The organism is Abyssibacter sp., from assembly GCF_964229365.1.
In the GTDB taxonomy this organism is placed as follows: domain Bacteria; phylum Pseudomonadota; class Gammaproteobacteria; order Nevskiales; family OUC007; genus Abyssibacter.
On record NZ_CAXRDQ010000021.1, the window covers coordinates 1 to 56,761 of the forward strand.

Here is a 56,761-nt window from a genome sequence, read left to right on the forward strand (position 1 = left end):
CGGTGTCCAGTGCCAAACCGTACTGGCGGGCCAGCTCCGCTGTGCTGTCCGTGGAGGTCTGAATCGCACGGCGTATCGCGGGTGTCGTCGTGGCGTTCTTGTGCAAGCTGATCAGCATTCTCGGATCTCGCTCCAGTGTGCAAGAGTGGCCTTCAGGACCTCTCGGCCCATCAGCAGTGGACGGCGAGTATGAACGAGATATTCATCCGGGACCCGACAGTTAGGTTGCGGGCTTCGGGTTGATATTTGATGAGTAATGCACCATTCGAGCACGATTAACGTGAGCAATGGTAGTGATATTTTTAGCAGAAACGATCGGTTGAACTCGATTGCGCTTACCTCAACTGCTCTTCTTCTTTCGCTCCTGGCAATTGCCCTTACTTCAGTTGCTGTATATGCCCTTTCTTCATATTCACGGATGTGACCACCGGTGTATTTGAGAAAGGCAAACAACAACGGCAAGAACGCAATCCAAATAATAGCTATTCGAATAACAACTCTAATTGGCTTCAAATACTTCATAGCAACCTAACGCCTATTCGACGTCATGACTGAATAATGCGTTATTACATCATGACGCATAATTCCAATCGATATCTTGCAGATTGTTGAATTCAAAGCGTTTGTTCTCCCGAAATGACGCATAACGCTCGTCTCCGTCTGAACCTCTATCAAACCAGAGTAGCCCAGCGGGGAAGGTGTGGGCCACAACCTCGCGTCGATTCCTCGGCTTAATCCCCTTACGCCGTTCCGGCGGGCGGACCAGCGGGTCCGCCACTTGCAACAGCGCCGTCGATTGCGCTTCAAGCGCCGTGATGACTTTGCAGGCAGACCCGGATGGCCGAGAACAGCAGTGCCCAGGACAAGACCGAGAAGGCCACCCCCAAACGGCTGAAGGATGCCCGCAAGAAGGGGCAGATTGCGCGCTCTAAGGAGCTGACGACGCTGATTATCGTTGGTGCGGCGGGCGTTGGAATCCTGATGCTGGGCGGCTGGATTGCCCGCCGGTTTGCGGCGTGGATGCAGGGCTTGCTGAGCTTTGATGCGGCGGTACTGAGTAACCGTCCGTTGTTTGACGCCCTGGCGGAGGCCTGGGTGGATGCTCACTGGATCATCGCGCCGTTTCTGGCGATTTGCGTGGTGGCTGCGGTGGCCGGGCCGTTGCTGCTGGGCGGCTGGTCACTGAGCGGGCAGGCACTGGTGCCGGATGTTTCGCGGCTGAACCCGATCAAGGGTATTGGCCGCATGTTTTCGATGAATGCGCTGATGGAACTGGGCAAGGCTCTGGCGAAGACGGCGGTGCTGGGCGGGATCGCCGTGTTTTATCTCGACACGCGAACCGACGATTTATTGGCGCTGGCGGTGCAGCCCGTCAATCAGGCGATGGCGGGCGGGTTGTCGTCAGCGGTTTTTGTGCTGGTTCCGCTTTGCATCGGGCTGTTCCTGATCGCGGCCGTGGATGCGCCGTTTCAGCTGTTCAACCACGGCAAGCAGTTGCGGATGACCACGCAGGAGGTTCGCGACGAGCTGAAGGAGACCGAGGGCCGGCCTGAGGTCAAGGGTCGCATCCGTGAGATGCAGCAGGCAGCAGCGCGTGGCCGGATGATGGATGCCGTGCCCGAGGCCGATGTGATCGTTACCAACCCCACGCATTTTGCCGTGGCGCTGCGGTACGACGCGGGCAATGACCACGCGCCGAAGGTCGTCGCCAAGGGGGTGGATCACATCGCCGCGGTGATCCGCAAGCTGGGCAAGGAGCACCGCGTGCCCGTGGTCGAGGCGCCGCCTCTGGCCCGTGTCTTGTATCGCACGGTTGATCTCGAGTGCGAGATCCCGAGCACGCTCTACCGCGCCGTGGCCCAGGTGCTGACCTACATCCGTCAGCTGGAGGCCTGGCACGCAGGGCCGATGCCGGAACTACCGGACTTGGGAGTACAGGACTAAACCATGGCGCAGAGCTCTTCCTCGCTGGCCATTCCCGCATCGGTTGCGCCGCTGGTTCACGCGGTGCGCACCGGCCTGGCCGTACCGCTGATGGTGATGCTGATGCTGGCGATGATGGTCGTGCCGCTGGCTCCGCTGGCGCTGGATGGCCTGTTCACCTTCAACATCGCGTTGTCGATCTGCATTCTGCTGGCGGTGATCTACGTGATGCGGCCGCTGGATTTCAGCGTGTTTCCGTCGATTCTGCTGGTGGTCACGCTGCTTCGGCTGGCGCTCAATGTCGCCAGCACCCGCGTGGTGCTGCTCAACGGGCACGAAGGGCCGGGCGCGGCCGGTAACGTGATCGAGGCCTTCGGCAATTTTGTGATCGGCGGCAACTACGCGGTTGGCATCGTCGTGTTCATCATTCTGACGATCATCAACTTTGTTGTTGTTACCAAGGGCGCCGAGCGCATCTCGGAGGTGAGCGCGCGGTTCACGCTGGATTCCATGCCCGGCAAGCAGATGGCGATTGATGCCGATCTCAACGCCGGGTTGCTGACGCGGGATGAGGCAATCGCCCGCCGTGAGGAGGTCCGCGAGGAGGCTGATTTCTACGGTTCCATGGACGGTGCCAGCAAGTTCGTGCGCGGCGACGCGCTGGCCGGCGTGCTGATCCTGCTGATCAATCTGGTCGGCGGCCTAGGCATCGGCATGATGCAGCACGGCCTGGATCTGGCCACGGCCATGCAGAACTACACGCTGCTGACCATCGGCGACGGTTTGGTGGCGCAGCTGCCCAGCCTGTTGCTGGCCACGGCGGTGGCGATGCTGGTCACGCGCATGTCCCGCTCGCAGAGCATGGGCAGTCAGGTGACGGCGCAGGTGTTCGCCAAGCCGCAGACCCTGATCGTGACTGCGGTCATTCTGACGATCTGCGGCCTGATTCCCGGCATGCCCAATCTGGTGTTTCTGACCCTGGGCATCGCGGCCAGCGGGCTGGCCTGGTGGATGCACCGGCGCAGCCAGGCCCCCACGGCCGACGCGATGCCTGAGGCCGACTCCGATCCGGTGGCCGACGATGCCGATGTGAGCTGGGACGACGTGCGCCCGACCGACGCGTTGAGTCTCGAGGTCGGCTATCGGCTAATACCGCTGGTGGATATCCGCCAGGGCGGGGAGCTGGTGCGGCGGATTCGTGGCGTGCGCAAGAAATCCACCCACGAGCTGGGGTTTCTGGTGCCCGCGGTGCATATCCGCGACAACCTGGAACTGCCGCCCAATGGCTACCGGCTCTGCGTGAACGGGGTGCCGGTTTCCGAGGAGGTGATCCACGCCGACCGGCTGATGGCGCTGAACCCCGGTCAGGTGTTCGGGCAGGTCGAGGGCATCAAGGGTCAGGACCCGGCCTTTGGCATGGAGGCCGTCTGGATCGAGCAGGGCCTGCGAACCGAGGCGCTGTCCAAGGGCTGGACCGTGGTTGATCCGGGCACGGTCGTCGCCACGCATATCGGCCACATCGTTCACAGCCACGCCCACGAGCTGCTGGGCCATGACGACGTGCAGAGCCTGCTCGACAACCTGGCCCAGAGCGCGCCCAAGCTGGTCGAGGATCTGGTGCCCAAGCTGCTGCCGCTGACCGTGGTCGTGCGCGTGCTGCAAAACCTGCTCGAAGAAGATATTTCGATTCGTGCGTTCAAGCAGATCGCCGAATCCTTGGCGGAGCATGCGCGCCAGAGTCAGGATCCCGACATGCTCACCGCTCAGGTTAGGGTGGCGCTTGGCCAACAAATCGTTCAACAAATCAATGGCTTGGAGTCTGAATTGCCGGTTCTTACGCTGGCGCAGCCGCTGGAACAGCTCCTGCAAGAGTCCATGCAACAAGACGCCAGCGCCATCGAACCAGGACTCGCCGAACGCATGCACCAGTCAATCGCCGAATGGGTGGAACGCCAACAGGGCCAGGGCCAGACGCCCGTGCTGCTGGTGCCACAGGGCATTCGCGCGTCACTGGCGCGGTTTCTGCGCTACGCCGCACCTGGTCTGCATGTGCTGGCTTACAACGAGGTCCCGCAGGGCAAGCAGCTGAAGCTGGTTGGCGCGGTGGGGGTCTGAGGACACTGTCTACGGTGAGCAGGCTTTGAAATGAAGATCAAACGATTTCTCGCACGTGACATGCGCGCCGCCTTCCGGATGGTGCGTGAAGAACAGGGCCCGGATGCGGTGATTCTGTCCAGCCGCCGCATCGGCGACCAGATCGAGGTGGTCGCGGCGTTGGATTACGACGCAGCGCTGGTGCAGCAGGCGGTGCGGCGCAATGACTCGCCGGAGCCGCAGCGTACACAGGCGGCCCATGAATCGGCGCCGCGCTCGGCAAATGAGGCGGTCGCGCCTGTTGCCGGTGCGGCGAACGCATCGTCCACGGCCGCGCGGGGCACGGACCATGTCGATCCCGCGGCACGCCGGGAGGATGTGAATCCATTCGCCAGCGAACTCGCGCAGGCCGCCGCGCCCAACGTGAAACCGGAACCGACCATCGTCTGGGCGCAAGACCCCCACATCGAGCGACTGGAGCGCGAACTCGGAGAACTGCGCAGCACCATCCAGAGCGAGATGGGGCAGATCGCCCGCGGTGCCTGGGAGTTTCGCAATCTGGAACATGCCCATGTGGCCCAGCAGCTCGAGCGCATGGGTTTCGAACATGCCCTGACGACCGCAGCTGTCCGCACGCTGCCGCAGGACGCCGTGCGGCCGACCGCCACCTATGCCGCGCTGCGCGCCATCGTGACGCAGATGCCGGCACAGCCGGCAGATCTGCTCGACACGCCGGGTGCAATTGCACTGGTCGGTCCGACCGGTGTCGGCAAGACCACCACGCTGGCCAAACTGGCCGCACGCTATGTTGCCCAGCACGGCACGAACGGGCTGGCGCTGGTCAGCACCGACGACTTCCGGATCGGCGCGCAGGAACAGCTAATCACCTATGGCCGTCTGCTCGGCGTGCCGGTACTCACGGCCTCCGGCATCGAGGGTCTGGCGCAGGTGCTGGCGAAGCTGTCGGGCAAGCGGATGATTCTGATCGACACCGCCGGCATGAGTCCGTCCGACCAGCAATTGGCGATGCGGCTGAACCAGTTCGGGGTGTCCGGCTCGCCGGTGCGCACGCTGCTCGTGCTGGCCGCGACCACCCAGCCGGAAGATCAGGCGCGGGCGATTCACGCGTTTCGTTCGGCGCGCCCGGCGGGCTGCGTGATCACCAAGCTGGACGAGTCGTCACGCCATGGCTCTGCGCTGTCGGCGATCACACGTGCGCGTCTGCCGGTGGCCTATGTCGCCGACGGCCAGGCCGTGCCGGAGGACCTGCATCGAGAGCGGCCGGAAACCCTCATCAAGCGCGCCGTGCAGGCGGCGCGTACGCACACCACACCAACACAGGTTCGTGACGGGTCACCGTCACGTGCCGACTACGAGCGGGAGGCCGCCAATGCCGTTGCTTGATTCTTCCCAGGCTGTTCAGCGCACGCAGGCCGCGGGGCTGGCCCACAAACCCGCCGCCAACGGGCCGCGCGTGTTCGCCGTGGCCAGCGGCAAGGGCGGCGTGGGCAAGAGCACGATCGCGGTGAACCTGGGTATGGCGATGATCGAGGCCCAGCGAAAGACCATGTTGCTGGATGCCGATCTTGGCCTGGCCAACGTGGATGTACTGCTCGGCCTGCAGCCAGCGGCGAATCTGTCGCATGTACTCGAAGGCAAATGTTCGCTGGCCGACACCATTATCGACGGACCGGGGGGGCTGAAAATCGTCCCGGCCTCATCCGGCCGCCGCCGCATGGCGGAGCTGACCCGCAGCGAGCATGTGGGTTTGATCGGCGCCTTCAGCGGCCTCAATAACCCCATCGACGTGATGCTGGTCGATACCGCCGCCGGCCTGTCCAACAGCGTGCAGACGTTTTGCCAGGCCTCGCAAGAGGTGTTGGTGGTGGTCTGCAACGACCCCGCTTCGCTCACCGATGCCTATGCGCTGATCAAGGTGTTGTCGCGCGACTGCGGCATCCCGCGGATGCAACTGGTCACCAACCGCGTGCGGTCGGCAGGCGAGGGGCGCGAGGTTTACGACAACCTCTGCCGTGTGGCGGATCGCTTTCTGGACGTCACCCTCAATTACCTCGGCCATGTGCCGGACGACGACAAGATCGTCCGCGCCGCCCGTCAGCAGCGGCCCGTCATCACGGCCTATCCCGGTGCGCCATCGGCTCAGGCCTTCCACGGCATCGCCAACAAGCTGCTGGGCATCGCCCCCCAACGCGGTGCCCGCGGCCATATCGAATTTTTTGTGGAACGCCTGGTTGGTCAGCCCACTGGCATGGCGATGACGGCATGAACGCAGCCGCCTCTTACGCCTATTACGAGCAGACCGGCTCGCAGGATCTCGTCACCCGGCATGCCGGTTTGGTGCGGCGCATCGCCTTGCATCTGGTCGCGCGGCTGCCCGATTCGGTGGAACTGGACGATCTGATCCAGGCCGGCATGCTGGGCCTGCTCGAAGCGGCGTCGTCGTTTGATGCGAGGCAGGGCGCCTCATTCGAAACCTTTGCCGGCATTCGCATTCGCGGCTCGATGATCGACGAGCTGCGCCGGGGCGACTGGGCTCCGCGATCGGTGCATCGCAAGATGCGCGAGGTCACGAGGACCATTCAGGCGATTGAGCAGGAAACCGGCAGCGAGGCCGGCGAGCAGCAGGTTGCCGAGCGCATGGGCATCACGCTGGACGAGTACCGCCACATCACGCTAGATGCCTCGCAATGCCAGTTGCTGAGCCTGACACCCGCCGATCCGGACGAAGACGGTCACTCGCGCGAGGTGGCCTCCGGCGATGCCCAGCCCACCGATGTGCTGCAAAAGGCTCAATTTCAGCGCGATCTGGCCGATGCCATAAAACAGCTGCCGGAACGCGAGCAACTGGTCATGTCGCTGTACTACGACGAGGCCATGAACCTGCGGGAAATCGGCGCCGTGCTGGGCGTGAGCGAATCCCGCGTGTGCCAGATCCATGGGCAGGCGATGGTGCGCCTGCGCGCGCGGCTGGGCGACTGGATTGATCGGGGCAAGTGAACTCAGGCGAATTGGCAGGAGCAAACACGATGGACACAAGCATGAAGATTCTGGTGGTGGACGATTTCCCGACGATGCGGCGCATCGTCAAGAATCTGCTGCAGGATCTGGGATTTTCGAATTTCGTCGAGGCCGAGGACGGGCAAAGTGCGCTGACGGTGCTGGGCGCCAACGGCAACGGCATTGATTTCGTCGTGACCGACTGGAACATGCCGGGCATGACCGGCATCGATCTGCTCAAGGCGATTCGCGGCAACGCGGCGTTGGCCGGGCTGCCGGTGCTAATGGTCACGGCCGAGTCCACCCGCGAGCAGATCATCGAGGCGGCCAAGGCCGGCGTGAACGGTTACATCATCAAGCCCTTCAACGCGTCGACGCTGAAGGAGAAGCTGGACCGCATCTTCAACCGGGCAGCGGCGTGACCCCGCCGGCGGTCTCCGCCGGACTTCGTGCCGATGTACAGGCGCTGTCGGCCGCGCTGGATCGCGATGATCTGCAGACATTCAATGAACTGCTGACCAAGCTGAGCGACCAGCGTACGCACCGGGTCATCGACGGCCTGCAGAGCATCAGCCGCAATCTCGCCGGCGCGTTGAGCCGTCTGGCACTGGATGAGCGATTGGTGCGCTATGCCGGCAGTGACATGCCCGACGCCTGCGCACGGCTCAACCACGTGATGCAGATGACCGAACAGGCTGCGAACCGGACCCTGGATCTGGTCGAGGCCACCCAGGCGCAATTGCCCGGCCTGGCCAGCGCCGCCGGCGAGCAAACGCTGAGCGAGCTGCGCAGCAATCTGTCCGCCATTGCCGAAGCCCAGGCTTACCAGGATCTCAGCGGCCAGGTCATCCGCCGCGTAATCCAGCTCGTGCAGGGCGTGGAACAGGCGCTGGCCGACCTGCTGGAACTCGCCGGTCTGACGGTGCCGAATGCCAGCGCGGCCGCCCGCAAGCCGGAGGGCCCGGCGCTGGCCGGCATCGACACGCATGGCTCAACCCAGGCTCAAGCGGACGATCTTCTGGCCGATCTAGGTCTTTAGTCTTTCGGTCGCGACTCCACCGGTATTGCTCATGGACCAAGAACTGCTGGCCGACTTTCTGACCGAAGCCGGCGAAATGATCGATTCGCTGGGCGAGCAGATTGTCGCTTTCGAACAGTCGAATGCTGATCCGGAACAGCTTAACGCGCTGTTTCGGGTATTCCACACGCTCAAGGGCAGCGCAGGGTTTCTGGAAATCCAGCCCATGGTGGAGTTATGCCATGCGGCGGAGGAGGTCATGGGCGCCGTGCGCACCGGGCAGCTGGGGCACAGTGCCGAACTGGTCGATGGCATTTCCCAGGCGGTGAGCTGGCTGGATGCGGCCCTGGCCGAGCTGTCCAACGGCGAAGTCATCACGCCGGCTGATCCGGCGCTGATCGAGTCATTGCGCGCCGTGTGTGGCGGCCCCGCGGCGGATGAGGCTGATTTCAACGTCGACGCGATTCTCGGCGAGGACTGCGGCGATCCGATTAGCGATGATGACTTCGAGGCGTTGCTGGATGCTTTCCACGGCACGGCGACGCCGAGCGACAACCTTGCTGAGCTCCAGCCGGAGCCACCGCCGGTGCCGCCTGCGGTCGCGCCCAAGGCCAGGGTGGAAACCTCGATCCGCATCGACACCGATCGCCTGGATGCCGTGGTGAACCAGGTGGGCGAGCTGGTGCTGGTACGCAATCGGCTGAAGCGCCTGCGCGAGTCGGTCGACGATCCCTTGCTCGACCGCACCTTGGGCCACCTCGATCAGGTGACGACCGGTTTGCAAAGCTCGGTGATGCTCATGCGCATGCAACCGGTGCGGAAGGTGTTTTCCAAGATCCCGAAAATCGTGCGCGATCTGTCACGTTCGCTGGACAAGAAGATTGAGGTGCTGCTTGAAGGCGAGGACACCGAGCTGGATCGCACGCTGGTGGAATCGCTGTCCGAGCCGCTGGTGCACCTGGTGCGCAATGCGGTCGATCACGGTATCGAGGCACCGGCGAAGCGGCTGGAAAACCGCAAGCCCGAAGCGGGACGGCTGACGCTGGCGGCGCAGCAGGTCGGCGACCATATTCACATTGAGATCCGCGACGACGGGGCCGGGATCGACCCTTCAGTCATTCGCGCCAAGGCCATCGAGACGGGCGTGATCGACCGCGAATCCGCCGCGCGGCTGGATGCCCAGGACTGCCTGGATCTGATTTTCCGGCCCGGCTTCTCGACCCGCGACGCGGTGTCGGAGGTCTCCGGCCGTGGTGTGGGCATGGATGCCGTGCGCTCGAAGATTGTCGAGCTCAACGGCAGTGTGGAGATCAGTTCCGAGGTCGGGGCGGGGTCGGCATTTCTGATTCGCCTGCCGCTGACGCTGGCGATTCTGCCAGCGCTGATGGTCACCGTAAGCGAGCGCGAGTTCGCCATTCCGGTCACCGCCATCGAAGAGGTTGCCCGGTTCGATCCGGACCGCGTGGAGTGCCTCGGCAGCCGCGAGGTGATGCGTCGCGCCGACGACATCATCCCGCTGATCCGCATGGACCGCTGGGTGGGGCAGGCGTCGACGGCAGAGCAGCAGCACTGCGTGGTGGTCGACGTGGGCCGTGAACGCCGAGCCCTGCTGGTCGATGCCGTGCCGGGTCGCGAGGAAATCGTCGTCAAGCCCCTGGGCCGGATGATGGCGGGCCTCGCCGGTATCGCTGGTGCCAGCGTGACCGGGGACGGTGGAATCGCCCTGGTGCTGGATTTGCCGGGGTTGTTGACGAGGGTTTCGCCGCGATTGCCGCCGACGACTGGGCCGACATCGGCAAAGGACGGCGTGGCGGCTGTGCTTCCCTAGTGTTCCCAGGGCAGCTTGCAGCGACCATTCCTTCGAGGTCTACAATGCGCAAGGTCTCGAACAGCAGAACGACATGACCACCACGCCAGATACCGTCAAACAGCGAGCGCATGCGGTGATCGATGGGCTGCCCGACGACGCGAAATGGAACGACATTGTCGAGGCATTGGCGGTGATCGAGGATGTCGACGCTGGATTAGCCGAGAGCGACCTGGGCCTTGGGGTCGACACCGAAACGCTGCGACGGTGGTACGGCGTGGCCGAATGAAGGTTATTTGGACGCCACGCGCCCAACTTCGCCTGCAACAGGTTGTTGACCACATTGCCGAGGATCAACCCGTCAACGCCAAGCGCTGGGTGCGGGCCATACTCGCACGCGGGGAGCAGATCGCGAGTCAGCCTCGCAGCGGGCGCCAGGTTCGCGAGTACGCAGACGTTCATGTTCGTGAGGTGATCGAAGGCAACTACCGGATCATCTACCGGCTGCGACCATCTCAGATCGATGTGCTGACGGTGCGCCATGCCGCAAGGCCTCTGCCCAGACATCGCCGCGATCTGTAGCGCTGCCGCAAGGCGTCACCCAGAGCGAGCGCACTACTCCCGGTAGAACTGCCCCTGTGGCGGGCCTGCGAGCAGCGGCACGAGTTCCGCGATTTTCTCCGGCGGGATGTGTCGGGCGGAGGCCGCCTGGGCGGCGGCGGAGGTCCAGCGTTCCACCAGCAACAGTTCGTCGGGGCGTTCCAGGTTCCGCACCACCCTGCAGCTGGCACAGCCATCGGCGGTCTGCAGCAATGGCGTGATCGTCAGCAGGGCAGAGCGCAGCTGATCGCCCATGCCCTCGGCGGCCATGAAGGTGTTGATTCGAGTAATCCGCATGTCGTGCCCTCCGCAGAACACGTGGGCTCTCGTCGCACAAGGCTCCCGGAGGCGACGTTACGACGCTCAGGTGACGATTCTGCGACAGCCGGACCGGTCTGGCCGGGCCCGCGCCGGCAGCCGGTCGTTCGGTTCAAGGTTCTGCGGCCGTCGCCGACAACCTCACCGTAGTTCTGCGGTCGCGGCCGGACGGCTTTGATCGCCTCTGACACATCGGTTGTAGGGGCCTGTGGGATGGACAAGCTGAGTATTGCCGGCCTGCTGCTCGCACTGGCTGCGGTTTTCGGTGGCAGCACACTCAAGGGCAGTGGTGCGGCGGCGCTGGTCAGCCCGGCGGCGTTCGTCATTGTTATCGCCGGCACCATCGCCGCGATACTCGTGCAGACGCCTGGGCCCACCTTTCGCCGCGCCTTGCGGATGGTGCGCTGGGTGTTTCGGCCGCCGGTTCTGGATTGGGAGGATGAGATCGACGCCGTGGTGCACTGGGCGCGGCGCGCCCGCCAGCATGGCTTGTTGGGGTTGGAGCCGGACCTGGCCGGGGTGGTTGATCCGTTCACCCGCCGCGGGCTGCAGATGCTGGTCGACGGCGTGGAACCGGCGCAGATCCGAGCCGCGCTGGATGTGGAGCTCGATACCCTGGAAGGGCGTGACGCCGCGGCCGCGCGTGTGTTCGAGGGCATGGGCACCTATGCACCCACCATGGGCATCATCGGCGCGGTCATGGGGCTGATGGCGGTGATGCAGAATCTTGCCGACCCGGACAAGCTTGGCGCCGGCATCGCCGCCGCATTCGTCGCCACCGTGTATGGCATCGGCCTGGCCAATCTGCTGTTTCTGCCGATGGCCGCCAAGCTCAAGGCGACCATCGCAGGTCAGAGTCGTGCGCGCGAACTGATGATCGAGGGTCTGGTGGCCATTGCCGATGGCGAGCACCCCAGCAGCATTCACAACCGGCTGCAGGGCTTTCGGGTCCAGCGATGAGCGCGCGCCGTCGCAGCCACCTCGATGATCAGCCGCATACGGACGGCTGGGCCGTTCCCTACGGCGATCTGGTCACGCTGCTGCTCGCCTTCTTTGTGGTGATGTACGCCACGTCCACGGCTAACGAAGGCAAGTACCGCGTGCTGTCCGACGCGCTCAATGCGGCCTTCGCCGGGGCGCCGCGAACCACCGAGCCCATTCCTCTCGGTCAGCCGCTGAACGCCGGTCGGCATCGCTTGGAAGCGCCAGCCGCCTTCGATGCACCGACCTTTGCCCAGGCCGTCCCTTCGCCGGCCCGAATCGCAAAGCACGGCGAAGGCGTCACCACGCTGGACCGGGTCGAGGAGTCGCTGGTTCATGATCTGCGTCGCCGTATCTTTGCCGAACAGGTCTATATCAGCCGCTCCGGCAAGGGTCTGGAAGTGGAGCTGGACGCCGACCTGTTGTTCGCCAGTGGCGCCGCCGAGATTTCGTCGGAGGCCCGGTCGCTGGTGCGGCATATCGCCGGAATTCTGACGCCGTACCCGAACCGCGTCGTCGTGGAAGGGCATACGGACAACGAGCCGATCCACACCTTTCGGTTTCCCTCGAACTGGGAATTGTCGGCCGCTCGTGCCGTCAGCGTACTGCGCGTGCTGACCGATGCGGGCGTCGCGGCTACGCGGCTCAGCGTGCAGGGCTACGGGGAGTTCCAGCCGATCGAGCGCAATGACACCGCCCGCGGACGGCTGCGCAACCGGCGCGTCGTGCTGGTGATCCGTGACGAGCAATGGGCACGCGACCAGCGTCCTGACGCCACCGACATGGCGACCAGCATGGCGCAGGGCACGGCGCCGCGCACTGACAGCACCGCCGATGCCCGAGGCCCGAATCCTGCACCAGAGCGGAGACCAACATCAGAGGGCGCTTGAAATGTCGAGCCCGGCCATGCTGCAAAAGCTGTTCGAAGTCCCGTCGGACCCAGGCGCCGAGGCGCCCGAACCGACGACCCGCTGGCTCACCTTCAGCCTGCTGGAGAACCGCTACGCCATCGAGATCGATCAGATTCGCGAGATCCTGCGCCCCTGCGAACCCACGCCGGTGCCCGGTGCGCCGGACTGGGCGTTGGGCGTGATCAACCTGCGGGGCGCGATCGTCACCGTCTTGTCCCTGCACCGTTTGCTGGGCCGGTCGATTCCGGCGGCGACGGAGGCACAGCGCGTCCTGGTCACGGATGTGACCGGCGAGCCGATCGGCCTGACCGTCGATGCCGTGGGCGATGTCTGGAACGCGCCGGATCGCCTGTTCGAACCGGCGCCCAGGGTTGCGGACCGCAGCGACGCATTGCCGGTGGCCGGCGTGTTCCAGCGGCAAGGTGATCCGCTGCTGGTCCTGGATGTTCGCGCGGTGCTGGATCTGGTCGGAGCGGCGGTCTGATGGTCGCGGCCCTGATCTCCATCGTCGGCGCCTGTCTGGTGGCCTTGTTTCTGTTGACCCGCCGGGTGACTCAGCTCGCCACAGTGCAGGCCAAGCTGGTGCAGGCGCAGCGTGCCGATCGCACCACCCAGGCGGCGCTGGGACGGGCGCTGCAAACCCTGCATGTCGAACTCAACCGGCTCGGCAGCCATAAGGCGGAGCGCGACGCCCTGCGTGACGCCCAGGCTCAGATCGAAACCCTGGCCGATGGCCATCGCGCACTGGAGCGTCGCTGGGGGCTGGAACATGCCCGGTCGCTGGCCCGTGACGGCATCGCGCCGGACCTGCTCGTCAAGGAATACGGCCTGACCCCGGTCGAGGCGCGTCTGATCGCACGGCTCGAACCCGCGGTCGCCGCACATTGAATGTTCAGGTTTTCACGCAGCGGCCGATGACCGGGAAGTACCCCCACGGGAGATTGTAATGACCACCCAATCCGTGACCGTAGACCTGGATGGAGAAGTCTCCATTCGCGAAATCGCCTCGCTGCATGCCCGGCTGATGGATGCCCGCAACAGCGAACAACCCGTGACCCTGGACGGCGAGGACGTGAGCCGCGTGGATACGCCTGGGCTGCAGCTGCTGGCCGGGTTCGTCATGGAGCGCGCGCGCTGCGGCCGCGAGACCGGATGGTCGGCGGCGTCCGTGGCGCTGCTCGATGGTGCCCGCCTGCTGGGGATGGAGGCCATGTTGGCCCTGGATCACCTGCCCGCGACTGCGGAGACACACTGATGAAGAAGATTCTCGCCGTTGATGATTCCCCTTCGATGCGCCAGATGGTGGCGTACACCCTGCGTGACGCCGGGTTCGATGTCGAAGAAGCCGAGGACGGCCAGATCGCCCTGGACAAGGCGAGAACCGGTGCCTATTCGCTGGTGCTGGCCGACGTGAACATGCCGAACATGGACGGCATCACCCTGGTCCGCGAGCTGCGCGGGCTGGATAGCTACAAGTTCACACCGCTGCTGATTCTGACCACCGAGGCCGGCGCCGACAAAAAGGCGGCTGGCAAGCAGGCCGGCGCCACCGGATGGCTGGTCAAGCCATTCAACCCGGACCAGCTGATCTCGGTCGTCAATCGCGTGCTGAACTGAAGCACGCCAACAGGTCCGCGTCATGAGTATCGACATGCGCCAGTTTCAGCAGACCTTCTTCGCCGAGAGCGCCGAAGGTCTGGATGTCATGGAGTCCGGTCTGCTCGCGCTGCAGCCGGCCGCGCTGGATTCGGAAACCATCAACGCGATCTTCCGGGCCGCGCATTCGATCAAGGGCGGTGCGGGCACCTTTGGCTTCGAGGCCATTGGCGAATTCACCCACGTGGTCGAGACGCTGCTCGACGAACTGCGCAGTGGCGCGCGAGTCGCCGATGCCGCCCTTATCGATCTGCTGCTGCAGTCGGTGGATGTGCTGCGCGCCTTGTTCGACGACGCCCAGGCCGGGCGACCGATTAACTTGACCGCGCATCAGGGCACACAACAAGCCCTTGCGCGAGCCTTGCAGACGCCTGGCGCCGAGCCACCCGTGGCGGCAGCCGGGGCGGCTGGTCGTGCGCCGGGCGGCGGCTGGCGCATCGATTTCCGGCCGCACCCGGAGCTGTTTGCCACCGGCAACGATCCGCTGCATGTGCTGCGTGAACTGGCGTCTCTCGGCAGCCTGCATGCGCAGGTGCAGGTCGATGCCTCGCTGGACCCCGCCAGCATGGACCCGACGCAGTGCTATCTGCGCTGGGATCTGGAGCTGGTCACCGAGGCCGACGAGCCCGCGGTTCGGGAGGCCTTTGCCTGGATTGAGGACGAATGTGATCTGGCGATCACCGCCTTGGCCGTCGCTGAGCCGCAGGTGATGGCGGCCGAGCCACAGGCCGCTGCGGTCGGGACGGCGCCGGCCCCAGCGGGGCAGGCCTCGATTCGCGTTTCGGTGGACAAGATCGACGCGCTCATCAATCTCGTGGGGGAGCTGGTGATCACCCAGTCGATGCTGCACCAGGCCGGGCAGGCGCTGGACACCGCGCAGCATGAACAGTTGGTGGCCGGCCTGGAACTGCTCGCGCGCAACACCCGCGACATTCAGGAGGCGGTGATGTCGACGCGCATGGTCGCGATCGATTCGGTGTTCAAACGGTTCCCGCGGGTGCTGCGCGATGTCGCGGGGCGGCTCGGCAAGCAGGTGGAGTTGCAAACCGAGGGTGAGGGCACGGAGCTGGATCGCGGCGTCACCGAGAAAATCGTCGACCCGCTCACGCACATCATTCGCAACAGCGTGGATCACGGCATCGAATCGCCGGCTGACCGCCTCGCGGCCGGCAAGCCGGAAGCCGGTCAGATCACGCTGCGCGCCGCGCATGAAGGTGGCTACATCGTGATCGAGGTGCTGGATGACGGCGCCGGTCTCGACCGCGAACGGATTCTGGCGAAGGCCGCTGCATCAGGCCTACCGGTCAGCGACGACATGGCGGATGCCGACGTCTGGCAACTGCTGTTCGCGCCGGGGTTCTCCACCGCCGAAGCGGTGACGGACCTGTCGGGCCGCGGTGTCGGCATGGACGTGGTCAAGCGCAACATCGTCAGTCTGGGCGGCCAGGTCACGCTGTCGTCTCGGGCCGGACAGGGCACTCGTGTAGAGATTCGCCTGCCGCTCACGCTGGCAATTCTCGACGGCATGCTGGTTGGAGTGGGCGACGAAATCTATGTCATCCCGCTGAACTTCGTCAGCCAGTCGCTGTGCCCCGTCCAGGACGACATCCGCAGCATCGCCGGCACGTCGCAGGTGGTCCGTGTGCGTGACCAGTACATCCCGATTCTGTCACTGCGACAGCTGTTCGCGGTGGACGGGGCGACCCCCGCGCTCACCGACAGCGTGCTGGTGGTCACCGAAGCCGATGGGCGCCGGGTGGCGTTGCAGGTCGATGCGCTGCTGGGGCATCAGCAGGTGGTCATCAAGAACCTGGAAGAGCACTACCGGCATGTGTTCGGCGTGTCCGGCGCGACGATTCTGGGCGATGGACGGGTTTCGCTGATTCTCGACGCCGCCGAGCTCAGCAGCCTGCAGGTGCAGGACCAGGCGGCCTGACCGGCGCCGATATGACGATGAGCCGCCACAGACACGAGGAGAACAGCTCATGACACAACTGGCAGCGACCGACACCGACCACAGGGCGCATGCGCCGGTGCTGGAGGCTGGAGCCTCCGTCCGCGAGTACCTGACCTTTCGCCTGGGCGATGAGGAATACGGCGTCGACATCCTCAAGGTGCAGGAGATTCGCGGCTACGACGCCGTGACCAAGATTCCCGATGCGCCGGCGTTCGTCAAAGGCGTGATCAACCTGCGCGGCACCATCATGCCGGTGGTGGACATGCGGCTGCGCTTCAAGCTGGGCGAGGCGGTCTACGACGCCTATACGGTGATGATCATTCTGCAGCTGGAGCGCCGCAACGTCGGCATGGTGGTCGACAGCGTGTCCGACGTGCTGCGGCTCACTGATGACCAGACTCTGCCGCCGCCGGAGTTCGGTGGCGCGATGGACACGCGGTACATCAGCGGGCTTGGCTCGATCGACGAGCGGCTGCTGATTCTGGTGGATATCGAACGACTGATGGCCAGCGATGACATGGCGCTGACCGCTTCATCTGACGCGTCGCAGGCGGCGCACTAAGCGACTGGGAGCATCTCGCATGAGCACATTCAATCTACGCCGGTGGTTTGCCGGCAACGGCAACGGCGATGGCAACGGCGCAAGGCAAGCCGATCTGTTGGGTCAGGTGGCGGCGATCAACAAGTCACAGGCCGTGATCGAGTTCAAGCTCGACGGCACTATTCTCGACGCCAATGAGAATTTTCTGAGCGCGGTGGGGTACAGCCTCGACGAGATTCGCGGTCAGCACCACCGCATGTTCGTCCACGCCGACGAGCGCGCATCCGAGGAGTATCGGCTGTTCTGGGAACGCCTCGGGCGCGGCGAGTTTGACCGCGGGCTGTACAAGCGAGTTGGCAAGGGCGGGCGCGAGATCTGGATCGAGGCGTCCTACAACCCGATTCTCGATGCGGCGGGCAAACCGTTCAAGGTCGTCAAGTACGCGACCGACGTGACGGCCAAGCGGATCGAGGCGGCCGATCATGCGGGGCAGCTGGAGGCGATCAGCAAGTCTCAGGCGGTGATCGAGTTCAATCTCGACGGGACCATCCGGTCGGCCAATGACAATTTTCTCGCGGCTGTGGGTTATCGGCTGGACGAGATCCAGGGCCAGCATCATCGGCTGTTCGTTGACCCGGCAGACGCCGAGAGCGCCGAGTACCGCGCGTTCTGGGCAAAGCTGCGGAATGGGGAATTCGACTCCGGCCAGTACCGGCGCCTGGGCAAGGGCGGGCGGGAGATCTGGATCGAGGCGTCTTACAACCCGATCTATGACCTCAACGGCCAGCCGTTCAAGGTGGTCAAGTACGCCACCGATGTCACCGACAAGGTGCGAGCGAACCAGGCGCTGGAGCTTGCCGTGAAGCAGGCCGCCGAGGTCGCCAGCTCGGGGGATCTGTCCAAGCGCATCGTCGTCGACAACGCAGAGGGTCTGGTCGCCGAGTTGTGCGCCGGGGTGAACGCGATGCTCGATACCATGGAGGCCAACCAGCGGCGCGAGCGCGACGTGGCCACCGAAAATCTGCGCATCCGCAACGCGCTGGACAGCGTGACCACGAACGTGATGATCGCGGACAACGACCGCAATATCATTTATCTGAACGCGTCCATCGAGACCATGCTTGCCGATGCCGAGTCCGACATTCGCAAGCAGTTGCCTGAGTTCCGCACCGAAGGCTTGCGCGGTCGCAGCATCGATGTATTCCACAAGAATCCTGAGCACCAGAAGCGCATGCTGGAACGGCTCACCGACGTGCACCGCGCCGAGCTGAATCTCGGCGGCCGCACCATGGAGCTGACCGTGACGCCGATTTTTGGCGAACAGGGTGATCGCGCCGGCACCGTGGTCGAATGGCTGGACCGGACCGCCGAGGTCGCGGTCGAGAACGAGATCGGCCAGTCCATCGAGGCGGCCAACCAGGGGGATTTTTCCAACCGCATCAGCGTGGCCGACAAGCAGGGCTTCTTCCTGCGGCTGTCCGAGGGCGTCAACAGCCTGATGGAGGGTTTCGAAGCCGGCTTCAAGCAGGTGAACACCTCGCTGGGCTACCTGGCCGATGGCGATTTCACCCAGCGTATCGAGGCGGACTACCGCGGCAGCTGGGCCGAACTCAAGGCTTCGGTCAATGCGACGGTGGACCAGCTGTCGTCGCTGCTGCTGCAGATTCGCGGCTCCTCCGAGGAGATCAACAGCGCGTCGCGGGATGTGGCCTCCGGCTCCAACGACTTGTCGGCACGCACCGAACAAACCGCCGCCAGCCTCGAGGAAACCGCATCGTCGATGGAGGAGCTGACCTCGGCCGTGCGGCAGAACACCGAGAACGCCGAACAGGCCAACCAGCTCGCCGTCGGCGCGCGGGACACCGCCGACAAGGGTGGGCAGGTGGTGCGTGAGGTCGTGCAGCGCATGGGCGAAATCACGAATAGCTCGCGGGAGATCAGCGAGATCATCAGCGTGATCGAGGGCATCGCGTTCCAGACTAATATTCTGGCGCTCAACGCGGCGGTGGAAGCCGCCCGCGCCGGGGAGCAGGGCCGCGGATTTGCCGTGGTGGCCGGCGAGGTTCGCTCGCTGGCGCAGCGGTCCTCCGGTGCGGCCAAGGAGATCAAGAAGCTGATCTCCAGTTCGGTCGACAACATCGAGAAGGGCAGCGAGATGGTCGACCAGGCGGGCGAGACCATGGCGGAGATCGTCTCGGCCGTGAAACGAGTCACCGACATCATGGGCGAGATCACCGCGGCCTCGCGCGAACAGCGATCCGGCATCGAGCAGGTCAACGATGCGATCACACACATGGATCAGGGAACGCAGCAGAACGCGGCGCTGGTGGAGGAATCCGCTGCCGCGGCCAAGTCCATGACGGAGCAGGCGGACGGTTTGCTGCAGGCGATCATGCGGTTCCGGTTCGATGCCGCGGAGCCGGGGGTAGCCCCCGCAATTCGCGGTGGCCAGGAACGCATTGCTCGCGTGGAGCCATCGGTGAGCGCCGCCAACCAGCCGGCGCGGTCCCGTCCGGAACCCCGCGCGGCCTTGGCGCCGGCACCGGGGGCGCGAGCTGCCCAGGCGGCGCCGGACGAACACTGGGCCGAGTTTTAGGCGGTCCGGGCCGGGGCGAGCCATGTCTGATCGCAGCAAAGAGTTCCGGCTAACCGCAGACCAGTTCCAGCGCATTCGTCGGCGCATCGGCGACTACGCCGGCATCAGCCTGGCCGAGACCAAGCAGGACATGGTCTACGGCCGGCTGATTCGGCGCCTGCGCGCCCTCGGCTGTGCTGGATTTGATGACTACCTGGAGCGCGTCGAGGGCGATGTCGGCGGCGAACGCCAGCGCTTTGTCAATGCACTGACCACCAACCTCACCGCGTTTTTTCGCGAGGCCCATCACTTCGAAGTGCTCCGCGAGGTGCTGGCGGGCTACGGCAGGCAGCGGCTGCGAATCTGGTGCAGCGCCGCCTCCACCGGCGAGGAACCCCAGTCGATCGCGATGACGGTCGTCGAGCACTACCGCTCGTGGACACCGCCGGTCGAGATCATTGCGACGGACATCGATACGCAGGTGCTGGACCAGTGCCGACAGGGCGTTTACCCGATCGAACGGATCGACGAGCTGTCGACAGCTCGCCGGCAGCAGTTCTTTCTCCGTGGCACCGGGCCGATGGCCGGCAAGGTCCGCGTGCGGCCGGAGCTGGCGCGGCTTACACGTTTCGAGCCGTTCAATCTGCTGGCGCCGGACTGGTCGAGATTCCGCGGTGTGGACGTCGTGTTCTGTCGCAACGTCATGATTTATTTCGACAAGCCGACGCAGACCCAGGTGCTGCAGCAGTTCCATCGCTGCCTGAATCCGGGCGGCTGGCTGTTCGTCGGCCACTCCGAGAGCCAGGCCCGTGAAGTGGATGGCTTTGCGTCGCAGGGCCACACCGTTTACCGCAGCCGTGCGGCCGAGGCGGCAGCATGAGCGCCGCTGCGATCTGTGCCGAGCCGCTGGACCGGCGCTTCGATCAATGGGCAACTGCAGCCGAGTCGGCGCCGATGCGCTACCACGACCGCGGGTTCGACACCCCCGCGATCAAGCTGCTGCCGGGCGAGCTTGTGGGGACGGATGACGACGCCATGCTGGTCACCATTCTCGGCTCCTGCGTCGCAGCCTGCCTATGGGACGATGTTGCACAGGTCGGGGGGATGAACCATTTCATGCTGCCTGGGGATGCCGGAGACGGCACGGGGTCAGGGCGCTATGGCGTGCATGCCATGGAGTTACTGATCAACCGCTTGATGGCGCTGGGCGCTGCGCGATCGCGGCTGCGCGCCAAGTTGTTTGGTGGTGCGGCGGTGATTCGATCAATGACACAGACCGAAGTTGGCGCCAGCAATATCGCCTTCGTGCAGCAGTATCTGCGCACCGAGGGCATTGCCGTGCTGGCCTCCGACGTGGGTGGGCCCTGGCCGCGACGCGTGCATTTCTTTTCGGGCAGCGGGCGCGCCTTCGTCAAGCGGCTGCCGGTGATCGAGGCGCGACGGATTGCCACCGACGAAGACCAACACCGTCGCCGCCTGCAAACCCATGTGCCGGATGCCGGCAGCGTCGAATTGTTCTGATGGCCACCCGCGTTCTGGTTGTTGATGATTCCGCGCTGGTCCGGCAGGTGCTCGGCGAATTGCTGGATCAGGCCGGCGACATCGAGGTGGTTGGCACCGCGCGCGATCCCTTCGACGCGCGCGAGAAAATCAAGGCGCTCAACCCGGACGTGTTGACGCTGGATGTCGAGATGCCGCGGATGGACGGGCTGACATTTCTCGACAATCTGATGCGGTTGCGGCCGATGCCGGTGCTCATGGTGTCGTCGCTGACCGCACGCGGCGCCGAAATCACCCTGCGCGCGCTGGAACTCGGCGCGATCGATTTCGTCACCAAACCGGAGATCGGCGTTGCCGACGGCCTGCGGGCCTATGCCGACCTGCTTTGCGACAAGGTTCGCGCGGTGGCGCAGTCTCGGCCCCGGCAGCGCCAGCAGGCGGCGCCGTTAGTAGAGGCTGCGGTGGCCCAGGCCTACCGGACGACGGACCAGCTGATCTGCATCGGCTCATCCACCGGTGGCACCGAGGCGCTGCGCTGCGTGCTGGAACGCATGCCCGCAGACGCGCCTGCCATTGTCATGGCGCAGCACATCCCGGTGGCCTTTAGCGCCTCGCTCGCCCAGCGGCTGGATGGCGTCTCCGCGATGCGTGTCTGCCAGGCCAGTGATGGACAACCCATCACCCCCGGACATGCCTATCTCGCGCCGGGCAACCAACATCTGCGCGTGGTGCGCAGCGGTGCCCGCCTGATCTGCCGTCTCAGTGATGATGATCCGGTGAGCGGACACAGGCCGAGTGTGGATGTGCTGTTCGACTCGGTGGCAAGGGCATGTGGGCGCAACGCGGTCGCCGTGATGCTGACCGGCATGGGCACCGATGGTGCGGCCGCGATGCAAACGCTGCATCGGGCCGGTGCACGTACTCTGGCGCAGGACGAGGCCAGCAGCGTGGTCTGGGGCATGCCCGGCGCCGCCGTGCGGCTCGGCGCCGTGGACCGCATCGTCTCGCTGGACGCGATGGCGCAAGCAGCCCTGGATGCCACCCGGCAGCAAGCCGTCGCCTGACGGTCGGCGCTGGCCGGGCGCCGGATCACGTGTCGCGCGTATCGGTGTTGTCCACCTATGGACCGACCAAATCGCACTCACTCCGCCTGGGCTTGCGCGAAAACCGGCTCCGTCTTGGTGGTGGGAATAGATCAGTGCTTCCTAAAGCTCCCGGCATTGCGGCCGATAGATCCAGCGTTCACGGAGTCTCGGAGACCACGCATGTCCACGCCCGATTTCAAGATCCTGCTCGCGCTGGCCGGTTTGACGGTCGCCCATGTCATCACCGCGCTGTCTGGCGCGCCGGCGATCTTGCTGTGGTCCACCACCGCCGGGCTGCTCGGAGCGCTGGCCTGGACCGGCTGGTCGATCTGGCAGCGCGTACATTCTGTGGAAACCCACGAGCAGACCCTGCGGCAGAACCAGACCCTGCTGGATGAACTCGGCGGCTCGGCGAAGAACGAGATGGGCGAGGTCCGTAACGAAATCCATCGCGTCAACGGTCTGGTGCGTGAGGCGGTGTCAGAACTGGGCAGCAGCTTCAGCGCCATCAGCCAGACCTCACGAACCCAGCAAGAGGCCGTGGGCAGCCTGCTGGCACAGACCTCGGACGATGCCGGTGTCAACGTGCGTGACTTCGCGGTGCGGGCGGGTTCGCTCATCGAGGAGCTGGTCACGCTGATGCACGAGGAGAGCCAGCGCAGCGCGTCGACGCTGGGCCAGATCGATCAGATGAACAAGCAGCTCGATGCGATCTTCGAACTGCTGGAGGATGTAAAATCCATCGCCGACCAAACCAATTTACTGGCGCTGAACGCGGCCATCGAGGCCGCACGCGCCGGCGACGCCGGGCGCGGTTTTGCCGTGGTGGCCGAGGAAGTGCGCAGCCTTTCCGAGCGGTCTACTTCCTTTAACGAACAGATTCGAGGGCTTGCGCATAACGCCCGTGATGCCATGTCGACCGTGCGCCAGACGGTACAGAACATGGCGACCCGCGACATGGAGGCGAGCAGCCAGGCCAAGTCGCAGGCCGCGCAACTGGTCACCCAGGTCGAATCCATCGATGCCAAGCTGTCCAGCGGCATCCACCGGGTTTCCGACTGCCGCGAGCAGATCGAGGCGGCGGTGCAGAAGGCGGTGCGATCGTTGCAATTCGAGGACATCGCGACCCAGGCGCTGGGCTCGGTCGGTGATCATCTGGATCGCCTGGAACACATCAGCCGCGAGGCGCTGGTGCTCACCGGCCTGCTGCCCACCAGCGCGGCCAATACCAGCGATGAGCGAGTGCGCGAACTCAAGCAGTTCAACCAGCGGATACAGCCGGCGCGCGAGCAGTGGAAGCAGACGCCGCATCACCCGGTGACGCAGGAATCGCTGGACGAAGGCAGCATCGAGTTGTTCTGACCTTGCCCGAACGAGCCGGATCGCGCCGGGGCCTGATGCGCCCTCGGTAGGTCATGGCATAGTGCCCACCCTCACGCCGTCGAGCCTGGATCATTGCCCGACTCCATCGAACAAGCATTGGAACAATTGCTGCGTGATCGCCAGAGCCTGGCGTCCACGCTGCATGACGACATTGCGCAATCGCTGACGCTGGCCGTGCTGTCGCTCAAGCGCATGGCGGCGGCCCCACCGCAACAGATGGCGCTCGCAGCGCTGGACGAGGCGGTCGGCCAGGTGCGCGGTGCCACCGTCGCGTTGCGACCAAGCCTGCTGGATCAGGCAGGGCTGTTGCCTGCGCTGCGGCTTTATTGCGAATCCGAATGGGGCCGCGTGTTGCAGACCGAAGGCGAGCTGGATACGTCGACATGGACCGACGCGCAGCGCGGGCGCTGGTACTGGGCCTGCCAACAGTTGCTATTGATCGGCGACACCGTGACGACCGTTGTCGCTGACACGTCGCCCTCCGGACCACGGCTGGGTTTTCTGCCGTGGAACTCGTCGCCAGACGCGGTGGGCTGGTTATCCGATCTCGGCCTCGTGGCCGCACAGGAAGGCGACCGACTCTGGGTGTCGGCAGGTCCGAACGGATAATCTCGTCGCGGCTCTGACGGCCGACTCCGCTCTTTCCCGCGCTACGTAGAGCCGGGTGGCTGCTTCTCGCGATTGAGGCGGCCCAGTTCGATAACGGTCGGCACGATGATCAACAATTCCCAGATCAGAATGACGGCAGCGACGCCAATCACGCTCAGCGCGGCGTCACGGCTGGCCAGCCACGGCAGCACGGCATGACCCCACAGCGCGTTCATGCCCAGCGTGAGCAATACGCAGCCGGGCGTGCCGATTACACCCGCCATGAGCATGCGTTTCCGCCATGAGAATGACCGGGTCAGCATATCCGCCTGACAGGCTAAAACGGTACAGTCACTCGATCAGGTCGTTCGACAAACCTCGGGGAGGCAGGATGCCGGATAGTCTATTTCGCGGGTTGGTGCTGGCTGTCGCCGTGCTTTTCGCTGGCATCTTCGCCGTGGTCGTCGTGCCGCCGCTGCTGGTTCAGCCCGATGTCATGGCCGCGGCGCTTGCCGGGTTCGTCAACCCGTTCGCGGCGGGATACGCCACCGATGCGATTCTGTGCTGGTTGTTGCTGGTCATCTGGGTGATTCACGAGCGCCGGACGCTGGGCGTTCGGCATGGCTGGATGTGTCTGGTCCTGGGTATTGTGCCCGGCGTAGCAACGGGGTTTGGGCTCTATCTGCTGATGCGCTCGGTGCAGATGCGCGATCGATCGCCGGCATGACCGGCCCTTCGATCGCGGCGCCGTCATGCGTGTCGACAACAACGATGCAGGGGATGTTTTCGTGAGTTTGCGATTAAAGATGCTGGTATTGGCCGCTCTCCCGGTTTTGCTCGCCGCGGTGGGTGTCGGCTTGGCCCTGTCGCCGATGCGGGTGGCGCAACAGGTGGCCGGCACCGTGGTGGTCTACGGTGAAGGCATTGGCTATGTCCGCGATATCGGCCATGCGTTGGTTCAGCGGCGTGACGCCCAGTTGATGGCTGACGCCAGCGGCGAATCGGTCAGCCCGTTGTTCGATCAGCGTTTGCAGGAACGACTGGAGGCCTTCGAAACCTGGCTGAGCCAGCAGGACGGCCTCGGCACCATGCAGACCGATTTCGGCGCGTACCACGCGACCGTGGCGGCGCTGGCTCGCTCGGCTCTGGCAACGGGCGACACCGGAGGTGCGCGATCGGTCATCGCACGCTTCGAGCCGTCGATTCACCAGACCGCACGCCTGATGGACCGAGCGGCGGTCGTCATTGAGGACCCGCAGGCCTCCGCGCAGTCCAGGGAGATGGCGGTGTTGTACCGGTTGCGATCCAGCGCGAATCTGGTCGCGGCATTGCTTGAGTGTGCGGACGCCCGCGAGGCCGTGACACCGGATATCGCAATTGCATTGAACGTGGCCGCCAACGCCATGGTCGAGCGCGCGGGTTTGTACAACCTGCTACTCACGGATGCGCCAGGGAACCTGCAGGTGCACCCGACCTTGGACGCCATCAACGACCTCGGCTGGCAGACGATGATCGACGATGCCCAGGCGCAACAGGAAGTGCGCGAGCTCACCGCCGAGCTATTGAACGCGCTGGGTTACGGCGGCTTTATCCATGCCTTTAAGAACTACGTGCTGCGCGGCGCCGATCGCTACCGGGAGACGATCGAGAACCGGGTCGAGCGCGCACACGCCGTGCTGGACCGCATGGATGACCAGGCGCGGTTGGCAGGGCTGGCCGCCGAGACGGTCAGTGATGTGCGCCGAACCGTGGATGCTTACTACGCGCAGCTTGATGATGTCCGGCAGGCACATGCTCGAGGCGCGCTGCCGTCGGAGATCGACGCCCTAGTGCGGGTCGATGATGCGCCGGCCCTCAACGCGATCGCCAGGCTGACTCGTTGGGAGGCCCCGCTCGCGCCCGATGCACGTGTTCGGCTTCGCGAGCGAATGGGCACAGGGTTCGATTCGGTTGGCGCGGCACTGAGCCAGGCCATGGTGCAGCGCGCCGACACGCTTTATTACAGCGCGGACCGGGCGTTCCGAATTACGTTGATCGTCGGTGGTTTGGTTGCACTGCTGGTGATCGCCATCGGCGTATCGACATTCCGTCGTCTAAGCGGTGGCCTGCAGAATTTCACTGCCGATCTCAAGCATGTCACCACCACCGGTGCGCTCGATCTGCTCAGTGATGGGCGTGAGGTTCGCTCGGACGAGATCGGTCAACTCGAAATCATGGTGCGCCGCTATAACCAGCGCATCGCGGAGCTCGCCGACTCGGCACGGGCGCTTGCCGAGGGTGACACGTCGACACTGCCGGAGCCTCTGGGGCCGGATGATGTGCTTGCGCATGCCCTGGTATCGCTCGGCCACTCGGCGCAGGCGATGGAACGGCAGGCGCAGAAGATTGCCGACGGCGACTACCATGCCGCGGTCGCGGTGCGCAGTGAGCGCGACACGCTCTCGCTGGCGCTCAATGCCATGGCCGAGGCGCTGTCCGGTTACCGCGTCGCCGTGGATGCATCTGCCTGGCGGGCAGGCGGTCAGCTTGAAGTGTTGCGCGCCATGCGTCGGCCTCGCTCGGCCACCGAGCTGTCGGCCTCCGTCGTGGACACGTTGTTGCGCTTTCTGGAGGCGGATGTCGGCGCGTTTTACGTGGTGGTGGAGGACGGCTTGCGACTGGAGGCACAGTCCGGTCTGCCCGACGGCATCGACTGGCCCACACGCTTTGATCCCGACCAGGGCCAGCTGGGGCGTGCCTTGAGCGAAACGCAAACGCGCGTGCTGACCGAGCTGCCCGCAGATTATCTGCCGGTTGTGTCCGGGCTTGGCCGCACCGCGACTACCACCGTGACCCTGACGCCTCTGCGTGGGCAGGGCCGGGTGGTCGGATTGCTGGAACTGGCATGGCGGCGCTCGCCGCCCGCCGATGTTGCCCTGCTGCTCGACAGCGTAGGCGAGTCGATCGCGCTCGCCATGGACGCGATCCAGGGCAAGGTCCGCACGGAGCAATTGCTGGAAGAAACACGGGCGATGGCGACCAAGCTGGAAGAACAGCAGGAAGAGCTGCGCGTCTCCAATGAAGAGCTGGAGGAGCAGACCCAGGCGCTACGGCAATCCGAGGAAGAGCTGAAGCAACAGCGTGAGGAACTGCGCACCAGCAACGAGGAACTCGAAGAGAAGAGCGAGGTGCTGTCGGCCGAGCGCGCCAAGCTGGAGGAGACCGCGGAGAGCCTGCAGCGCGCGACGCAGTACAAATCCGAGTTTCTGGCCAACATGTCGCATGAGTTGCGCACGCCGCTCAACAGCATGCTCATCCTGTCCAAGCAGCTGGCGGACAACGAGGACGGCAACCTCAGCGACGATCAGTCGCAGTCTGCGCGTGTGGTCTACGAAAGCGGGCGCGATCTGCTAACGCTGATTAATGAAATTCTGGATTTGTCCAAGGTGGAAGCCGGGCAGCTCGCGGTGCATCCGGAGACCTTTCCGTTGTCGGGAATGCTGGGGACGCTGGAGCGACAGTTTCAGCCGATGGCAAAGGCGAAGGGAGTCGAATTCCGGATCGAGCGCGACCGTGAGCTACCGGCGCAGCTGCACACCGATACGCAGCGCCTTCAGCAGATCATTCGCAACCTGATTTCCAATGCGATCAAGTTCACCAGCACCGGTTCGGTGACGCTGAAAGTCGGCAGGCCCGATGCCACGATGCCGCAGCCGAAGGGTCCCGATGGCCCGTGGCCGGTGGAGCAACTGGTCGCCTTTTCGGTGATCGATACCGGTATCGGCATCGATCCGAGCAAGCTCGAGGACATCTTCAACCCCTTCGTACAGGCCGACGGCTCGACCAGCCGGCAATACGGCGGAACGGGCCTGGGTTTGAGCATCAGCCGGGAGATGTCGTCGCTACTCGGTGGTGTCATTCATGCCACGAGTCAGCCTGGTGTTGGCAGTACCTTCACCACGATTGTTCCGCAGGCCTTCAACGGTGACGCGCCGGATCTTTCGGCGCCGATGCCGCAGCCTGTGGTCAGGCCTGTCGTGCCTCCGGCGCCGCAAGACACCGCTGCGGCATCGGTCGCGCCGCAGGTGCCGGATGACCGGGCCGATGTCACCAGCCCCGGCGACAGCGTGCTGGTCATTGAGGACGATGTGAGTTTTGCCGCCATCGTGCGCGACCAGATTCGTGATCGCGGCCGCAAGGCATTGGTCGCAACCGATGGACGCAATGGCCTTGCGCTGGCAACCCAGTATCGACCCCAGGGCATTATTCTCGATCTGCATCTGCCGGACATGGGTGGGCAGGAAGTCCTCGCCGCGCTCAAGCAAAGTCTGGAGACCCGCCATATTCCGGTGCACATCGTCTCCTCGGCCGACAAGTCGGTGCAGTCGCTGCGCATGGGCGCCGTCGGCTTTCTTGCCAAGCCGGTTTCACTGGAAGACCTTGCCGAGGCCTTGGGCCGGGTCGAATCCGCCCATGACGAGCGCCGCCGCGTGCTGGTGCTGGAGGATGATCCCAAGGCGCAAACCGCGATTCGCACACTGTTGGAGAACGATCAGACGCAGATCGAGGTCGAGGGCAGCGGTGAACGAGGGCTGGCGCTGGTGGCCGCAGAACACTTCGATTGCATTGTGCTTGACCTCAAGCTGGACGATATCGACGGCATGGAGTTCCTGCAGCGATTGCGCGCAACCGAGGCCGAGGCGCATCCGCCGGTGGTCATTTACACCGGCCGTGACCTGACCCGCGAGGAGCATCGGGAGCTGTCGGCGCTGGCGGAAAGCGTCGTGGTGAAAGGGGCGGAATCGCCGGAGCGCCTGCTCGATGAGGTCACGTTGTTCGTCCACGCGCTGAACGAGAAGTTGCCGGATCAACAGCGCCAGATATTACAGCGGCTGCATGATGGCCCCGGCGTGTTTGACGGCAAGCGGGTGCTGGTGGTCGACGATGATCTTCGCAACACCTTTGCCCTGTCGGGATCGCTGAAGAAGAAGGGGTTCGAAATCCACATCGCCGACAACGGTCAGATGGCGTTGGACAAGCTGGCGGAGCTGGGGTCGGTGGACCTTGTGCTGATGGACATCATGATGCCGGTCATGGATGGCTACGAGGCGATGGGCAAGATGCGTGCGGATGAACGTTTTGCAAATATTCCCGTCATCGCGCTGACCGCCAAGGCCATGGCGGAGGATCGCCGCAAGTGCATCGAAGCCGGCGCCAACGACTACTTGACCAAGCCCATCGACATGGATCGGCTGCTCGCCATGATCCGAGTCTGGCTGGGTCGGGCCGCGTGATCGATCCCGACGTTCTCAAAATTGAGACCGATCTGGTCGTCACCGCGCTGCACCAGCGCTACGGCCTGGACTTTCGCCAGTACTCCCGTGCTTCGCTGGAGCGCCGGCTGCAGGGCCTGGTGGAAAAGCTGGCGCTGGACCATGTCACCGACCTGATTCCCCGGCTGCTGCACGAACCGGGTTTCGTTGATCGCATGGTCAATGGGATCGCCGTTAACGTGACGGAACCTTTCCGCGATCCCGAATGCTTTGCCGCGATCCGAGAGCATGTATTTCCGGTGCTTCGAACCTATCCGTATTTCAAGATATGGCATGCCGGTTGTGCGTCGGGAGAGGAGGTGTACTCCATGGCGATCATGCTTCGCGAAGCCGGCCTGCTGGATCGCGCACAGATTTACGCGACCGACATCAACACCGATGCGCTGGCCCGCGCCCGCGACGGCATCTACACCAGCGAGGCGATCGCCCGCGGCGAGAAAAACTATCTGGCAGCGGGCGGGACAGGCCAGCTGGCGGACTACGTGCTCCAACAGTACGGCTCGGCGCGGTTCGCGAACTCGCTGCGCGACAACATGGTGTTTTCGCAGCACAACGTGGTGTCCGACGAGGTCTTCGGCGAGATGGTGCTGGTGCTTTGCCGCAACGTGCTGATTTATTTCGAGCGCGATCTGCAGAATCGCGTGGTGGATTTGTTTCATCGCAGCCTGGCCCACCGAGGGTTCGTCGCGTTGGGCGCGAAGGAAAGCATGACGCACCTGGCCAGCGGGTCTGACTTCGAGTGTCTGGACCGCCACGCGCGGCTCTACCGTGCAGTTTGACGCCATCGTCATCGGTGGCTCCCACGGCAGCTTCGACGTGCTGATGAACCTGTTCGCGAGTCTCCCGCGGTCGGACATGCCACCGATTTTCGTGGTTATCCACATCCCCAGAGACAGCACGCAGGATTTCGTCACGCACTTCAACACGCGTTGCGGTTGCCGGATGGTCGAGATCGAGGACAAGCAAGTGCCCGAGGGTGATCGCGTCTACCTGGCTCCGGGCGGTTATCATGCGCTCCTCGAACGAGACCGCCGGCTGAGCTTGTCGTCCGATGAGCCGGTGAATCACGCTCAGCCATCCATTGATGTGCTGTTCGAATCAGCCGCCGTAGCCTACGGCAACCGTTTGCTGGCGGTGTTGCTCACCGGAGCCAGCAGCGATGGCGCAGCCGGCATGGCGCGCATCGATGCGTTGGGAGGAACCACCATCGTTCAGGATCCGACAACAGCGCGATCGCCCGTCATGCCGAAAGCCGCGCTCGCGCTGATCCGGCCAGACCATCTGGTGGCGCCCGACGTATTGGCCGATACGATCCGAGACTTGGTAAGCGGCGCACAGCCGCGGGGAATGATGCATGGGGATGGATAGCCGGGCGGTTGACGCCAACCGACCAAAAGTTTTGCTGGTGGATGACGTACCGGCCAATTTGCTCGCCTACAAGGCCATCCTCGGGAGGATGGGGCTGGAGTTGCATGAGGCTGCATCGGGCCATGAAGCGCTGGCGCTGGTGTTGCGCCACGAATTCGCAGCCATTCTGATGGATGTGCAAATGCCGGAACTCGATGGTTACGAGACGGCCGCGTTGATCCGCGAGCATGCCAGCGACACGCCCGTTCCGGTGATTTTCATCACCGCGGGTGATCGCAGCGAAGCGCGCGAGTTTCGCGGCTACGACAGCGGTGCCATCGACTACCTGTTCAAGCCCGTCAACGACAAGCTGTTGATCTCCAAGGTTCGTGTGCTGACTGAACTGTGGACGCACCGCCGCAAATTGGCCGAGGCCAGTGATGCGTTACGGCGCGTCAATGGCCAACTCAGCGGCCTGTTGCGCGGCGCCGCCGAGGGTATCGTCGGCCTGAACGCGCAGGGCACCATCGAGTTCAGCAACCCGGCAGCAGCGCGCCTGCTCGGTGTCGAAACCGCGGCGTTGCACGGCCGGTCGGTGACCGATTTGTTGAGTGACGTGCTGCGGGACCGGGTCGGGGCCGATTTCGTCAGCGGCGCGATGCGCCGGGCTGCACGGGAAGACGGCATCTACCGCAATACGCAGACCGAATTCAGCGTGGACGAAGCACCTGCTGTGCCGGTGGCATTCAGCTTGTCCGCCATCGAGGCCAGCCAGCAGCAGGACCCCGGTTTCGTGCTCGTATTCAACGACATCAGCGATCAGCTCAGCGCGCAGGAAGCCTTGCGTCGTAGCGCCGAGCACGATGAGCTCACCGGGCTGCCGAATCGCCGAATCTTCCAGCGCCACCTGGCGCAGTGCGCGGAGGGCGGCGACGACCAGCCGTTCGGGCTGCTCTATATCGATCTCAACGGCTTCAAGCCGATCAACGATCAGTTCGGCCACGATGCCGGCGATGCCTTGCTCAAGACCCTGAGCTGGCGCATGGCACGGCTGCTGCGGGGTGGTGATTCGGTCGCACGCTTGGGCGGCGATGAGTTTGGAGTCGTGTTGGCCAGTTGTGCGACCGCGGAGCAGGCGTGTCAGATCGCCAGCCGGTTGCTGGACACGATCAAGGCGTCGGTCGTGATCGATGGCTTGGAGCTGTCCTGTGGGGCCAGCATCGGCGTGGCGATGTTCCCCGAGCACGCCGCGACCGTAGACGATCTGGTCAAGGCCGCAGACGCCGCGATGTATCAGGCCAAACGCGGCAGCGAGGGGCCTATCCAGACGGCCTGATCATCCACGCGGACGCTCGGACTTGCGCACTGACGGACTACTGTATATAAATACAGTTATCGGTTGCTGGCAGGTCAGGGAGAGTGATGATGCGTGGGATTCGGCGAAACATTGGGATCATGGGCGCGACCGCGTTGCTGTTGACGTCGGCCACGCAGCTCGCGGCGCATTGGGGTGGTGACGAACAGGATGCCGCGCTTCGCGACTACCGCGCCGCAGTGGACGCAGCCGAGCCTTACGTGCAGGGGGCGATGAGCCGCCCCGATGTCGCTTTGGCTTACGTGGCACCTCAGTTTGATGGCCAGATTCCGGCACGTTTGTCCGACACCGATAAGCTGCGGTTGGCTTGCCGATTGGTCGAGGCAGGCGACCAGCGCTATCACCGCTATCTGGAACTGGTGCAGTTGCGGGTGAGGATGCAGGCCCAGTCACGCCCGCTACCCGAACGCATGTCGGCTGAGCTGACGGAGCTACGGCAGCCGCCGATGCAGCCTCGTCACCTGGTTCGAAGCCGCGCCCTGCTGGATGCCTGTGATCGTCGGGCCGATGCCGAACTGCTCGCCGCGCGATCCACCGTGCGCCTGGCAGATCGCGCCTCCTGAGGCTCACGGATGGTCGAGAACCGCAGTCGCGGTTCGGTGTAGACAGCCAGGGGCGGGTCCAGGCGGGTAGGTGCGTCGGTTTTCATCCAGGGTTAGGCTCTGACGCGAGTAGGAGACCGCCTCAGCGGGAGGCGGGACACTCAGGGAGGAGATACCCATGACTGCACTAACGGCCTTGGCCTATTTCGCCGGCATTACGCTGGTTCTGCCATTGATCTACGCGGGCTATCGCGTGCCGCTGTTGATGACTGGCAAAAAACCTGCGGACCACTGGACGCGCGGGCGTCCGGAGGATGATCCAGGATTGATCATCCGGCTCAAGCACGCGCACATGAACTGCGTTGAGAACATCGGCCCATTTGCGGTCGTCGTGCTGATTGCGGTGTTGACGGACAAGACGCTGGTGACGAACGCGGTTGCCCAGTTTGTTGTTTACGCGCGCTTGGTGCAGATTGCGGCCCATTCGATCGGCACCTCATTTGCGCTCGTCTCGGTGCGAGCGACGATGTACATCATCCAGGTGTTTCTGATGCTCTACATGCTCTGGAGCTTGTTCTAGCCGGGCGTAGCACCAAACCGCCGGCAACTGTCGCTACAGCACTGGCGCAGGTCGGCTTCCAGAAAGACACGGATCGTGGCGGGGCCAGGTCCTGCCCCGGTTCTGTGTTGGATGGATGTGTTGGTCGTCTCCGCCATCGCTCGGCTATGGCGGAGGCTCTCAGACCGCAGGCGACAACCCAGCTCCGGTGCCGGCGTTCTTGATCCGCTTGGACACCCCGCTATGGCTTTGCTGCCGAGCGACCCTCTACAGCCTGTTTTCAGGCGCAATCCGACTCCAACATGCCGGCCTTGGCGATGTGAGTAGATTAAATTGCGGCTTCCGCCCGGATCTGCTCGGCGCGCTTGTAGATCGCGTGTTCCGTGCCGAATTGCTGCTCGAGTTCAGTGATCGCTGCACGGATCAGTTCGGAGCCTTGTTCGGTCTCACCTTGCGCCACCAGCGCGCGACCCAGTTCGCAGCGGAGCAGATGCACGCGGTAGTGGTGCTCGCCATGCAGCGACTCGCGAATTTGCAGGGCCTTTCGGAATCGCTCGGCCGCGTCCGCATCGCCGCGATAAAGTGCCAACCGGGCCCGGTAAGCGAATGCCTGCGCCAGATGCGGACGGCCGGGTTCGCCGGTTTGCTGCAAGGTTTCAATGCTGCCGTCCAGCGTTCGTTCGGCCAGTTCAAAGTCTCCGCGTACCGCCATCGCATGGCCGCGCAGCACCCGGCAATCGCTGCTGTAGATGTCGTTCTGCGCCCCTGGGTTCACCTCCAGCAAGGTGCGTTCGAGCTGCGCCACGGCGTCGTCGTGCTGTCCCGATTGCAGTAATACCAGGCCGCGCTGACAGCCGAGTGCCGTTGTGAGCTTGTCTCCGACTTCGCCGTACTGACGGGCCATCGGGAGCGCTTGATCCACTGTCGCGAGTGCATCGGCCAACGCACCGTTGTCCATTTCCACCATCGACAGATTCAGCAATTGACGGGCGACGGCCGCCGATGGGCCGTAAAGCGACTGTCGCAGCTCGGTTCCGCGACGCATTCGGCTCGCTGCCGTGACCAGATCGCCGCGTTTGCGTGCAATGGCGCCCCAGTTGCTGAGGGTGTTCAAGGCATTGACGGATTCCGTTTGACCCAGCGCCTCCCAGACTTCCCAGGTCTGCTTGCTGACGGCCTGCGCCGCCTCCATGTCGTTGTTGTAGAAGTGCGCGACCACGAGGTTGCTCAGCACGATGGCGGTCTCCTCGTGATTGCGGCCCCAATGCCGGTCCGCGCGTCGCAGCGCATCTTCCAGCACCGCTGCGGCCTGTGCCGGCTCGTTGTTGAGGCGGTGCAGCCGGGACCGCATGGACGCGGCATGGATGAGTTCGACCTCGTGGGCTTTTGGCATTGATTGCCAATAGGCATAAGCGTCGTTGAACAGCGCCGTCGCTGATTGTGCATCGCCGGTTTCGAAGCGGATCTGCGCCAGATCGAATTGGCTGAGGGCGCGGATGTCGGCGGGCACGGCGGACGAGGCGTTCGTGGCGACTCGCTCGAGAATCGGCTCCGCACGCTTCCAGTCGTCCATGGCGTAGAACACCGAGCCGATCATGCGCAGGGCAGCCGCCTGACTGGCCGGATCGTCCGCCAGCTCTTCATCCAGCTGCACCAGCGCGTTGTCGAGCAGGCCGACGGCGGTGAGCGGTTCGCCGGTTTCATTCCGGCTGCCCGCCGAACCCAGCAGGCGCGCCATGGCGTCGCGCATGCTCGCCACGCGGGCGGCGTCGCGTAACGCGATATCGCGTTGAACCGCTGCCTGCTGTGCGTAGATGGTCGTCGCGGTCAGGGCGGTGATCAGCAATGCGACAAAAGCAGCCGAGGCGGCAACAGCCAAGCGGTTACGTCGGACAAATCGACCGACCACGTACCGTCTGGCTCCGCGACGTGCGGTCACCGGCCGCAGTGCGAGCATGGCTTCGATGTCTTCGCGCAATGCCAGGACACTGGGATATCGAGCGTCCGGTTCCTTGCGCAATGCCATGGTGCAGATGGCATCGAGGTCCGCGGCGATCGACGGATCGCGCAACAGAGTGTTGTCCACACGGCTGGGAGGCGCCGGGATCGCCGTGAGTACGCGGTTGATCGCGGTCGGCAATGCCAGCCCATCCAACTCCTGCGGAGGCCGACCGGCGATCAGCGTGTACAGCACCGCGCCGAGGCCATGTACGTCGGTGGCGGTCGTGATCTGACCACCGGCCAGTTGTTCTGGGGCTGCATAGTTCGGGGTGTACAGCGCCTGGGTGAGCTGCCCGTTCAGACCGCCGGACTCATCGATCAGGGATGCGATGCCGAAATCCAGTAGTTTCGGGGTGCCATCGTCGCGAACGAGGATGTTGGCTGGCTTGATGTCGCGGTGAATCACCAGATGCTGGTGGGCGTAGATCACCGCGTCGCAGACCGCCAGGAAGAGCTTCAGCCGGTGTTGCAGCGAGAGCTGGTTCTGTGTGCAGTAGTCGAGCAGGGGCAGCCCGTCGACGTACTCCATGGCCATGTAGGGATGGTCGAGTTCGTCCACGCCCCCATCGAGCAGGCGGGCGATATTCGGATGATCGAGATCTGCGAGGATTTGTCGCTCGCGCTGAAATCGGGTCATCCGGTCCGCATCGCGGGTCGGTAGGCGCTTCACCGCGGCCTGTTGCTTGTACTGTTCATCGGACCGGTTGGCGAGGTAGACCTCACCCATTCCGCCACGGCCCAGCGGGCATTCGATGCACCAGATGCCGATGGAGTCGCCGCGGCCCAGCGAGTACTCGATGTCTGCCGGTGACGGGTTCGAGGTGATCGGCCCTGACGCGGGCGACTCGAGAAAGTCTCCGGCGTTGCGGTCGGCCTCGATCAGGCGTTCCACCGCGCTACGCAGCGCCGGGTGGTCTGCGCACAAGCTATCCAGCAGATCACCACGGCGTGATGGCGGTGCATCCATCACACGGTCGAAAACCCGTTCGATCTCACCCCAAGTGGCGTCTTTCATCCCCACGCGCTCGCTGTTGAGCTCAGCCCCTCCCCATGATCCACTGTCGCCCGGTTTTGCTCAAGAAATATGCCATGCCCAATGTCCAGGATCTGACTCACGCGGTCATCAACCAGCCCCCTGAATTCATCCACACGAATCTGTACGACGGCGATCAGGCGCTGCGACATTGGGTGGACAGCCTGGGTGGCAGCTGGGGTGCGGAGCGTCTCAGCACCTATGGTCAGCTGGCCGGCGGACGGCTGATGGAACTGGGATTCCAGGCCAACGCGCAGCGCCCCCAGCTGCGTTCGCATGACCGCTTCGGGCACCGGATGGATCAGGTCGAGTTTCATCCGGCGTACCACGAGTTGATGGCCACGGCGATCGCTCACGGCATCCCGTCGCTGCCCTGGGCGCAGCCCGGCGACGGCGCGCAGGTGGTCCGCGCGGCATTGATGTACCTGCATAACCAGGTTGAGGCAGGCACTTGTTGCCCGCTGACGATGACATTCGCGTCGGTGCCCGCATTGAGCAAGCAGCCCGACGTGGCGGAGCAGTGGCTGCCCAAGATTCTGTCCAAAGAGTACGACAGTCGGTTTCTGCCGATAGCGGAGAAAACGGGCGCGACGATTGGCATGGGCATGACCGAGAAGCAGGGCGGATCGGATGTGCGCACCAACACGACCCGGGCCACCGCCATGGGGCCGGAGGGAGCGGGGCAGCCCTACGCGCTCGTCGGGCACAAGTGGTTCTTTTCCGCGCCGATGTGCGACGCCTTTCTGGTACTCGCGCAGACCGAGCGTGGCGTCAGCTGTTTTCTGGTGCCGCGGTTCCGCCCGGACGGCAGTCAGAACGCCATTCGAATTCAGCGCCTGAAGGACAAGCTTGGTGACCACGCCAATGCCTCCGGCGAAGTGGAGTTTTACGACGCCTGGGGCGTGATGGTAGGGGGCGAGGGCCGCGGCGTGCCGACGATCCTCGAAATGGTGATGCACACGCGGCTGGATTGCATGATCGGTTCATCGGGCCTGATGCGGCAGGCGCTGTCGCAAGCGGTGCACCACGCCAGCCATCGTCAGGCCTTCGGCAAGTTGTTGTGCGAGCAGCCACTGATGCAGAACGTGTTGGCCGACCTTGCGTTGGAATCAGAGGCTGCCATCGCCATGACCCTGCGCCTGGCCAGCGCACTGGATGCCGCCGCGCAGGGCGATGAGGAAGAGGCCGCATTGGCTCGTGTGATGACCGCCGTGGGCAAGTACTGGATTTGCAAGCGGACACCGATGATGGTGAACGAAGCGCAGGAATGCCTGGGCGGCGCCGGTTACGTGGAGGAATCCATCCTGCCGCGGCTTTACCGCCAGGCGCCGCTGAATTCGATCTGGGAAGGCTCCGGCAACATCCAATGCCTGGATGTGCTGCGTGCGCTCGCGCGTGAGGCCGGAGCATTGCCCGCCATCACCCGCGAGCTGGGGATTGGTGCTGCGGAAAGCCCGGTGCTGGCGGAGCGGGTGGAGGCCCTGGGCGCCGCGCTAAAAGATACGCAGGGCATGGAAGTGCGGGCGCGGAGCCTGGTCGAGGAGCTGGCCGTCTGTTTGCAGGCGAGCCTGTTGGTGCGCTCCGCCCCGCAGTTCGTGGCGGATGCGTTTCTCGCCGGTCGGTTCGGCACCGGCCGCGTGTTCGGCACGCTGCCCACAGGCCTGAACCTGGAGGCGCTGATCGACCGAGCCCGCGTGCCGCTTTGAAGGCGGCGTGAATAGATCAGCGTTTCCCTAGAGCAACTCTCCGCGCCGCAGCGCCTGAACCAGCTGCCGGCCCGGGTGCAAAGCGGCCCAGGTCGTCGCATCAACCGGTAGCGGCGCACCAGCGAGCGCCGCTGCGATCACCTCGCCACAGAGCAAAGCCGCGGTGGCACCGCGGCTGCCATGCCCGCGATGCAGCCACTGGCCGGGTTCGTATCGCGCCGCGGGGAATGTTTGATGTGGCCGGCCATGGCGCAGATCTGCGTACTGCTCCGCCCACCATGCCCGGTCGGGCACCGGGCCGACCTGCGGCATGCGGTCGGTGGTCCCGGCGCGAATGGCGGCGGCGTGTGCGGCCGGTGCCGGTTCGCGATCAAACGCGCCGGGCAGGTGATTGGACCATTCCGTGAGATAGCCTTCGGCCTCTTCGGGGCTCGGCTGCGATGCCTCGCTGCCGCGAACATGGCTCGCGCCGACGACCAACTCACCGGATTGAGGAATGCAGAGGCCGCCGCCGGCCATGGCCGGCTGATTCGTGCTGGCATGCGCGCACCGCACTGAGGACATCTGCCCTCTGGACAGGCTGACAGGGTGAGCGGCATCCCAGGGCGAAGCAGCCGCGCCGGTTGCAAGAACACATGGCTCGGCGCCGGCAGTATCCGCCGGCAACCAGCGCCGCGAGATGCGCTCAATGGCCAGGTGGTCCAGCCAAGACTGCGTCCAGACTTTCGGCGCCAGCCAGCCGGCATCGGGTATCCATTGACCACCTGTGTCCAGCTTGCGGCCCACACGCTGCGACAAGTCGTGTGCATCGATTGCGCCTGATCGGATCCGACCTTGGACATCCAGCACCGCGACACCGGTCGGATGCCAGCCGGCTGCTCCCGTGAGGCGATGCGTGGCATGGGCAAAGGCAGTGTCGTAGAAGTGCCCGCGCAGGTTCGAGGCGCGGTCGGGGTAGGGGCGCAGGATCAGGCCCGCAAGCTGGGAGGGCGCAGCCCGGGCGGGTGCGGGATCGTCGTACACGGTAACCCTGAAGCCACGCTCGGCCAGCGCACGGGCCGTCGCGGCCCCGGCCAGACCGCCACCGACGATCGATACCGCGCTGGATGACGTGGCGGTCGGACGCCGGAACCACGCTGGCCAAGCCGGTTCGGGGGCGCGCACGGCGGCGGGCCGATGTCCGCACAGCATTTCGCGCTTGCGACCAAAGCCAGGCGCCTTGGTCACGACAAAGCCGGCAGACTCCAGATTGCGGCGCACCCAACCCGCGGCCGTGTAGGTGGCGAAGGTGCCGCCTGGCCGCGTAATGCCAGCCATGGCGTGGCAGACCGCATCCGACCACATCGCCGGGTTGCGGGACGGCGCAAAGCCATCCAGATACCAGGCATCGACCGAGGCATCGAGCGCATCCAGCATGGGCTGCACCTCGCCCACCAGCAGCAGTAACCGGATGCGTCCGCCCGCGAGCACCCGCAGGTTGAAGCCCGGCTGGAGCTGCTCACAGGCCCCGGCCAGCGTGCGCATCCAATGGTCGAGTCCGGGCCACTGCGACGCCGTACGCAGCATGTCGGCCGGGCTGAGCGGAAACCCTTCGACACTGACGTAATCCAGCGTGGCGTCGCCTGGGGCGTGGCGCATCCAGGTATCGAAGGTGAGACAGGCATTGAGGCCGGTGCCGAAGCCGAGTTCCGCCACGGTGAATCGCCGGCTCGTCGCCCATCGATCAGGTAGCTGGTTGTGTTGCAGGAACACATGCGCGGACTCGGCCACCCCGGCGGCATCGAAGTAACGGTCTTGAAAGCGGGGGCTGAACGGCAAACCGTTACTCCAGTCGGTCGGTTCACCCTCGAACGCATCATCGGACATCTGCGGATTGTCGCGCACCTGCATCGGCTCCATTAATTAGGTAGACTTACGATTAACGCGAGCGGCCTGGCGGACCGCGTGAGTTCGTCCATCGGCAAGCCGATATCAGCCGCATCGACGCCGTTGCTCAAGCCGCAGGATGGTTCCCTCCCAGTATCCGCCACCGGAGCCGAAGACTTTCGCGGCAGGTCTCACCCGGCTATTTCCGCGGTCCGGCACCAGCAACCCGGTCGCCACCGCTGGCAACACTGAGGATGCACCTTGACCTTGAATCAACCCGGCCTCGCGAGATCTGCCATGGGCCTGCGGGAGTTCGTCTGCTTCGTGGCGGCCTGCATGGCGATCAATGCGCTGGCAATCGACATCGTGCTGGCTGCGCTACCTCAGATCAGCGATGAGCTGGGCGCCGCTGACACGAATGATCGCCAGGCGGTCATTTCGTTTTATCTGTTCGGCCTCGGGGCATCGCAGTTCCTCTACGGCCCGCTCAGCGACAGCTTCGGCCGCAAGCCTGTGCTGACCTTTGGCCTACTGCTGTTTGCAGCCGCCAGCTTGTTCTCTGCGGCATCGACGACATTCGAAATGATGATCCTGTCGCGGTTCATACAGGGTTTTGGCGCCGGAGCGCCGCGCGTAGTGGCAATGGCGCTGGTCCGCGATCGCTTCGTTGGCGTTGAGATGGGGCGGGTGATGTCCATGGCGATGATGGTGTTCATGATCGTCCCCATCCTCGCGCCCTCAATCGGCCAGGGCATTCTGCTGATCGCGCCCTGGCGCTGGATGTTTCTTACCCTGTTGCTGGCGGGCGTCGGAATCGCGTTGTGGGGCATGTTCCGCGTTGAGGAAACACTCACGGACGAGAATCGCCGATCACTGACACTCGCCAATCTGGGCTCGGGTTTTGCCGCCGCAATTCGGCATCCGGTGACGCGCGGCTACACGCTTGCCCTGGGTCTGGTCTTCGGCGTACTGGTGGCGTTCATCAGCTTGGCCCAGCAGATCTTTCAGGATCGCTACGGCATCGGCGCCGGCTTCACCATGCTGTTTGCTTGCATCGCGATGTTTCTGACGGCGTCGTCGTTCACCAACTCCCGGCTGCTGCGCCGGTTTGGCCTGGTGCGCATGACATGGAGCGCACTGGTTGGTCTGATCGCCATCAGCGCGGTCTGGTCGGTGGTCGCCGTCTTCGATCAGGTGCCGCTGGCGCTTTACATGCTGCTCCAGGGCTCCTGCCTGTTCTGCTTCGGTTTTCTGGGCGCGAACCTCAATGCCCTGGCCATGGAGCCCATGGGGCGTAACGCCGGCAGCGCTGCCGCACTCATCGGGAGTTTCACCACGATCATGGGCACGGGAATCGGATATCTGATTGCCCAGCAGTTCGATGGCACGCTGGTGCCGCTGGCGGTCGGCTATCTCGGCATGGCGAGCAGTGCACTGCTAGTGGTTGTCCTGACCAACCGCATCGCTGTCAAACTGGGGCAGCCCCTTGCGGCCAGTTCCCGGCCCGCTCCATAGCGCGAGATCGAGATGCCAAGCTCAACGATTGACCGTTTGACCACCGCATCGCTGCCACGCAGCGTGTGGGCTTGGCGCCCGATGGCTGCAGTGCTTGCGATCATGCTGCTCAGCGCCTGCTCCGACGACTCAAGACCACCGCTGCCGGTCGAAGGCCGATTCTCCGTGGTTGAAAATCTGGACTACGCGGATTACGACGGTCGGATCTTGCGCCTGGATCTCTACATCCCGGACGAGCCGGTTTCACAGCCCGTCCCTGTCGTAATCGCCGTGCGCGGCGGCGGATTCCGGCGGGGCGACAAAGAAGCCTTCGCGCCTATTGCCGGTGCAATGGCGGACCGTGGTATCGCGGCGGCCAGCATCGAATACCGTACATCAGCCGAAGCGCTGTTCCCCGGCGCAATCCACGACACCAAGGCAGCCGTCCGCTGGTTACGTCAGCACGCCGCCGACTACGGGCTGGACGCGAGCGCGATCGGCGCAATCGGTGGATCTGCCGGCGGTTATCTGTCCGCATACCTGGGGGTCACAACCGGAGAGCAGGCACTGGAGGGCAGCGGCGGCTCACCAGAGGTTGCCAGCTCGATCCAGGCCATTGTCGCCATGGCACCGGAGGCCGAGCCCACGTCGCAGCCGTGGTGGGGCGAGTTTCTGGACGATGCCGACGACCCGGACGAGACCTTGCGGGCCTACGCCTCCACGCTAACCCAGTTAGATGCCGGCGAAGAACCACCATTACTGCTGATTCACAGCGCCGATGACAACACGGTGCCATTGAGCCAGTCGCAGAAACTGTTCGATGCCTATGGCCAGTCCGGCAATCAGGTCGACATTGTGGTGCTGTCCGGTGCGCCGCATGCCTTTTGGTACGAAGTCGCCTGGTTTCCCGGTGCGATGGACCGGGCGGCCGCGTTCTTTGCAGCGGAACTTGGCGCGGGAAACCCGACTGCGCATTAGCGGCAGGTCGGTTTCAGGCCTGGCCGAACGTGCTCCTGGCTTCGGGTATCGAATCGCCATGACCGAAAAGCCCCAAACGAGAACGGTTGAGGTTTCGTTATAGGTGGGCGGCGGGAATCGAACTGGCGATCCGAGGCTTTCAGGGCGGTCCCGCGCGGTTCACTGCGCAAAGTCGGTACAGCCATGGGCACAAGCAAACCGCCATTTCACCCCGTGTCCTGATCGGGCTGATACAGGTACTTCTGGAAGCCCACGAAGGTCTCACGGATCATCAGCGGCGGGCCGAGTTGCTGGGTGGCGTCGCTGATCGTGGCGTATTTGAGTTCGATCAGGCTGCGCATTTTGCTGGGCGCGAGTTCGCCGACGCCGTCTCGCACGTAGCGGTCCAGGATGAAGTTGACGAATTCCTACTGCTTGGAGCTGGCGTAGGCGCTGGCGATCCCTGAGCGGGCGCTCTGGGCGCATTGGCGTCGGGTTTTGGTCTCGGCTGAATAGGCCACGTAGGCCAGCACGTCGTACACGTCGCTGTCCTTGGCGTCGATCAGATCGTTCATCGCGTCCAGCCGTTCGGCGTCATACCCTTCTTCGGCCAGATCGTTCAGCAGCTTTTCGCGGGTGGTGGGGTCGGCCCAGATTTCGCGGAGCTGACCTTCGTCGCCGAAGAATCTTGGCAGGTCGGCGAACAGGCGTTCGATGAATTCCCTGGCCGTGATCGGGGTGCCGTCGGGGTTCCAGTACAGGGCGCTGGCAATGTGCTTGATCTGCCGGGTCTTGCCGTCAGACAGGGTGATGACCAGCTTCTTCTCGCACACGCAGGGTTTCTGGCCGCGGTCGGTGCAGGGGAGCGGGTCGGTTTTTTCGCAGGTGCATGGGTCCAGGTCACAGACCTTGCCCCGTTCCGGCTTTCCTTCTTGGCCTCCACCGCCGCGAGTTTGCGGCCGCAGTACCTCAACACGTAATCGCTGGTCACGGCCGCTGCGTGTTTGCCACCTCCGATGATGCGCCCTGGTGCAATCACCTCGCGGCGAATGAAGCTGTTCTCCACCACACCCCAGCCGGCCTCCACCAGTTTGGGGTCGATCAGCTCGGCGCGGGTGTCGGCTTCGTTGCGCATGGATGCGGCTCTATCGGCCCGTTGCCGGGCGGTAGTTCACGCCGTTGAGGCCTTCAAAGTCGCTGTCCTGAGTCCATAACAGGGCGCTATTTCTGTGTGCTGTGGCAAGAATGAGACTGTCAGCCGTCGGCAGGCGGTGCGTGAGGGAGATCGCCGCGGCCTCCAGGCTCAGGGCGCTATCAAGGTCCACCACCGTGCCCTGTTGCATCAATGCGATACAGCGCAAGGCATCGCCCTCGTCGCGCTGCTGGTGTACGCGTTTGTACACCTCGTACAGGCAGATGACCGGCACGATCAACTGGGCTGTTTCCTCGATCGCCGGGGCGAAGTACGTCGCATTCGGGCCGTCTGCCAGATATTCAAGCCAAGCGGATGAATCCACAACGTTGCACTCAGGCACGGTCCGGCTCGCGGGGAACATTGGTTTGAATGCCCTTCAGGAATCCGCGCGCCTGTTGCGGCGATTCCAATGGCAGCAGCTCGATTCGGTTGCCGATCTGCAGCGTCTGAAACTTCTGACCGGGCTGCAGATTCATGCGCTCTCGAATCGCCCGTGGAATCACCAACTGGTATTTGGACGACAGGGTGGTGGCTTCCATGTTCAACTCCAGCTTAATCGATGCCAATATCGTATTACGGCGATGCTATCGATTCAACGGGACGCATACACGGCACTGAATTTGGGTGAAGGTGCCGCCTTCTGGATCAAGGTGAGGGCTTGGGGCAGTGCCTGCGCATTGCGTTCGAAGGGTTGCTGGTTCAGGGCGTCGCCCTGCACCGGATAGTCCTTCAGGCGCTGGGTGGCCCAGATGCGGAACTGGGTGGCGATTCAGTTCTCGCTGATTGACTTCTTGCGGTCGCGTACGCCAGGAAACACCAGTTCGCCACGGCCGGTCAGTGGCTCCAGCTCGCGCAGGATCGCGATGGCTTGCTCCGAAAGCGGCACCACATGCGGATCGCGCTTGTTCATCCGCTCGGCTGGAATACGCCACTCTGCGGTATCTAGGTCTATTTCAGCCCAGCGCGCGCCGCGTAGTTCGCCGGGGCGCACGAATACCAGTGGGGCGAGTTGTAGTGCGGTCTTGACCGTGAACGTACCGGTGAACCCATCAATGGCCCGGAGCAGGGCGGCAAATTCCTTCGGTTCGCGGACAGAGGCGAAGTGGCTCTGCTTGGTTGGCGGGAGCGCTCCGCGTAGGTCTTGCGTCGGATCACGTTCGGCGCGACCAGTGGCCACGGCATAGCGGAATATCTGCGAGCAGTTCTGCATGGTCCGGTGCGCGGTCTCCACACGGCCCCGTGAATCGATCCGGCGCAATGTCGCCAGCACGGCCGCGGCAGTCAGCGTGTTGATTTGCTCCCGCCCGATCCACGGTAAGACGTTGGCCTCCAGCCGGCGGATGATTTTGCTGGAGTGCGAGGGCACCCAGCGGGGTTCGTTCTTCTCGAACCACTCGCGGGCGATACGCTCGAAGGTGTCCGCGTCGGCTTGGTCCTCACTGGCCTGGGCTGCACGGTCTACGGCTGGATCGATGCCGCCATGCAGCAGCTCACGAGCCTCCGCCTTCTTCTTGCGTGCTTTGGCGAGTGACACGGCTGGGTAGGCGCCAAGGGCCAGGCGCTTTTCCTTTCCGCCGAATCGGTACTTGAGGCGCCAGTAGGTGCCGCCGCGTGGCGTGACCTCCAGATACATACCCTCGCCATCGAACAGGCGGTAGGTCTTGGAGCGTGGTTTGGCGTTGCGAACTTCGGTGGCTGTCAGCTTCGTCTGGGGGCACCTGAGCCGGGGGCATGAGCATGTGCCCCCTAATGCGCCCCAGATATCGCTGGATGTCCACAGATGACCCCGGACACTCAGGCAACAAAAAACCCCGCCGTGGCGAGGTTTTCTGGGCTTTCTCGGCCCTTGTCGGACCGTCATTTGGTGGAGGCGGCGGGAATCGAACCCGCGTCCGAAAGCCCTCTGCCTTCCGATCTACATGCTTAGCCTTGCCTTTAATTGTCGGCGACTGTTACCCGGCAGGCGAGGGAAGACAGACGCTTAGACTCACTAAGTTTTAACCGTTGGACCAGAGACCTATCCGCGGGCGAGCTTGTGTAATTTGACGCCCGATACCCAGCCCACAAGCAGACCAGGTCGGACGCTCACTACCGTTTTTTAGGCAGCGAGGGCGTAGTTGTCGTCGTTCGCAACTAAGCTTGTTTGCAAGTCTGTTTTACGAGGGGGACTGCACCTCGGCATGCACGTCAGGTTTCGCGACTCTCGTCGAATCCAAGTCGCCCCCGATGAACGCGTTAGTCTCGCACAGTTCGACTCGGCGCGTGCGGCAAAGTTCGGGGCGAAACCCCGGCGATTCAAGCCTTGGCGTCGTGGCGCATGATGCGCGCCTTCTGGCGGTCCCAGTCGCGGCTCTTGATGTCCGAGCGCTTGTCATGCTGTTTCTTGCCCTTGGCCAAACCGATCTCCAGCTTGGCGCGGCCGCGCGTCCAGTGTAGATCGAGCGGAATCAGGGTGTATCCCTGGCGCTCGGTCGCGCCGATGAGACGGCTTAGCTCGCGGCGATGCAGCAGTAGTTTGCGCGTGCGTGCGGGTTTGGCGACCACGTGGGTCGATGCCGCTTGCAAGGGGGTGATATGCGCGCCTTGCAGCCAGGCTTCGCCGTTTTTCAGGTAGACGTAGGCCTCGGCAACCTGGGCGCGGCCCTCGCGCAAAGCCTTGACTTCCCAGCCATCGAGCACGATCCCGGCTTCGAATCGGTCCTCGATGTGGTAGTCGTGCCGGGCGCGTCGGTTGACGGCGATTTGGCGTTCGCCAAGTTTTGATTTGCTCTTCTTGCTCACGCCCAGGATTATACGTGCCCGCAACGCGCCAGCCTGTACGAATGGCGTGACGCGTGTGCCGGGCGATGGAATAAGCGTCGCCGAACAACCGGATCAGCGTGTTCCGGAGAACGATTCATGAACGGGGGAGAGGTATGCCGCTGAGGTCGTCGCCTTACGGCTATTGGAGTTCGCCGACTCGGTTTGTCCTGGCGGTGCTGGGTCTGGTGATCGGCCTGGGCAATCTCTGGCGTTTGCCCGGCCTGGTCGCCAACCACGGTGGTTCGGCCTTTCTTCTGATCTATCTGCTCAGCCTGTTCGGACTGGCCGCGCCATTGCTCATTAACGAATGGCTGCTCGGGCGCTGGATGCGCTCGAACATCGTCTGGGGGCTTCGTCACCTGTCGCAGGTCGGAAACATCGGCCGCGGTTGGCAGGTGTTCGGCTGGACGGCGCTGATCGCCGCGGGCTTGGTGCTGTCCTATTACGCGGTTATCGCGGGCTGGACGCTGGCGTACGCGATTCGCGCGGGAGCCGGGGTGTTCGCCCAGGCGGATGCCGGTGCGATCCGCGACCAGTTTCTGGCGCTGGCCGGAGACCCGGAGCGCAGCTTGGCCTGGCATACGATTTTCATGGTGTTCGTGACGATTATCGTTGCGCACGGACCCAGAGTTGGGCTGGAGCGCGCGGTGAGCCTGCTGGTGCCGACGGCGATCGTATTGGTTGTCGGCCTGTTTCTTCTGGCGGGAAGCACCGGATACCTGCAAACCGCCGCGGGACAGCTGCTGGGTTTCCGCCCGGCTGATCTGGGCGTGACGGGCGTGCTGTCGGCCATCTCTCAATCGTTCTACACGCTGAGTCTGGGTGTTGGGGCGATGCTCGCCTACGGTGTCTTCCTGCCTAGCAACGCGCCCATTGTTCGCTCTGCATTCGTGGTGCTGATTGGCGATACGGTGTTCATGCTGGTTGGGGGCATGGCGATTTATGCAGTGGTGCTGGCCTCTGGAGAGGTGCCGCGCAGCGGGGTGCCCTTGTTGTTCCAGCAGGTGCCACAGGCGTTCGGTGCGCTCGGCGCCTTGCCGGCCTTGGCCGTGTTCGTGTTGCTGGCGTTGTTGACGCTGACCTCCGCGATCGGGCTGCTGGAGCCGATTGTGGTGCGTTGCATGGAACGTTTTGGCATCTCGCGCGTGTTCGCGGCGACCGCCAGCGGCATTCTGATCTGGATGATCGGGCTGACGACGGTCCTGTCGTTCAACGTGCTGGCAGAGGTGTCGCCGGGCGGACGCACGATTGCCGAATGGCTGCTAGACCTGACGGGCCGGGTGTTGTTCCCGCTGACCACGCTAGGACTGTGCATTTACGTGAGCCGCATGTTGCCGAAGGCGCTGGTCGCCGAGCTGTGGGGTGTGGAGCTAACGGATCGCCGTTACCGCGTCTGGCACTGGATGATGCGGTACCCGGCGCGCATCGGCATCATTATCGTGCTGATCGATGCATTGGGCATCGGGCAGCGTCTGGTTGCCCTGTGGACCCACCCATGAGTTCGTCCGATCTGGTTGCGATCGAAGTGGCCTATGCGTTGCCACACAAGCAGTCCTTGCTTCGGCTTGATGTGCCTGCGGGCACGACGGTGGAGCAGGCGGTTCAGCGATCCGGGTTGCTCGAGCAGTATCCGGAGATCGATCTCGCCACCGCGCAGATGGGGGTTTTCGGCAAGCAGGTCCCGGCTTCGACCGAGCTCAAGTCGGGGGATCGAGTCGAGATATATCGGCCGTTGATTGCTGATCCCAAGGCGGCGCGCCGGCGCCGGGCGCAAAAGGCCAAGGCGAAGGGCGACGCAGATCCAACCTGACCGATCAGGTCGGCGGTGGATCGACCGGCTGTGATTGCTCGCGTTCGGAGTTGGTCGAAGCGCCGATGACTTCGGCGACCTGACCATTCTGGAAGACCACGGTGACGGTGCGACGGAGTTCCTTGTCGCGCGGGCTGCGGTAGTACGAGACGTAGTCCCAGCGCACCGTGTCGCGCAGATCGCTCTTCACCAGCGCGCTGCCCATCAGGAATTCCACCTGCTCTGGCGTCATGCCCTTCTGAACCTGCTTGACCTGATCCTGTTCGATCACGTTGCCCTGGTTGACGGGTAGCTTGTAGACGAAATTGCAGCCGGTGGTCAGCAGCACGCCGGCGAGCGCGAGCGATCGAATCATGGTGGATCGAGAGAGCTGGCTTGAGGACGTGCGATAATACACGCTTGGCAATATCCGTTGGCGGAGTAGCGACACTGTGGAATCTCAAGACCTTCGAAAACTTGGACTCAAAGTCACGCTCCCGCGGCTGAAGATTCTAGAGATCCTGGAGTCAGCGGACGAGCGCCACATGACGGCCGAGGATGTCTACAAGCATTTGCTGGAGCTGGGCGAGGAAATCGGCCTGGCCACGGTTTATCGCGTGCTGACGCAATTTGAAGCCGCCGGCATTGTCACGCGCCACAACTTCGATGGTGGCCAAAGCGTGTTCGAACTGGACGATGGCCCGCATCATGACCACATGGTTTGCATGAAAACCGGCCAGGTCGTGGAGTTTGTCGACGAGGTCATCGAGCAGCGTCAGCGGGAGATCGCCGAAGAACATGGCTGGAAGATGACCGACCACAGCCTGGTGATCTACGGGCTCAGTCCCGAGGCGCGGACCGACAAGGACTAGCCTCACGTCTCGCGCCTGGCCTGTTTTCAGGCGGCAACTTGGCGGTGGGAATAGATCGGTGTTTTCCTGGTGGCCTGCGCGCCCGATGGTCAGGCGTTTTCCACCAGTCCCAGCATTTCTCGGGCGTGCGCCCGCGTGCGGTCGGTGACCTCGACGCCGCCCAACATCCGAGCGATTTCTTCGGTTCGGCGCTGGTCACCCAGCAATTCGACCTGGGTGCGAGTGTTGTTCGCGCTGGACTGTTTGCTGACATGAAACTGCTGGTTGCCTTGTGCGGCGACCTGCGGCAGGTGGGTCACGCATAACACTTGGCGATCGCTTGCCAGTTCGTGCAGACGGCGCCCGACGATTTCGGCGACGGCCCCGCCAATCCCTGCATCGACTTCATCGAAGATCATCGTCGGCGCGGCATCGTCTCCGAGTACGACGAGTTGGATCGCCAGCGCCAGACGAGAGAGCTCTCCGCCGGATGCGACTTTGGCGATCGGGCGCGCGGGTTGCCCGGGGTTCGCCGCTATCAATAAAGCGACACGGTCGCAGCCGTGCGGACTGAACGTCTGCTCGGCCTGTTGCAGGCCGACGGTGATTTCGGCATCCGGCATGCCTAGCGTTTGCACGATCTTGGTGATGGCTTGCTGCATGCCGTCCGCGGCCTCGGTGCGCGCTTGGGTGAGCGCCTGCGCGGCTTCGGTATACGCGCGCTCCGCTGTGGCGATCTGCTCGCGGAGTTCCGTTTCCTGGTCGCCGGCATGGCTGGCTGACTGCAGGCGGGCGCTGAGCGCGTCAATCTGCTCGGCAAGCGCCTGAGGCTTGCAATCATGTTTACGGGCGAGTCGATGCAGCTCGGTGAGGCGTTCATCGACGGTTTGCAAACGTTCGGGGTCCAGCTCCATCCGCTCCAGTGCACGCGCCACCATTCGAGCGGCGTCGTCCAGTTGGATGGTGGCCGATTCCACCAATTCGCGTGCTTCGGCTAGCGACGCGTCCAGGGTCTCCAGCTCGGCGAGCAAGTCGCGAGCCTTGCCGCTGCGTTCCGCGGCTGCACCGTCCTCTGCCTCGGCCAGCAGGGTGAGTACCGTACCGGCGTCCTGAATGAGCTGCTCTGCATTTGCCAGCCGACGCTGTTCTTGATCGAGCTGTTCAAACTCGCCGGGCTCCGGACGGGCGGATTCCAGCTCCTGAAGCTGAAACGTCAGCAGCTCGATCTCGGCGGCGCTGGGTTTGTCGGCCTGCTGCAACTCGGCGAGCGCCTGGTGCAGTTTGCGCACGGCTTGGGCCTGCTCGCGCACCGCCGCGCAGGCGTCACGATGGCGGCCATAGGCATCCAGCAAGACGCGCTGCTTGGCGCTGTCCAGCAGGCGTTGGCTGTCGTGCTGGCCGTGGATGTCCACCAGCCGCGCGCCAAGCTCGCGCAGGCTGCCGATATTGGTGGGTGAGCCATTGATAAAGGCGCGCGAGCCGCCATCGGCCATGACCACGCGGCGAATCAGGCAGCAGCCGGGGTCGTCGGGATCATCCAGCGCTTGTTCTGCCAGCCAGTGGCCGGCGGGCGAATCGCCAGGCACGCGAAACTCGGCGTCGACCTGCGCACGGGGTTGGCCAACGCGGACGGCGTCGGAATCCGCACGTTGACCCAGAGCGAGGCCGATGGCGTCGATCAGAATGGATTTTCCCGCCCCGGTTTCGCCGGTGAGGACGTTAAATCCGGGGCCGAACTCCATGTTGAGGTCGGTGATGACGGCCAGGTTCTGTATGGACAGCTGCCGCAACATCAGCTTTGACCGCGGCCCCAGTGCAGTTTGGTGCGCAGGATATGAAAGTAGTCATAGCCCGGCGGGTGGATCAGTGTCATGCGTTTGTCTGACGCGCGAATGCGGATGCGGTCACCGCCCGCCAGCGGGTGACTGACCTGGCCATCCCAGGTCACCAGCGCTTCGGTGTTATGCCCGTGCACCACGACTTCCAGTTCGCTGTTGGCGCTGATGACCAGCGGTCGATCGGACAGCGTGTGTGGGCAGATCGGCACCAGCGTTAGCGCGTCGATGCCGGTGTGGACGATCGGTCCACCGCTGGACAGCGCGTAAGCGGTTGAGCCGGTCGGTGTGGAGATCACAATCCCATCGGCCCGATGGCGATTGACGAACTCCCCGTTGATGCGGGTATCGAATTCCAGCAGGCGGTTGAATGCGCGGTTGCGGACGACCACGTCGTTAAGCGCCAGGAAAGAAGCGATCGGCTCACCTTGGACATCCGGTTGCGCCTCGATCATCAGGCGATCTTCGCGGATGCCCTGACCATCCAGAATCTCGTCCAGGCGGGCGCTCATATCGTCGGGCGAAACATCCACCATGAAACCCAGGCGCCCGCGATTCACGCCGACGATGGGCACATCATGCGGTGCCATGTAGCGGCCGGCGTCGAGCAAGGTGCCGTCGCCGCCCACGACAATGCAAAGATCGCATTGGCCGCCGAGCTCGGCCCGGGCGACGGCTTCTGCGCCCGAGACCTGGGCCGCGACCGCGTCCGGAATGACCGTGAGACCACGTTCGGCGAGGTAGCGGACCAGCCGTTCTACGGTCGTCAGGACCGCGGCGTCCGAGGGCTTGGCGATCACGCCGATGCGCTGGAAGCCGGTCACGCAATTTCCTTGCGTTGACAGCGCCAGGCGCGCGTGGCTTTCTGTATTTCCACCATAAGAATTCTGAATCCCCGTGGCCCCGGAGTCTCGCATCGAAATCGGAATGCCGTCACTGGATGCCCGTCAGGCGACCCTTCTGAAAACGCTCGTGGAGCAGTTTATCGCGGAAGGGCGTCCGGTCGGGTCATCCCGGTTGCTGGCCTGCAGCGGACTGTCGGTCAGCTCCGCGACGGTGCGCAGCATCATGGTCGACTTGGCCGAGCGTGGCTATGTTTCGGCGCCGCATACGTCGTCGGGGCGCATACCCACCCCGCTGGGCTATCGATTTTTCGTCGACTCGTTGCTGGAGCCGGAGCGTCTGGCGCGGCAAACGGCTTCCGAGCTTCATGAGAAGTTGCGCGATTCGTCGGGCGGCCGCGATGGCTTGACCAACGACACGTCCGCGCTGCTGGCCGATCTGACCCGGATGGCCGGTGTGGTGTCGGTTCCACGCAGCGATTTGCGCACATTGCGGCAAATCGAGTTTCTACCGCTGTCGGATTGTCGCGTCCTGGTGGTTCTGGTGGTCGATCGGGAAGAGGTCCAGAACCGGGTCGTGCAACTGTCCAAGAATTATTCGCGTGAATCGCTGGAGCGGGCTGCTGCGTTCATCAATCGGCATGCGGCGGGTCGATATTTGTTCGAAGTCGGCGAGGTCTTGCGCCGTCAGGTGCAGGAAGCCGAAGCTGCCGTCGGCGAAGAGCTTGCGGTTCTGATGCAGCAGGCGGTGAGTGAATCCGCTGATGCCGATCACGCCGGCCTGGTGATTGCCGGCGAACCCAATTTGCTGGCCTTTGCCGAGATCGGCAGTCGCGAGCGCCTAGTCGCTTTGTTGCGTGCGCTGGACCGAAAGCGCGAGATCGCCGGCTTGTTCCGACGCTGCCTGGACGCCGATGGCGTGCAGATCTTCATCGGCAACGAGTCGGGCGTGACGGTGCTGGACGAATGCAGTGTGGTGACCGCGCCGTACCGGGTCGATGGCGAGGTGGCCGGCGTGTTGGGCGTGATCGGGCCGACCCGGATGGCCTACCAGCGCATCGTGCCGCTGGTGGATCTCACCGCGAGAATGTTCGGGGTTGGCTTGAAAAGCTGACGGCTGCCCCCACCAAGCGAGCCGTGCGACAAGTTCGTCGCCTTTCATCGACTTTCGAACACGGATCGCAGCATGAGCCCAGAAGACGCGAAGCCAGAGGACGCAACGGCCGAGGCCGCCGTCCCGCAGGCTGATACCCCCGAGCAAGAACAGGCAGCACCTGCCGACGAACAGCCAACGCAGGCGGCCCTGGATGCGGCAGAAGCCAAGGCCAAAGAGCACTGGGAGGCCTATCTGCGCGCCAGTGCCGAACTGGAAAACGTGCGTCGCCGCGCCGAGCGCGATGTCGCGAACGCACACAAGTTCGGTCTGGAAAAGTTCGCCAGCGAGCTGCTGGGTGTCCGCGATTCGCTGGAACTGGGCTTGCAGTCTGCGCAGGCCGAGAACGCCAGCGTCGAGACCGTGCGTGAGGGCATGCAGCTAACGCTGAAGCAGCTCGCCAGCGTCATGGACAAGTTTGGCATCGCGCCGGTGGACCCGACGGGCCTGCCGTTCGACCCGGAAAAGCACGAGGCGGTCGCGATGGTGGAGTCCGAAGCCGACCCGAATACGGTGGTGGCGGTGATGCAGCGCGGGTATGTGCTCAATGAGCGCCTGTTGCGGGCCGCAATGGTCACGGTCGCCAAGCCACCGGCGGCGAGCGCGAACTGAGTGACGGGTTCGGCCTTGATTCCCACGGGCCGACCCCAATTTACCCGGTAGTCGCGACACGATTAAACGCGAAATAACTGATTTTTCTTACAGATTACTGAATAAGACGATTTCTGGAGCACACCATGGGCAAGATCATTGGTATCGACCTCGGCACCACAAACTCCTGCTTGGCCTTGTTGGAAGGCAGCAGCGCCAAGGTCATCGAAAACGCCGAAGGCGAACGCACCACGCCGTCCGTGGTGGCGTACACAGATGACGACCAGACGCTGGTAGGCCGGCCGGCCAAGCGTCAGGCTGTCACCAACCCCAGCAACACGCTGTACGCGATCAAGCGCCTGATCGGCCGCCGTTTCAAGGACGATGTGGTCCAGAAGGACATCAAGATGGTGCCCTACAAGATCGCGTCTGCCGACAACGGCGATGCCTGGGTCGAGGTCAAGGGCAAGAAGCTTTCGCCGCAGGAAGTCTCCGCGACGATTCTGCGCAAGATGAAGAAGGACGCCGAAGACTATCTGGGCGAGCCCGTCACCGAAGCCGTGATCACGGTGCCGGCCTACTTCAATGATTCGCAGCGCCAGGCGACCAAGGACGCGGGCAAGATCGCGGGTCTGGAAGTCAAGCGCATCATCAACGAGCCGACCGCCGCCGCGCTGGCCTACGGTCTGGACAAGAGCCAGGGCGACAAGAAGATCGCGGTTTACGACCTTGGCGGCGGCACCTTCGACGTGTCGATCATCGAGATCGCCGATGTCGATGGCGACAAGCAGTTCGAAGTGCTGGCGACGAACGGTGACACGTTCCTGGGCGGTGAAGATTTCGACATGCGCGTCATCGAGTACATCGCCGCTGAGTTCAAGAAGGATCAGGGCGTGGACCTGTCCGGCGATCCGCTGGCCATGCAGCGCCTGAAGGAAGCCGGCGAGAAGGCCAAGATCGAGCTGTCTTCCACGCAGCAAACCGAGATCAACCTGCCGTACATCACCGCCGACGCTTCCGGTCCCAAGCATCTGAACCTGAAGCTGTCGCGCGCCAAGCTCGAGTCGCTGGTCGACGATCTGGTCGAGCGCACCATCGATCCCTGCAAGGTCGCGCTGAAGGACGCCGGCGTGTCGGCGGGTGAAATCGACGAGGTCATCCTGGTTGGCGGTCAGACCCGCATGCCCAAGGTGCAGGACGCCGTGAAGGCCTTCTTCGGCCGCGAGCCGCGCCGCGATGTGAACCCGGACGAAGCCGTGGCCATGGGCGCCGCGATCCAGGCCGCCGTGCTGGCCGGTGACGTCAAGGACGTGCTGTTGCTCGACGTGACCCCGCTGTCGCTGGGTATCGAGACGATGGGCGGTCGCATGACCAAGCTGATCGACAAGAACACCACGATCCCGACCCGCAAGGCCGAGACCTTCACCACCGCCGAGGACAATCAGGGCGCGGTGACGGTGCATGTGCTGCAGGGTGAGCGTGAAGTGGCCGGCGCCAACAAGTCGCTGGGCAAGTTTGACCTGTCGGACATCCCGCCGGCTCCGCGCGGTGTGCCGCAGATCGAGGTGACCTTCGACATCGACGCCAACGGCATCCTGAACGTGTCTGCCAAGGACAAGGCGACCGGCAAGAGCCAGTCCATTGTCATCAAGGCCAGCTCGGGTCTGTCGGATGACGAGATCGAGAACATGGTCAAGGATGCCGAAGCGCATGCCGAAGACGACAAGAAGTTTGCTGACCTGATCAATGCCCGAAACCAGGCCGAGGGCCTGATCCACGGTGTCGAGAAATCACTGAAGGATCTGGGTGACAAGGTCGAGGCGGACGAGAAGGCCGCGGTCGAAAGCGCTGTCAGCGAGCTGCAAGAAGCGCTGAAGGGTGACGACAAGGAAGCCATCGAAGCCAAGACGCAGGCGCTGGCCGAAGCCTCCGCGAAGATTGCGGAGAAGGCTTACGCAGCCGAAGGCGGCGCGGAAGGGGCTCCGACAGCCGAGGGTTCGAGCGCCGACGATGATGTCGTCGACGCCGAGTTCGAGGAAGTCAACGACGACGAAAAGAAGAGCGCCTGATCCAGGTGTGACAAGGAGCGAGCGGGCGCAGATGTGCACCGCTCGCTCCTTTTTTATTGCAAGAACGGGGTTGGCCGAGTGCCATGAGCAAACGCGACTACTACGAGGTGCTGGGTGTCAGCCGTGACGCCGGTGCCGATGAGCTGAAGAAGGCGTATCGCCGCCTGGCGATGAAAGATCACCCGGATCGGAATCCGGGGGATGCCGAGGCGGAAGGACGTTTCAAGGAAGCCTCCGAGGCCTACGAGGTGCTGTCGGATGATCAGAAGCGCGCCGCCTATGATCGCTACGGACACGATGGTGTGGCCGGTGCCGCCGGCGGCGGGTTCGGTGGCGGTGGCTTTGGCGACATCTTTGGCGATGTGTTCTCGGATATCTTCGGCGGCGGCGGAGCACGTGCCGCCCGCGGTGCGGACCTGCGCTACGACCTGCCTATCGATCTCGAAGATGCCGTCAATGGCGTCGAGGAGACGATCCACATCCCGACCTGGGATGACTGCGAGACCTGTGATGGCTCCGGCGCCAAGCCGGGCACCAAGCCCAAAAGCTGTCCGTCATGCAATGGCGTGGGGCAGATCCGGATGCAGCAGGGCTTTTTCTCCGTGCAGCAGACCTGTCCGACGTGTCGGGGTCGCGGTGAGGTGATTGCCGAGGCCTGTCGGGACTGCTCGGGACGGGGCCGCGTCGAAGGCGAGAAGACACTGTCGGTCAAGATTCCACCGGGCGTGAATACCGGTGACCGGATTCGGCTGACCGGGGAGGGCGAGGCCGGCGAACGCGGCGCGCCCGCTGGTGATCTCTATGTGCAGATCAATGTGCGGCCACATGACGTGTTCGAGCGCGATGGCAACGATCTTCGTTGCACGGTGCCGATGCCGTTCGTCACGGCGGCACTGGGCGGTGACATCGAGGTGCCCACGCTCAAGGGGCGGGCGACGCTGAAGATTCCCGAGGGCACGCAGTCCGGCCGCACATTCCGCTTGCGCGGCAAGGGCGCGCCGAGTGTACGGGGCGCCGGTGTCGGCGATTTGCTGTGCACGGTGCGACTGGAAACCCCCGTGAACCTGTCCTCCAAGCAGAAGACACTGTTGTCGGAGTTTGGCGAAACCGTCGGTGAAAAGCATAGCCCCGAGGAGCAATCCTGGCTGGCCAAGGCCAAGCGGTTCTTCGAGGAGCGGGTGAAGTAGCTTTGCTCGGGAAACGCTGATCTATTCCCACGATCAAGACCGAGCCGGTTCTCCGGCGGCAACTCGGCGACGTGAATAGACCAGCGTTTCTCCTACGCCGTCGTGCGGCGGGCACGGCGGCGTAACCACCAGCCGAGTAATTGCGAGGCCACCGCGGCGACCAGGAACGCCGGGAACGCCATGACCAGTGTCAGGCGAAAGCCCATGGCCGCCTTGATACGCGAACCCGCGATCTGTTGATGCCACCAGGCGTACCCGCCGACGATGCGTTGTCGGATGTTGGCCGCCTCTCGCGTCACC

Annotated in this window: 55 protein-coding genes and 1 other RNA gene (1 of these 56 cut by a window edge); 41 read left to right on the top strand and 15 right to left on the bottom strand. The window is 64.0% G+C overall.

The window, feature by feature from the left end; all coding sequences use genetic code 11:
• The first annotated feature begins 837 nt into the window (after nt 1–837).
• From flhB to ACE1EY_RS02815, 10 genes are all read left to right on the top strand, one after another.
• Nucleotides 838–1,944 carry a flagellar biosynthesis protein FlhB gene (flhB, locus tag ACE1EY_RS02770; RefSeq protein WP_370299405.1) on the top strand — a complete coding sequence of 369 codons (1,107 nt, stop codon included), beginning with the start codon at nt 838–840 and terminating at the stop codon, nt 1,942–1,944.
• A gap of 3 nt (nt 1,945–1,947) precedes the next feature.
• Nucleotides 1,948–4,038: a flagellar biosynthesis protein FlhA gene (gene flhA / locus ACE1EY_RS02775; RefSeq protein ID WP_370299406.1), complete on the top strand. Its 2,091-nt coding sequence runs from the start codon at nt 1,948–1,950 to the stop codon at nt 4,036–4,038.
• A 30-nt stretch (nt 4,039–4,068) separates the two neighbouring features.
• Nucleotides 4,069–5,421 (top strand): flagellar biosynthesis protein FlhF, encoded by a 1,353-nt coding sequence (gene flhF / locus ACE1EY_RS02780; protein ID WP_370299407.1) that lies wholly within the window; start codon nt 4,069–4,071, stop codon nt 5,419–5,421.
• Entirely contained in the window at nt 5,408–6,304 is an 897-nt protein-coding gene (locus ACE1EY_RS02785) for a MinD/ParA family protein (RefSeq protein ID WP_370299408.1), read from the top strand. Before flhF ends, ACE1EY_RS02785 begins: the two co-directional genes overlap by 14 nt.
• The gene (locus ACE1EY_RS02790; RefSeq protein WP_370299409.1) at nt 6,301–7,035 is read left to right on the top strand and encodes an RNA polymerase sigma factor FliA; all 735 of its coding nucleotides are present in this window, start codon (nt 6,301–6,303) and stop codon (nt 7,033–7,035) included. Before ACE1EY_RS02785 ends, ACE1EY_RS02790 begins: the two co-directional genes overlap by 4 nt.
• A gap of 29 nt (nt 7,036–7,064) precedes the next feature.
• Nucleotides 7,065–7,457, top strand: a complete 393-nt coding sequence (locus tag ACE1EY_RS02795; protein ID WP_370299410.1) for a chemotaxis response regulator CheY — start codon at nt 7,065–7,067, stop codon at nt 7,455–7,457.
• A complete protein-coding gene (locus tag ACE1EY_RS02800) occupies nt 7,454–8,074 on the top strand; it encodes a protein phosphatase CheZ (protein WP_370299411.1) in 621 nt (206 codons plus the stop codon). Before ACE1EY_RS02795 ends, ACE1EY_RS02800 begins: the two co-directional genes overlap by 4 nt.
• A 31-nt stretch (nt 8,075–8,105) precedes the next feature.
• The gene (locus ACE1EY_RS02805) at nt 8,106–9,881 is read left to right on the top strand and encodes a chemotaxis protein CheA (RefSeq protein ID WP_370299412.1); all 1,776 of its coding nucleotides are present in this window, start codon (nt 8,106–8,108) and stop codon (nt 9,879–9,881) included.
• 73 nt (nt 9,882–9,954) lie between these two features.
• Complete coding sequence (locus ACE1EY_RS02810) at nt 9,955–10,149, top strand: hypothetical protein (protein WP_370299413.1); 195 nt, start codon at nt 9,955–9,957, stop codon at nt 10,147–10,149.
• Nucleotides 10,146–10,442, top strand: coding sequence for a type II toxin-antitoxin system RelE/ParE family toxin (locus ACE1EY_RS02815; protein WP_370299414.1), 297 nt, complete (start codon nt 10,146–10,148; stop codon nt 10,440–10,442). Before ACE1EY_RS02810 ends, ACE1EY_RS02815 begins: the two co-directional genes overlap by 4 nt.
• 33 nt (nt 10,443–10,475) lie before the next feature.
• Here the strand turns inward: ACE1EY_RS02815 and ACE1EY_RS02820 are convergent, their stop codons facing one another.
• On the bottom strand, nt 10,476–10,757 hold the full coding sequence (locus ACE1EY_RS02820) for a putative quinol monooxygenase (RefSeq protein WP_370299415.1): 282 nt from the start codon (nt 10,755–10,757) through the stop codon (nt 10,476–10,478).
• A gap of 234 nt (nt 10,758–10,991) precedes the next feature.
• Between ACE1EY_RS02820 and ACE1EY_RS02825 the strand changes: the two genes are divergently transcribed.
• The 14 genes from ACE1EY_RS02825 (at nt 10,992) to ACE1EY_RS02890 (ending at nt 23,976) form a co-directional block, all read left to right on the top strand.
• Nucleotides 10,992–11,738, top strand: a complete 747-nt coding sequence (locus ACE1EY_RS02825; RefSeq protein ID WP_370299416.1) for a flagellar motor protein — start codon at nt 10,992–10,994, stop codon at nt 11,736–11,738.
• The gene (locus tag ACE1EY_RS02830) at nt 11,735–12,649 is read left to right on the top strand and encodes an OmpA family protein (protein WP_370299417.1); all 915 of its coding nucleotides are present in this window, start codon (nt 11,735–11,737) and stop codon (nt 12,647–12,649) included. Before ACE1EY_RS02825 ends, ACE1EY_RS02830 begins: the two co-directional genes overlap by 4 nt.
• A gap of 16 nt (nt 12,650–12,665) precedes the next feature.
• Entirely contained in the window at nt 12,666–13,154 is a 489-nt protein-coding gene (locus ACE1EY_RS02835; protein WP_373928033.1) for a chemotaxis protein CheW, read from the top strand.
• On the top strand, nt 13,154–13,558 hold the full coding sequence (locus tag ACE1EY_RS02840) for a hypothetical protein (RefSeq protein ID WP_370299419.1): 405 nt from the start codon (nt 13,154–13,156) through the stop codon (nt 13,556–13,558). The genes ACE1EY_RS02835 and ACE1EY_RS02840 overlap by 1 nt, the downstream gene beginning before the upstream one ends.
• 58 nt (nt 13,559–13,616) lie before the next feature.
• Entirely contained in the window at nt 13,617–13,925 is a 309-nt protein-coding gene (locus ACE1EY_RS02845) for a lipid asymmetry maintenance protein MlaB (RefSeq protein ID WP_370299420.1), read from the top strand.
• Nucleotides 13,925–14,287, top strand: coding sequence for a response regulator (locus ACE1EY_RS02850; protein WP_370299421.1), 363 nt, complete (start codon nt 13,925–13,927; stop codon nt 14,285–14,287). Before ACE1EY_RS02845 ends, ACE1EY_RS02850 begins: the two co-directional genes overlap by 1 nt.
• 22 nt (nt 14,288–14,309) lie before the next feature.
• A complete protein-coding gene (locus ACE1EY_RS02855) occupies nt 14,310–16,262 on the top strand; it encodes a chemotaxis protein CheA (protein ID WP_370299422.1) in 1,953 nt (650 codons plus the stop codon).
• A 49-nt stretch (nt 16,263–16,311) separates the two neighbouring features.
• The gene (locus tag ACE1EY_RS02860; RefSeq protein ID WP_370299423.1) at nt 16,312–16,845 is read left to right on the top strand and encodes a chemotaxis protein CheW; all 534 of its coding nucleotides are present in this window, start codon (nt 16,312–16,314) and stop codon (nt 16,843–16,845) included.
• A 19-nt stretch (nt 16,846–16,864) separates the two neighbouring features.
• On the top strand, nt 16,865–19,420 hold the full coding sequence (locus tag ACE1EY_RS02865) for a methyl-accepting chemotaxis protein (protein WP_370299424.1): 2,556 nt from the start codon (nt 16,865–16,867) through the stop codon (nt 19,418–19,420).
• A 22-nt stretch (nt 19,421–19,442) separates the two neighbouring features.
• Complete coding sequence (locus ACE1EY_RS02870; protein WP_370299425.1) at nt 19,443–20,279, top strand: CheR family methyltransferase; 837 nt, start codon at nt 19,443–19,445, stop codon at nt 20,277–20,279.
• A gap of 74 nt (nt 20,280–20,353) precedes the next feature.
• Nucleotides 20,354–20,920 (top strand): chemoreceptor glutamine deamidase CheD, encoded by a 567-nt coding sequence (cheD, locus tag ACE1EY_RS02875; protein ID WP_370299454.1) that lies wholly within the window; start codon nt 20,354–20,356, stop codon nt 20,918–20,920.
• Entirely contained in the window at nt 20,920–21,963 is a 1,044-nt protein-coding gene (locus tag ACE1EY_RS02880; RefSeq protein WP_291515191.1) for a chemotaxis response regulator protein-glutamate methylesterase, read from the top strand. Before cheD ends, ACE1EY_RS02880 begins: the two co-directional genes overlap by 1 nt.
• A 201-nt stretch (nt 21,964–22,164) precedes the next feature.
• Nucleotides 22,165–23,346: a methyl-accepting chemotaxis protein gene (locus ACE1EY_RS02885; RefSeq protein ID WP_370299426.1), complete on the top strand. Its 1,182-nt coding sequence runs from the start codon at nt 22,165–22,167 to the stop codon at nt 23,344–23,346.
• Nucleotides 23,347–23,439: 93 nt separating this feature from the next.
• Nucleotides 23,440–23,976: a histidine kinase gene (locus tag ACE1EY_RS02890; protein ID WP_370299427.1), complete on the top strand. Its 537-nt coding sequence runs from the start codon at nt 23,440–23,442 to the stop codon at nt 23,974–23,976.
• Between the two features lie 41 nt (nt 23,977–24,017).
• Here the strand turns inward: ACE1EY_RS02890 and ACE1EY_RS02895 are convergent, their stop codons facing one another.
• Entirely contained in the window at nt 24,018–24,239 is a 222-nt protein-coding gene (locus ACE1EY_RS02895) for a hypothetical protein (RefSeq protein ID WP_370299428.1), read from the bottom strand.
• 107 nt (nt 24,240–24,346) lie between these two features.
• Here ACE1EY_RS02895 and ACE1EY_RS02900 point away from each other — a divergent pair, with 107 nt between their 5' ends.
• From ACE1EY_RS02900 to ACE1EY_RS02930, 7 genes are all read left to right on the top strand, one after another.
• Nucleotides 24,347–24,682: a DUF2834 domain-containing protein gene (locus ACE1EY_RS02900; RefSeq protein ID WP_370299429.1), complete on the top strand. Its 336-nt coding sequence runs from the start codon at nt 24,347–24,349 to the stop codon at nt 24,680–24,682.
• 61 nt (nt 24,683–24,743) lie between these two features.
• Nucleotides 24,744–29,228, top strand: a complete 4,485-nt coding sequence (locus tag ACE1EY_RS02905) for a response regulator (protein WP_370299430.1) — start codon at nt 24,744–24,746, stop codon at nt 29,226–29,228.
• Complete coding sequence (locus ACE1EY_RS02910) at nt 29,225–30,046, top strand: protein-glutamate O-methyltransferase CheR (protein WP_291514950.1); 822 nt, start codon at nt 29,225–29,227, stop codon at nt 30,044–30,046. Before ACE1EY_RS02905 ends, ACE1EY_RS02910 begins: the two co-directional genes overlap by 4 nt.
• On the top strand, nt 30,036–30,635 hold the full coding sequence (locus tag ACE1EY_RS02915; RefSeq protein WP_291514951.1) for a chemotaxis protein CheB: 600 nt from the start codon (nt 30,036–30,038) through the stop codon (nt 30,633–30,635). Before ACE1EY_RS02910 ends, ACE1EY_RS02915 begins: the two co-directional genes overlap by 11 nt.
• 37 nt (nt 30,636–30,672) lie before the next feature.
• Entirely contained in the window at nt 30,673–31,950 is a 1,278-nt protein-coding gene (locus ACE1EY_RS02920; RefSeq protein WP_291514952.1) for a diguanylate cyclase domain-containing protein, read from the top strand.
• A gap of 86 nt (nt 31,951–32,036) precedes the next feature.
• Nucleotides 32,037–32,552 (top strand): hypothetical protein, encoded by a 516-nt coding sequence (locus ACE1EY_RS02925; protein WP_291514953.1) that lies wholly within the window; start codon nt 32,037–32,039, stop codon nt 32,550–32,552.
• Nucleotides 32,553–32,709: 157 nt separating this feature from the next.
• Nucleotides 32,710–33,111: an MAPEG family protein gene (locus ACE1EY_RS02930; protein ID WP_291514954.1), complete on the top strand. Its 402-nt coding sequence runs from the start codon at nt 32,710–32,712 to the stop codon at nt 33,109–33,111.
• A 307-nt stretch (nt 33,112–33,418) separates the two neighbouring features.
• Here ACE1EY_RS02930 and ACE1EY_RS02935 read toward each other — a convergent pair whose 3' ends face one another.
• Complete coding sequence (locus ACE1EY_RS02935) at nt 33,419–36,106, bottom strand: serine/threonine-protein kinase (RefSeq protein ID WP_291514955.1); 2,688 nt, start codon at nt 36,104–36,106, stop codon at nt 33,419–33,421.
• A 35-nt stretch (nt 36,107–36,141) separates the two neighbouring features.
• On the opposite strand from ACE1EY_RS02935, the gene ACE1EY_RS02940 reads away from it, so the two are divergent.
• Nucleotides 36,142–37,830, top strand: coding sequence for an acyl-CoA dehydrogenase family protein (locus ACE1EY_RS02940; RefSeq protein WP_370299432.1), 1,689 nt, complete (start codon nt 36,142–36,144; stop codon nt 37,828–37,830).
• 27 nt (nt 37,831–37,857) lie between these two features.
• Here the strand turns inward: ACE1EY_RS02940 and mnmD are convergent, their stop codons facing one another.
• Nucleotides 37,858–39,729 carry a tRNA (5-methylaminomethyl-2-thiouridine)(34)-methyltransferase MnmD gene (mnmD, locus tag ACE1EY_RS02945; RefSeq protein WP_370299433.1) on the bottom strand — a complete coding sequence of 624 codons (1,872 nt, stop codon included), beginning with the start codon at nt 39,727–39,729 and terminating at the stop codon, nt 37,858–37,860.
• Nucleotides 39,730–39,957: 228 nt separating this feature from the next.
• Between mnmD and ACE1EY_RS02950 the strand changes: the two genes are divergently transcribed.
• Nucleotides 39,958–41,211, top strand: a complete 1,254-nt coding sequence (locus ACE1EY_RS02950) for a multidrug effflux MFS transporter (protein WP_291514958.1) — start codon at nt 39,958–39,960, stop codon at nt 41,209–41,211.
• Nucleotides 41,212–41,223: 12 nt separating this feature from the next.
• Nucleotides 41,224–42,168 carry an alpha/beta hydrolase fold domain-containing protein gene (locus tag ACE1EY_RS02955; protein ID WP_370299434.1) on the top strand — a complete coding sequence of 315 codons (945 nt, stop codon included), beginning with the start codon at nt 41,224–41,226 and terminating at the stop codon, nt 42,166–42,168.
• Nucleotides 42,169–42,374: 206 nt separating this feature from the next.
• On the opposite strand, the gene ACE1EY_RS02960 is transcribed toward ACE1EY_RS02955, so the two are convergent.
• The 7 genes from ACE1EY_RS02960 to smpB form a co-directional block, all read right to left on the bottom strand.
• The gene (locus ACE1EY_RS02960; RefSeq protein ID WP_370299435.1) at nt 42,375–42,545 is read right to left on the bottom strand and encodes a hypothetical protein; all 171 of its coding nucleotides are present in this window, start codon (nt 42,543–42,545) and stop codon (nt 42,375–42,377) included.
• 30 nt (nt 42,546–42,575) lie between these two features.
• Nucleotides 42,576–42,980 carry a type I restriction-modification enzyme R subunit C-terminal domain-containing protein gene (locus ACE1EY_RS02965; RefSeq protein WP_370299436.1) on the bottom strand — a complete coding sequence of 135 codons (405 nt, stop codon included), beginning with the start codon at nt 42,978–42,980 and terminating at the stop codon, nt 42,576–42,578.
• Between the two features lie 312 nt (nt 42,981–43,292).
• On the bottom strand, nt 43,293–43,703 hold the full coding sequence (locus ACE1EY_RS02970) for a type II toxin-antitoxin system VapC family toxin (RefSeq protein WP_373928034.1): 411 nt from the start codon (nt 43,701–43,703) through the stop codon (nt 43,293–43,295).
• Nucleotides 43,675–43,881 (bottom strand): AbrB/MazE/SpoVT family DNA-binding domain-containing protein, encoded by a 207-nt coding sequence (locus tag ACE1EY_RS02975; protein ID WP_370299438.1) that lies wholly within the window; start codon nt 43,879–43,881, stop codon nt 43,675–43,677. The genes ACE1EY_RS02970 and ACE1EY_RS02975 overlap by 29 nt, the downstream gene beginning before the upstream one ends.
• A 230-nt stretch (nt 43,882–44,111) precedes the next feature.
• Nucleotides 44,112–45,203, bottom strand: coding sequence for a tyrosine-type recombinase/integrase (locus ACE1EY_RS02980; protein WP_370299439.1), 1,092 nt, complete (start codon nt 45,201–45,203; stop codon nt 44,112–44,114).
• A gap of 1 nt (nt 45,204) precedes the next feature.
• Nucleotides 45,205–45,567, bottom strand: a transfer-messenger RNA (tmRNA) gene (ssrA, locus tag ACE1EY_RS02985).
• A 70-nt stretch (nt 45,568–45,637) separates the two neighbouring features.
• Complete coding sequence (gene smpB, locus ACE1EY_RS02990) at nt 45,638–46,129, bottom strand: SsrA-binding protein SmpB (protein WP_370299455.1); 492 nt, start codon at nt 46,127–46,129, stop codon at nt 45,638–45,640.
• Nucleotides 46,130–46,257: 128 nt separating this feature from the next.
• Here smpB and ACE1EY_RS02995 point away from each other — a divergent pair, with 128 nt between their 5' ends.
• Together ACE1EY_RS02995 and ACE1EY_RS03000 are read left to right on the top strand one after the other, a co-directional pair.
• A complete protein-coding gene (locus ACE1EY_RS02995; protein WP_291514970.1) occupies nt 46,258–47,643 on the top strand; it encodes a sodium-dependent transporter in 1,386 nt (461 codons plus the stop codon).
• On the top strand, nt 47,640–47,954 hold the full coding sequence (locus ACE1EY_RS03000) for an RnfH family protein (RefSeq protein ID WP_291514971.1): 315 nt from the start codon (nt 47,640–47,642) through the stop codon (nt 47,952–47,954). The genes ACE1EY_RS02995 and ACE1EY_RS03000 overlap by 4 nt, the downstream gene beginning before the upstream one ends.
• Before the next feature lie 4 nt (nt 47,955–47,958).
• Here ACE1EY_RS03000 and ACE1EY_RS03005 read toward each other — a convergent pair whose 3' ends face one another.
• A complete protein-coding gene (locus tag ACE1EY_RS03005) occupies nt 47,959–48,309 on the bottom strand; it encodes an outer membrane protein assembly factor BamE (protein ID WP_291514972.1) in 351 nt (116 codons plus the stop codon).
• A gap of 76 nt (nt 48,310–48,385) precedes the next feature.
• Between ACE1EY_RS03005 and fur the strand changes: the two genes are divergently transcribed.
• Complete coding sequence (gene fur / locus ACE1EY_RS03010) at nt 48,386–48,805, top strand: ferric iron uptake transcriptional regulator (RefSeq protein ID WP_291514973.1); 420 nt, start codon at nt 48,386–48,388, stop codon at nt 48,803–48,805.
• Nucleotides 48,806–48,894: 89 nt separating this feature from the next.
• Here fur and recN read toward each other — a convergent pair whose 3' ends face one another.
• Together recN and ACE1EY_RS03020 are read right to left on the bottom strand one after the other, a co-directional pair.
• On the bottom strand, nt 48,895–50,577 hold the full coding sequence (recN, locus tag ACE1EY_RS03015; protein WP_370299440.1) for a DNA repair protein RecN: 1,683 nt from the start codon (nt 50,575–50,577) through the stop codon (nt 48,895–48,897).
• Nucleotides 50,577–51,443, bottom strand: a complete 867-nt coding sequence (locus ACE1EY_RS03020) for an NAD(+) kinase (RefSeq protein ID WP_291514975.1) — start codon at nt 51,441–51,443, stop codon at nt 50,577–50,579. Before ACE1EY_RS03020 ends, recN begins: the two co-directional genes overlap by 1 nt.
• Nucleotides 51,444–51,516: 73 nt before the next feature.
• On the opposite strand from ACE1EY_RS03020, the gene hrcA reads away from it, so the two are divergent.
• The 4 genes from hrcA to dnaJ all read left to right on the top strand — a co-directional run bounded on the left by hrcA (nt 51,517) and on the right by dnaJ (nt 56,461).
• On the top strand, nt 51,517–52,575 hold the full coding sequence (gene hrcA, locus ACE1EY_RS03025; RefSeq protein ID WP_373928035.1) for a heat-inducible transcriptional repressor HrcA: 1,059 nt from the start codon (nt 51,517–51,519) through the stop codon (nt 52,573–52,575).
• A gap of 72 nt (nt 52,576–52,647) precedes the next feature.
• Complete coding sequence (gene grpE / locus ACE1EY_RS03030) at nt 52,648–53,226, top strand: nucleotide exchange factor GrpE (protein ID WP_291514977.1); 579 nt, start codon at nt 52,648–52,650, stop codon at nt 53,224–53,226.
• A gap of 125 nt (nt 53,227–53,351) precedes the next feature.
• Nucleotides 53,352–55,274 (top strand): molecular chaperone DnaK, encoded by a 1,923-nt coding sequence (gene dnaK, locus ACE1EY_RS03035; RefSeq protein WP_370299442.1) that lies wholly within the window; start codon nt 53,352–53,354, stop codon nt 55,272–55,274.
• 83 nt (nt 55,275–55,357) lie between these two features.
• Entirely contained in the window at nt 55,358–56,461 is a 1,104-nt protein-coding gene (dnaJ, locus tag ACE1EY_RS03040) for a molecular chaperone DnaJ (protein WP_370299443.1), read from the top strand.
• A 92-nt stretch (nt 56,462–56,553) separates the two neighbouring features.
• On the opposite strand, the gene ACE1EY_RS03045 is transcribed toward dnaJ, so the two are convergent.
• On the bottom strand, nt 56,554–56,761 hold the 3' portion of the coding sequence (locus ACE1EY_RS03045) for a hypothetical protein (RefSeq protein ID WP_291514444.1). The gene runs 257 nt beyond the window's last position; only the last 208 of its 465 coding nucleotides appear in the window; its start codon lies off the right edge, out of view — the gene reads right to left on this strand; its stop codon occupies nt 56,554–56,556.

Bases quoted from the DNA above. Each gene is read 5' to 3' on its own strand.
- ACE1EY_RS03000 (WP_291514971.1), top strand. From the start codon at position 47,640: ATGAGTTCGTCCGATCTGGTTGCGATCGAAGTGGCCTATGCGTTGCCA.
- ACE1EY_RS02845 (WP_370299420.1), top strand. From the start codon at position 13,617: ATGACCACCCAATCCGTGACCGTAGACCTGGATGGAGAAGTCTCCATT.
- flhB (WP_370299405.1), top strand. From the start codon at position 838: ATGGCCGAGAACAGCAGTGCCCAGGACAAGACCGAGAAGGCCACCCCC.
- flhF (WP_370299407.1), top strand. From the start codon at position 4,069: ATGAAGATCAAACGATTTCTCGCACGTGACATGCGCGCCGCCTTCCGG.
- ACE1EY_RS02815 (WP_370299414.1), top strand. From the start codon at position 10,146: ATGAAGGTTATTTGGACGCCACGCGCCCAACTTCGCCTGCAACAGGTT.
- cheD (WP_370299454.1), top strand. From the start codon at position 20,354: ATGCGCTACCACGACCGCGGGTTCGACACCCCCGCGATCAAGCTGCTG.
- ACE1EY_RS02940 (WP_370299432.1), top strand. From the start codon at position 36,142: ATGATCCACTGTCGCCCGGTTTTGCTCAAGAAATATGCCATGCCCAAT.
- ACE1EY_RS02805 (WP_370299412.1), top strand. From the start codon at position 8,106: ATGGACCAAGAACTGCTGGCCGACTTTCTGACCGAAGCCGGCGAAATG.
- recN (WP_370299440.1), bottom strand. From the start codon at position 50,577: ATGTTGCGGCAGCTGTCCATACAGAACCTGGCCGTCATCACCGACCTC.
- ACE1EY_RS02820 (WP_370299415.1), bottom strand. From the start codon at position 10,757: ATGCGGATTACTCGAATCAACACCTTCATGGCCGCCGAGGGCATGGGC.
- ACE1EY_RS03005 (WP_291514972.1), bottom strand. From the start codon at position 48,309: ATGATTCGATCGCTCGCGCTCGCCGGCGTGCTGCTGACCACCGGCTGC.
- ACE1EY_RS02865 (WP_370299424.1), top strand. From the start codon at position 16,865: ATGAGCACATTCAATCTACGCCGGTGGTTTGCCGGCAACGGCAACGGC.
- ACE1EY_RS02860 (WP_370299423.1), top strand. From the start codon at position 16,312: ATGACACAACTGGCAGCGACCGACACCGACCACAGGGCGCATGCGCCG.
- ACE1EY_RS02970 (WP_373928034.1), bottom strand. From the start codon at position 43,703: ATGTTCCCCGCGAGCCGGACCGTGCCTGAGTGCAACGTTGTGGATTCA.
- ACE1EY_RS02975 (WP_370299438.1), bottom strand. From the start codon at position 43,881: ATGGAAGCCACCACCCTGTCGTCCAAATACCAGTTGGTGATTCCACGG.
- mnmD (WP_370299433.1), bottom strand. From the start codon at position 39,729: ATGGAGCCGATGCAGGTGCGCGACAATCCGCAGATGTCCGATGATGCG.
- ACE1EY_RS02895 (WP_370299428.1), bottom strand. From the start codon at position 24,239: ATGGCGGGTGTAATCGGCACGCCCGGCTGCGTATTGCTCACGCTGGGC.
- ACE1EY_RS02795 (WP_370299410.1), top strand. From the start codon at position 7,065: ATGGACACAAGCATGAAGATTCTGGTGGTGGACGATTTCCCGACGATG.
- ACE1EY_RS02850 (WP_370299421.1), top strand. From the start codon at position 13,925: ATGAAGAAGATTCTCGCCGTTGATGATTCCCCTTCGATGCGCCAGATG.
- ACE1EY_RS02840 (WP_370299419.1), top strand. From the start codon at position 13,154: ATGGTCGCGGCCCTGATCTCCATCGTCGGCGCCTGTCTGGTGGCCTTG.
- ACE1EY_RS02880 (WP_291515191.1), top strand. From the start codon at position 20,920: ATGGCCACCCGCGTTCTGGTTGTTGATGATTCCGCGCTGGTCCGGCAG.
- grpE (WP_291514977.1), top strand. From the start codon at position 52,648: ATGAGCCCAGAAGACGCGAAGCCAGAGGACGCAACGGCCGAGGCCGCC.
- ACE1EY_RS02885 (WP_370299426.1), top strand. From the start codon at position 22,165: ATGTCCACGCCCGATTTCAAGATCCTGCTCGCGCTGGCCGGTTTGACG.
- ACE1EY_RS02825 (WP_370299416.1), top strand. From the start codon at position 10,992: ATGGACAAGCTGAGTATTGCCGGCCTGCTGCTCGCACTGGCTGCGGTT.
- ACE1EY_RS02810 (WP_370299413.1), top strand. From the start codon at position 9,955: ATGACCACCACGCCAGATACCGTCAAACAGCGAGCGCATGCGGTGATC.
- ACE1EY_RS02935 (WP_291514955.1), bottom strand. From the start codon at position 36,106: ATGAAAGACGCCACTTGGGGTGAGATCGAACGGGTTTTCGACCGTGTG.
- ACE1EY_RS02790 (WP_370299409.1), top strand. From the start codon at position 6,301: ATGAACGCAGCCGCCTCTTACGCCTATTACGAGCAGACCGGCTCGCAG.
- ACE1EY_RS02930 (WP_291514954.1), top strand. From the start codon at position 32,710: ATGACTGCACTAACGGCCTTGGCCTATTTCGCCGGCATTACGCTGGTT.
- dnaJ (WP_370299443.1), top strand. From the start codon at position 55,358: ATGAGCAAACGCGACTACTACGAGGTGCTGGGTGTCAGCCGTGACGCC.
- ACE1EY_RS02980 (WP_370299439.1), bottom strand. From the start codon at position 45,203: ATGACGGTCCGACAAGGGCCGAGAAAGCCCAGAAAACCTCGCCACGGC.
- ACE1EY_RS02785 (WP_370299408.1), top strand. From the start codon at position 5,408: ATGCCGTTGCTTGATTCTTCCCAGGCTGTTCAGCGCACGCAGGCCGCG.
- dnaK (WP_370299442.1), top strand. From the start codon at position 53,352: ATGGGCAAGATCATTGGTATCGACCTCGGCACCACAAACTCCTGCTTG.
- ACE1EY_RS02995 (WP_291514970.1), top strand. From the start codon at position 46,258: ATGCCGCTGAGGTCGTCGCCTTACGGCTATTGGAGTTCGCCGACTCGG.
- ACE1EY_RS02925 (WP_291514953.1), top strand. From the start codon at position 32,037: ATGATGCGTGGGATTCGGCGAAACATTGGGATCATGGGCGCGACCGCG.
- ACE1EY_RS02955 (WP_370299434.1), top strand. From the start codon at position 41,224: ATGCCAAGCTCAACGATTGACCGTTTGACCACCGCATCGCTGCCACGC.
- ACE1EY_RS02835 (WP_373928033.1), top strand. From the start codon at position 12,666: ATGCTGCAAAAGCTGTTCGAAGTCCCGTCGGACCCAGGCGCCGAGGCG.
- ACE1EY_RS02870 (WP_370299425.1), top strand. From the start codon at position 19,443: ATGTCTGATCGCAGCAAAGAGTTCCGGCTAACCGCAGACCAGTTCCAG.
- flhA (WP_370299406.1), top strand. From the start codon at position 1,948: ATGGCGCAGAGCTCTTCCTCGCTGGCCATTCCCGCATCGGTTGCGCCG.
- ACE1EY_RS02855 (WP_370299422.1), top strand. From the start codon at position 14,310: ATGAGTATCGACATGCGCCAGTTTCAGCAGACCTTCTTCGCCGAGAGC.
- ACE1EY_RS02900 (WP_370299429.1), top strand. From the start codon at position 24,347: ATGCCGGATAGTCTATTTCGCGGGTTGGTGCTGGCTGTCGCCGTGCTT.
- ACE1EY_RS02830 (WP_370299417.1), top strand. From the start codon at position 11,735: ATGAGCGCGCGCCGTCGCAGCCACCTCGATGATCAGCCGCATACGGAC.